Origin of the sequence: Rummeliibacillus sp. POC4 (assembly GCF_003576525.1) — a bacterium.
Lineage (GTDB): Bacteria > Bacillota > Bacilli > Bacillales_A > Planococcaceae > Rummeliibacillus.
The window spans coordinates 1-57,671 of the sequence record NZ_QWUA01000022.1; the positions used below are offsets into that span (position 1 = coordinate 1).

Sequence of the window (57,671 nt, forward strand, 5' to 3'; positions counted from 1 at the left end):
AAGCCCCTGCATTAGCAGGGGCTCTTTTAAGTTTGTTATGGAAATGGTATTACATGATTGTAAATAATCTAGTAGAAGCAACAATTTGAGTTTATTGTTTCTTTGATTTCCATACCTTAATCAAAAACTTTGGAATCTTCAACATCCGTTTAAATCTAGTTGGTTGGGTGATTAAACGATGGAACCATTCGAGATTAAGTTTAAGGAAGATTTCTGGAGCTCGGTTGATATTGCCTGATAATATATCAAAGCTTCCACCGACCCCCATCATAACGGTATTTGAAAATTGATGGCGGTGTTCCGCGATCCACTCTTCTTGTTTTGGAGCACCAAGCGCTACAAAGATAAAATCTGGATCTAATGCTGCGGCTTTTTCAGCAACTTCATCTCCATTGCCATCGCCCCCATAGCCATCTGCAACTCCAACAATATTAATATGAGGATATAAAACCTTTGCTTTTTCAGCAGCCTGAGCCGCGATTCCTGGTTTCCCGCCATAAAAGAAGAAGCGATTGTGTCCTTCTTTAGATGTTCTTAAAAAGTCATGTACCAATTCATATCCAGGAACTCGTTCTTTTAAAGGTGTTCCAAGAATTTTTGAACCAATGACTACACCGATTCCATCTGCAACAACATAATTAGATTTCAATAAGTATTCTTCATATACTTTATTTTCTTTTGCGAGCATAATAATTTCGGGATTTGCAGTTACAATACAAATAGGGGTCTTTCCGTTTAACAACTCATCTTCAATATGATCTACAAACTCACTTTTTGTAGTATCTACTACAGGAATCCCTAAAACATCTATCTTCTTCATAATCGAACCTTTCTGCGTCCATAAGTTATATTTCTACCTATTATATACTATAAAAATTTTTCTTCAAACGAAGTACCATTGAGGGATAAAATCTTCAAGTATAACAAATATTCATTCATTATAACGCGGAGAATTAGCTAAAATATAACAGGTTGAAAAAACTAAAGTTAGAAGAAAATTATGCATGAAGGTGTTTTGTAAAAAAAGTTCATTTTTCTAAACAAAATTCACAATTTCTCATTCTATTCTAATGAATTTATGCTATGATAAACGTTGTGAAAATTGATTGGAATTTAATTATTAAATCCATTTTTGAAACTTTAGGTATGCTTTATCCGTCTATATATAATAGTATAAAAATTTTTACGAATGGAAGTGGATGTGAAGTGACGAATAATCGAAGATATCAACCTAAGAAAGCATCCATCAAAAGAATAGCTGTTTCCATTATTTTGTTAATTGCAGTTATTACGGGTGCATATATGCTCCTTACAAAGAATGACAAAGCAGCAAATGATAATGATCATATTAAAGTTCAAAATGTCCATAAAACAACGAAGAAAGAACCGAATAAAGAAAAAGACTCGGATAAGTCAGGTGAGGACTCCGGTTCTTCATCACGTTCAGAAGGAACTGTGACGAATGACGTTCCATCTAATAGCGATGGGGATACAACAACAAAAGATTCTACAGATGTAAGCATGCCTAAAAATGATACATCTGCTATTATTGCAAATGCTAAAACGCAAGTATATACAGTTTATACAGATTTACAACAAGGTTCAGGATTTTTATTCAATAAAAAAGGGGACATTATTACAAATGCCCACGTAGCAAAAGATGCCTCTTATGTATTTGTCACAAATGAACATGGTCAAGAATTTCGAGGACAAGTAATTGGTATTTCTAATAAAACAGATGTTGCCTTGATTAGAGTGCCAGAATTAGCCGGAAAGGACCCACTTGTTTTAGATACAGCAATGGCAAGGGTAAACACACCTGTTATTGCAATTGGTAGCCCTAATAACAAAGGCGGTACTGCAACAGAAGGTAAAATCACAAGTATTGGTGCTGAATTTACAGATGAATATACGTACAGTGGTCTTTATGAAATGACTGCACGATTACACTCTGGTTCAAGTGGCGGCCCATTAATTAACGCCCAAACAGGTAATGTAATAGGAATTAACTCCATTATTCTAACAGACCAACCTGAAATTGGTTATGCTATTCCGATTAGTAAAGTTATGTCACTCATAACCAATTGGTCAAACAAAGATGTCAAAATCGATATTGAAGATGATGCTGATTTTGAAGATAATCATAAAGAAGAAGCTTATTTAGGAAAAGATTTGATTGAACAGTATGTTGACGGTTATTACGAACTGTTCCCATATGCGATTAAAAACAAATCCCAAAATTATTATGAAACCTATATAATGCCAGGAAGTAGTGCGATTAACACTGCACAAAAAATGATTGAAAGTTACTCTACTAGCGAAAAGAAATATAAAAATTTACAACATACTATTGGTAATATAAATATTACCGATGAATATGCAACAGTAGAAGTGAACTCAACATTTGTTTATACAGATAAAGCAACAAAACAAGAACATAAATTAAATGAAACAATTATCTACACAATCGTCATTGATGATTATGGTGATTATCAATTTACGAATATCAAAGTTACTGCTTCATCTGATGATGGACAACAACAAACAAGCCCTGAAAGCCCTGATACGGGTGTAACTGAGCCTGAGAAAAAACCTGTTAATGTAAACAGCGACAATACCAATACAACAACGCAGGAGAAAAAAGAACCTATTAAAAAGCAAAGTGTTGATGAAGAAAAAAATAAACAAGATAGAAGTACCAGCAACACAGATGTAGATATATCAACTAATAATGAAATGACCCCACAATAAGAAAACATCATTCTTTGTGGGTAAAGGAGTAAAGGGGGTGACCCGTAAGTAGAAAACTTACAGGTCACCCCCTCTTTTTATAACTGCAATGTTCAAAATCCCTCTATACCTATGAACGAAAAAGGTAAAAGAATGAGCACTTATTCCAACCAGGTTCAAATTCTTACTAGAGAAGGTAGCCAATTAATGAACGCTTCGACAACCCAAATGAAGGCAATTGATCGAATTGTATTAGGAGCAGTTGGAAAGGTTGAAAAACTAAGTGGACAGTCAAAAGAAATATCAAAATTAGTTAAAGTGATTAACGAAATTGCCGATCAAACCAATCTATTAGCCTTGAATGCAGCGATTGAAGCAGCACGAGCTGGAGAAAATGGAAAAGGTTTTGCCGTAGTTGCTAATGAAGTAAAGAAACTTGCTGAACAAGTATCATACTCGGTCAAAGATATCTCTGAAATTATGGAGAAAATTCAAGATGAGACACAACAAGTAACACGATCATTACAATCTGGTTATGAAGAAGTAAATAAAGGGACAAATCAAATAACTCAAACAGAAGAAACATTCCATAAAATAAACACAGCGGTTATTAGTATGAATGATAATATCAAAGATGTGGCAAATACTTTAAATGACTTGACCGATTCATCGATTAAGATCAATACAGCAATTGACGATATTGCTGCTATTTCTCAAGAGTCATCTGCAGGTATAGAAGAAACAACTGCTACATTGGAACAAACCGCAAGTTCGATGCATGACCTAACTAGTGATTCAGAAGAATTAGCTAATTTAGCTACAAAACTACATCAACAAGTAAGATTGTTTAAACTTTAATTTTATAAGAGGTTGAGAACTCTCTATTGAATATCAATATATCTAACCCTAATAAGCTTCAGAACATAATTGTGCAGCGAAAATAGCTTAAAGTGAAAAAGTACAATAGCTATAAAAAGGTTGAATAATATCAGTAGGAGAGTTACTACTAAGTGATTTGCAAAGTAAAAATACGTCATGCAAATAATGAAAAAGAACAATAACTAAATCGATAAAAACGATAAGAAATATGAATCTATAAATAAAACCCCTAAATAAGAGACTTTATCAAAAGTCTTTTATTTAGGGGTTCATATTAGATGTTTAAATAGTTGGAAGTTTGATTTTTAAGATTAGATTAACGAACTGTACCGTAGCTGTGTACGTAGTATTTCCAGTAAGTGCTCATTGTTTGATATTGAACATGTGTACCAGCAGCATGTACTAGCATACCGTTTCCAGCATAAATAGCAACGTGTGTAATAGCACCGCCACCAACGTTGAAGAATACTAAATCACCAGGTTGAGGATTGTTCGTATATTTTACAGCAGCGCGTTGTGCACGGCTTGTACGTGGTAAAGAGATACCATTTTTAGCATAAACATAACGAGTAAAACCACTGCAGTCAAAGCCAGAAGGAGTAGTACCGCCATATACGTAAGGAGTACCAAGATATTTTTTACCTGTACTTACGATATTGCTTAAACCAACTTCTGATGATGTTTTCTTAACACCAGCACCTTTTTTAAGATATGCAGCTGACATCCAGCCTGTTTTACCTTGTACTGTCACCTTGAACCAAGTTTTTCCGTTTACAACTTTTTTATATTTAGCTGTTACAGTTTTATTTTTACCAATATACGCTAAAGCTTTTGAACTTGTAGAAGAGCTAGTACGTAATGTCAAGGAACTAGCAGTAACATGATATTTTCCGCTAATTTTAATTGCTGTAGAATTAGATACTTTTGTAATATCTTTTTCTACTTCATTAGTAGTTTTGACATTTTCTACTTTAGTAGAAGCTGTTTCGTCGTTTTCTGCAGCTTTTACATGTCCAAAGCTAATTGTTAATGCTAAAGTACTTGCAGCGATTGCTGTTAATAATGATTTCTTATTCATCTAATTCCTCCAACTATTTAACGATTTTTTATATAACTATTTAAACGATTGTTTTCAAATTTTTTATATTTACAAATATAACTTTATAGAAAATATGAATAGAAGACAATGCAATTTCATTTACAGTTATATTACAGTTATGTAACAAGTATCATAGATTCCGATTTTACTGGGATATTTCATTATTATTTGTCCTAAAAATAGCAGTAATTGATAAAAGAAAATGGGTCTATGACGTAATTTTACATAAGAAAAAGATACCTTTATGTCGTTTATAAAGGTATCTTACTAGCAAATAACTATAATATTACATATTGTTACAAAGGGTAAAAGTACGTGTTTACGAAATAGACTCGTTGGAATAATTAAAAAAGGAAAATTCAAACGAATGAGAAAATTTAGATAAAATTCCTCATTATAGTTCGGATTTACCATTAGCTAAGCTTCTTTTATCCTAGTTTGACACTTAATAAATTAATATTTTAAATCATAGAATCGTTTATAACTATCAAAATGGCTTTTCCAATATGAATTGTTGACAGAAGAAACTTGTACTTGGTCTCCACCGGCATGAACAAATTGACCATTACCGATATATATTCCTAAATGTGAGATTCCTTGTTTGTACGTGTTTTTAAAGAATACTAAGTCGCCTGCTTTAGGTGTCGAAACATAATAAGATCTCGCCTCGTAATCAGCAGCACTTGTTCGGATGATATTACTATATCCCGCTTTACTATAAACGTAGTAGATAAAACCGCTACAATCAAAACCACTTGGAGAAGAACCTCCCCATACATAAGGAACACCTTGGAAAGAAAGTGCTAGATTCATAGCTGTATTAACAACCTTTGATGATGATTGTTGACCAACAGTAGGATTGGAAACAGCAGTTGTATTTTCTTTTTTTTGTTGACTCGTTTTACCTGTATTTTTAACTGCTAATACTTGTCCTACACGAATTAGATTGGATGTTAAGCCGTTCCATGATTTTAGTTGAGTAACTGTGACTCCATATTTGTTTGCGATGGTAGATAACGTATCCCCTGCGACAACCGTATGTTTTGAAGTTGATGTAGAAGCGGTTGCTTTTTTCTGTGTACTATTAGAAGTGGTGCTTGAAGTTCCTTTGACAGGTATTGTCAATGTTTGGCCAACATAAATAATCTTATTTTTTATTTTATTTGTTTTTTCAATAGCTTCAATAGTCACTTTATATTTCGTAGCAATTTTAGCTAAATAGTCGCCAGCCTTTACTTTGTATGTAGTTGTTTTTACGTTTTTCGTAGAGCTAGATGATTCTTTGACTGTTTTAGTACTTGCTACTTTTACGGTTGACGAACCAGGAATCTTTAGAGTTTGCCCCACATATATTTTGTCGTTCTTTAGTCCATTAGCTTTCATAAGAGAAGACAAAGTAATATTATGTTGAGCAGCAATTTTAGCTAAATAGTCGCCGGCCTTTACTTTATATGTAGTTGCAAGTGTTGTCTTATTTTTATTGGAAGTAGTAGTGCTAACTTTTGTAATAGCTTTGCTACTCGTTTTAATACTTTGTCCAACGTAAATAACATCGGAAGAGAGATGGTTTAATTTCTTAATGTTAGATACTGTTGTATTTGTTTTTTGAGCGATTAAAGACAAAGAGTCTCCGCTTTTCACTTTATATGTATAGGTACTTGCTTGTGCGTCTTGAGAGTTAAGGACAAATGCAGCAGCTCCTACTGCTAGAACAGAACATACAGCTTTTTTCACAAAAATCACTCCTTTAGTTGGATTTGAACGTACAGGCTTTTGCTATCTACATTGTAGATAAAAACAGAAAATAAAACAATATTCATATAAAAAAGGGTAAATTTGATAGAAATATAATTAAAAAATACTGTATATTTGAATCTTTTATAGGTTAAAATCACTATCAAAATTACTGTTTTTTTGTCGTAATTTGCATTATTAATGATTTTACTGTCTAAATATAGAAAAAAGAGTGCTATTTTGGTTGGATTTAGCACTCTTTTAATCGTTTACTATAATTTAAATAATTGAACACTCTTACTTAAAGAATCAGCCATATTACTTAATTCTTCAATAGAAGCAGTAATTTCCTCAATGATTGCATGTTGTTCTTCAGATAAACCTGCAATATGCTGTGTTTTGTCATTTGTATCTTGTGAAATCGTATTAACATGTTCCAGTGACGCTGCGGTTTCTTGGGAAGCTGCAGTGATTTCTACTGTTACGTTAGATACTTCTTGGATATCTTTTGATAGAGTCAAAGAAGTTTCGTAGATATCCCGGAATGCTGCTCCTGTAGTTTGAATACTTTTATAGACAAGTTCTGCATGATCATTTACTGTTTGCATCTGCTCGACTGTTTTGTTCATACTTTGGTGGATACCTAGAGTTGTTTCGCGAATTTCATTTGCTGAACGAGTGGACTCTTCTGCTAATTTTCGTACTTCATCAGCAACAACTGCAAACCCTTTTCCGTGTTCGCCAGCACGTGCAGCTTCGATTGCTGCATTTAGTGCCAATAAGTTAGTCTGATCTGAGATACCCGTAATAGTTGTTACCATAGTATTAATCTTTTGAGAGCTACCTGCTAATTCAATCAGTGAGTTTTGAGTTGCTTCAATGGAACTTTGAATTTCCTTCACTAACTTTACAGTTGATTCGAGATTTTTTCCTCCGTAGACGGTCTTATCTGTAGCTACTGTGGCAGAATTCGAGACCATCGTTGCTGTTTCAGCAACGGAAGCAACTTGGTCTGCAACAAGATTCATAGAATTAGTGCCGTTTAGTACATACTCCATTTGAGTATTAGCATCCAATGCGAGTTGGTCAATTTTTTCGCTCACTTGTTTAGTGGCAGAGCTTGTTTGTTCTGTACTAGCATAAAGCTCTTCGGAAGAGGCAGCTAATTGCTCACTCGTTAGTTTTACTGTTTTAATGATTTGTTTTAAATTGCTATACATGTTATTGAATGCTTCTGCAAGCTGACCAATCTCATCTTTTGAATGGTTATTTAAAGAATCTAAGGTTAGATTTCCGTTGGCAATCTCAGATGCTAAGGTTGTCATATTTTTTAAAGGTCGAATCTTCTTCGCTAATAATAAAAGGAGCATAACTAAGTAGATCAGTACAAGAGCTACTATAATCGAAGTTACAATTACACTATTTTGGACATTATTATTCGCTTGTTCTACTTTTTTTAATGTCCATGAAGAAAGAGCTTTATCAAAATTTGAAACAGAATTATTGACATTATCTTTTAAAAGACTATATTCATTTCCATAAAGTAAATCCTTGGCTCTATCTGTTTCTCCTTTTTGCATTAGTAAAGAAGCTTGTTCTTCAATCATTTTTAGATGAGCCGATTGTTGAAGTGCATATTCGGCTAAGGCTAATGTTTCTTTTGGTAGGTGGTGATTTTTTAGTTGTTTGAGCGTCTTATTAGTATCGAGCGTTTCTTTTTCTTCTCGTTGATAAGCTCGTAAAGAACGGTTAGATTCTGTTTCTGTGTATGTACGGATATTAGATGACTTTGCTTCAATGTTTTGCATTAATTTTATAGCAATTTGTCCATCCTGTTGGTTAATATTAAATGCATTCGTTTGTTCAGATAAACTTTTTCCTAAATGCCCAATGCTTAAAGTAGTTAAGATAAGTAATATAACTGCGATGATTATTGAGTATTTAATCATACTACGGATTTTCATGTAGTCACTCCTAGTTTATATATTAATCTATTATTTATAACGATAAGCATTTGCTCTGTGGGTTGGCTTTTGGATTTTATTAAACCAGATTTTATCTTTTTCTTCTTGTGCAAGTGTACTAGTTATAGAGTTTGCGCAGTGTCTACAGATTTTAGCGTGATTCGTTATTCTTCCACATCTTTCACATGGTGCGCCAAGATTAGGGAAAAGACTATTTTTTAATCTACCTGTTTTTACCCATTTGTAGATTAATTCTGGCGGAATCCCTGTTCGTTCAATAACTTCATCATTAGATAGAATACGATTATTTTTTCTCAGTAAAAAATGAACAACTTCAGAGAAAATAACATCCTCATTTGCATCCGGTTGAATTTTCATATTAAACATCTTCAATCTCTCCCTTAGCTCGTAATATGAGTTTGCTATGATCAATCGCATTATTGTATTTATAATCTTCCCAACGATTACGCGCTATTTTTTGATATTTGGCAGAAACGTCTCTTCCAGAAATCAGTTGAGAAAATCCTTTTTTCGCTTCCTCAATATCCCCTATACGAAGGCTTAGTTCGGCATACAAATATTGAAGCTTTTCTTCGCCTTCTTTATTGGACGCAAAAGATTTACTGTAAAATTCTCTAGCTGCTTGAAGATATCGCATTTCAGATTGTGAATCTTTTTTTAATCTGTATAGCCATGCAATTTTTATCGCAAAATTGGCCATAATAAGAGGCTCCTCCATAGAAGCTCTTGACACTAAATAAGCTAACTTAAAGCTAGCAATAGCATCCTCAAGTGACCGCACTTCGCAAATATTCATCGGTTTTTGCAATTCTTTAATATATATTTCTTTAATAAGTTGCATGAAAGGTCCAAAAGTACGTGTCATTGATTTGTGATAAGCATACCCGCAATGAGGGCAAACAGAGACTTCATATAGTATCGGATTTAATCCCTCATAAATAGGCATAAAATCAGTATCTTGATCGACTACTTTATAACGATTTGGTCGTACTTTGTAAGTCGTGAACTTTTTTTTGCAACAACAGCATTCAATTTTACTTTCGTAATAATATATATTAAATCCCACTTGAAACATCTCCTTTATCCTACAATAACGGACAGGGCAGTATTACCCACCAACTGTTCCTAGCAGCCTAGTGAGTTCAGACATCCTTAAATTGTAATTATATCTATAGTGAAATCCGAGAATAATATAAATTACATAAACAAATTCATTGAGTATGTAATGATTATTTTTTACTATATTATCATATTTATTTAGTCAAATATCAATGATAATATATTACAATTTGTAGTATAAAGGTAATGTGTATTATAAAACAAAAGAATTAATTTGTAAATCTTTGGTTGTTGTTAGTTTATGAAGTTATGATTAAAAGGGGAAATTATAACTATTTAAAAATATACTTTTTATCTATTGATTAATGAGAAATAAGAGGAGACTTTATAAGAAATCGCAAAGTACCGCAAACAAGGGGATTGGCGGTACTTTGCAGAGCTGAGGAGGTTAATTGTTCCGTGTTTATAGAGTTTTTATTTCAAAGTTAGAAATAAGCAATAACAATTGGATAGTGAAATCAAATAAGCAAAATCACTATAGTACAAGCATAGCCAAAATAATAAAATTCGAAACATCTAGGACAATATTTTTTTGAATGTAACAATGTGCAAGTTGTAAAAAAGTAAAACAATTCTATTAGGTATATTTCCGTATGAAATCAATAGAAGTATGAATATAGAAAACACCTCTACAATATCATCATGCAGAGGCGTTTCTTCTATATAAATATTTATATATTAATCTAGTAATCTTAACTTATTTGTTTTTCTTTCAAATTTTCAACTTTATACACGCGACCATAATCGTCCTTGTAAACAATATGTTCGCTATTAAATTTGGTTGGTGAGTCTAAACCAGCTGCTGCAGCTACTCTAAATAGACCTTCACGCATAGTAATAATGTAGTTAGTTACACGGAATTTTTTCTCTTCAACAATAAGACCATTTTGTAATTTAGGATCAGTTGTTGCAACGCCAGCTGGACATTCGTTCGTATGACAACGTTGTGCCATGATACATCCAACTGAAATCATAAATCCACGAGCTACGTTTATAAGATCTGCACCTAAGCCAAGAATGACTGCAGCACGGTCTGCAGTAATAATTTTACCAGAAGCGATAATTTTCACACGGTCACGTACACCGTATTTAATAAGGGCATCATGTAAAAGAACAAGGCTTGAGTGAATAGGAAGACCAACGCTATCTGCTAAGTCTTGGAATGTTGCACCTGTACCGCCTTCAGCACCATCGATTGTGATAAAGTCTGGACCTTTACCTGTTTCTTTCATATAAGAAGCAAGAGCTTCTGCATCATCAGGACTACCAATAACAATTTTAATACCAACTGGAAGACCGCCGACTTCTCGAACTTGGTCGATAAATTTAAATAGTGATGGGAAGTCATTGAATTGATGGAAACGGTTTGGACTATTGATAGTTTTGTGTGGTTCGACATTACGGATTTTCGCAATTTCTTCCGTAACTTTATCTGCTTCTACGTGACCACCACGAGTTTTTGCACCTTGCGCTAGTTTTAACTCGAATGCTTTAACTTGAGGAATCGCCGCTTTTTCCTTTAGTAATTCAAAGCTAAATTCTCCGTCTTTTGTACGATAACCAAATAATCCTGAACCAATTTGGGCGATTATATCTGCACCACCAGCTAAATGATAATCTGAGATACCACCTTCACCAGTATTCATCCAAGATCCTTTTGCCATACTAATACCTTTTGATAAAGCGGTAATAGCATTTTTTCCTAGTGCACCATAACTCATCGCAGATTGACCGACTAAACTACGTACGTGGAAAGGTTCACGACAATTTGGTCCAATTACAATGGCATCTTCTTCAGGAAGCAGCCATGGTTTAACTGTAACTTTTTCTGTATGTTCTTTACGATTAAACAATCCATCAGAATCAATCACATATTTTTGAGTATCTACAGTTTGACTTTGATCGACACGCATTTCTTCTACTTGTTTTGTGAACATAGCGTTACGAATATAGAAACCTGCTTCTTCAAAATTACGTTTTGAACCATATCCTATGACAGAACCTAAGTATTTCCCAGGTAATACGACATGTAAAAAGTCTTCTCGACTAAAAGGCTTACCTTTATGGTCATCATCGAACAAATATTGTCGAAGTTCTGGACCGACTTTTTCAGTCATGTAACGCATTCTACCAAGAACCGGGAAATTCCGTAAAATAGCATGTTGTTTTTGCTTACGGTCTAATACATATAGAGTAAATACTAATATTGCAGGAATAATAACAAAAATAGTAATTAAAATTAATAAAATAGTTGAAATCATTTTTAAACCTCCGAAAAGCCTCATTAATCAAACTTTGTGTCAAATTTATGAATCTATCTCAATTGCGTATTAAATATATCACAATTCGAGATAGATTCAAGTGTTTAGATTAAAAAGTGTATTTATTAAAGAAAACACTTGAAAACGCTTACTTTAAACAGAAGATTTATACCCATTAAAGAATAGTGTGATTACCCTAAATCTGGTACAAATTCAACCTTAGAGTGTAAGTGTAGAGATTGAATATGGGATGTACCTCTATAATTAGATATATGTGACTTAAGCGGATTGGTGTCTAATCTTAATTTATAAAAGAAAAAGACTGTAAACTACTCTTAATTGGAGTGTGTTTACAGTCTTTTTTTCTATTTAAAATTTATTGGTTGTGTAATTTATTTTTTTTGCATCAATGAAATGACATAACCTACGATTGCACCAATAAGAGCAGGTATTAGCCAGCCAATCCCTGTAGAGTATAGTGGGATTTGGTTTAAGAAGTTTTCATAACCAGTAAAAGTGATTTTAGCTTGTTTAAGACCATCGTAAATACTTACTAAAGCTGTGAAAATCATTGCTGTAATATAAACAGCACGTGCATCATTGAACCATTTTGCAGCAAGAGTTAAGACCATTAGAACAATTGCTAGTGGATAAATAGCAAGTAGTACAGGTAAAGAGATGGTGATCAATTGTTCAAGCCCGATATTTGCTACGAAAGTTGAGAAAATCGTGAAAACCCATACCCATCCTTTATAAGAAATAGAAGGGAAGATTTTATGGAAGAACTCAGATGATGCAGTCATTAAGCCGATTGATGTTGTTAAACAAGCTAGTAGAATGACAGCTGTTAATAAGATATTACCGAATTGACCATATAGGATGTTTGCAGATTTTGTAATGATATCAGCACCGTTGTCGAATGCACCAATTGTTTGGAAACTTGATGAACCAATATAACCAAGAGAAAGATAAACAAGAGCTAGTCCAGCTGCAGCGATAAATGCAGCGAAAATTGTTGTTTTCACAACTGTTGGTTTGTGCGTAATATTTTTACCTTTTAATGCTTCTACAATGACAATTCCAAAGATTAATGCTGCTAGGAAATCCATTGTTAAGTAACCTTGAACGAAACCTTCACCAAATGGATTTGATACGTATTTACCGACTGCTTTTCCAGCTCCGTCCATCGGTGTCACGATTGCTTTTATAGCAAGTGCAGCGATAACAACTAAAAGTGCAGGAGTAAGAATTTTACCTACTCGGTCAATTAACTTACTTGGGTTCAATGCGAAGAACATAGTAATTGCAAAGAAAATGATTGAAAAGATTAATAATGGCCAAAATGATGCTGCAGATGCTTCTGACAAATAAGGTTTAACACCTAACTCATAAGAAACTGTACCCGTACGAGGCATTGCGAAGAATGGTCCAATCGCAAGATATACAATTGCTGTGAAGATTACACCGAATAGTGGACTAATACGGCCCGCCATATCTTGTAATTCACCGCCTGATTTGGCAACTGTAATAACCCCTAATAATGGAAGACCTACACCAGTTACTAAAAAACCAATTATAGCTAAAACAAAATGTTCGCCTGATTGTTGTCCTAATAGAGGAGGGAAGATAATGTTACCGGCACCTAGGAATAATGCGAAAAGCATGAACCCAACCGATATTTTTTCCCAAAGAGAAAGATGTTGATTTTGCATAATAAGACTCCTTTTATAATGTTCTGCGTGTAATCTCTAGTAATTTATATGAAATTATTACGCTATTTGGAATAAGGTGATTAAATATTCGTTGTTATCTGAAAATTCTAATTACAACAGTTTTAAAAAGGTACTTGAATAGATTAACATGAATATGTCTATAATGGAACCTTAAATTTTATTTAAAAAGTGAAAATTTATATTAATTAAGTTAAATATTCTAAAATAAAAGAAAATTTAGAATGAATAAATTATGAAGAGGGTGTAAAGATTATTTTAATAATGGATTGATATGAAGAGAAGTGGACCAAAGTCGAGAAATGTTTGAGGATTCGTGACTTAAATTGCTGTAAGGGCGAATACAATTCAAAAAAGAGCGAATAAAACGAAGGTAGGAGCGAATAAAATCCCCAAATTAGCGAATAAACCATAGGAAAGAGCGAATAAACTGCTCTTCGTTAATAATCCAGTCAATAGAATGTTATTAAATTTACATAATTTCATCTCCTAACAGATGTGTTAGGAGATTTTTATGTGCAATAATTCAGCCAAGTGTGAATTCGATAAAAAGTAATGATTAAATAGTCAGATTCATAGTAAAAATTGGTTGTGTCATATTCGTAATTTGGCTCTATAATCATATATGTAAAGTTGTTAAACACATAGAATTGCATAAAACTTAAAATTTGATGCAACCTTTTAAGCATTTCTTGTGTTTTATTAGAGTAAGATTTAAATAGTATGATTATAGTGATGGACAAACAAATTACTTGAAAGAGAGTGTTATTTTCTAGAAATCATGCTATAATACTTTTTGTATTCAATGATAACTAGCATTTGAATGCGTTTTTTATTGCGCGTTTATTAATATACGTAGAGTTTATAAGGAGGATGGGTAATATATGAATTACCTAGCATTAGTTGTAGCCTTTGTCGCTTCAATTCTTTTGACTCCGCTTGTTAAACGACTCGCATTTCGAATTGGTGCAGTAGATAAACCAAACTATCGTAAAGTGCACGATCATGTTATGCCACGACTTGGTGGATTAGCTATTTTCTTAGCTTTTCTAATTGGTATAGTTGTAGCACAACCTATGGATAAATCAATGATTGCCATTTTAATCGGAGGCTTTGTTATTATCGTGACAGGCGTCCTTGATGACATGCTTGAAATTTCTCCAAAAGCTAAATTGATTGGGCAAACTGTTGCCGCTGCAATCGTTATTTTCTTTGGTGGTGTTCAAATTGACTTTATCAATTTACCTTTCGACGGAAAATTAGACTTTGGTTATTTAAGCATTCCATTAACTTTAATTTGGATTATTGGTATTACGAATGCGATTAACTTAATAGATGGATTAGATGGCCTTGCAGCCGGTGTTTCCACAATTGCATTAATCACACTTGCAGCTATGGCATTCATAATGGGTAATGTTTTTGTATTAGTGATGGCTTTGATTCTTGCAGCAAGTACATGTGGTTTCTTATTTTATAATTTCCACCCTGCGAAAATTTTCATGGGTGATACCGGGGCTTTGTTCCTTGGATTTATGATTTCTGTTTTAGCTTTACTTGGATTTAAAAACGTAACTTTTGTTTCATTAGTTGTTCCTATTGTTATGTTAGGTGTTCCAATTTCAGATACTTTCTTCGCTATTGTGCGTCGTTTGTTAAACAAACAACCACCATTTAGCCCAGATAAATCTCACTTGCATCACCGCTTGATGAGTATTGGTTTTACTCATCGCCAAACAGTATTACTTATTTATGGGATCGCTGCAATGTTCGGGTTAGCAGCAATTACATTCTCAATGGCAAAAGTTTGGGGAGCAATTCTTCTCATCACTGTAATTCTTGTAGTAATTGAGTTATTTGTCGAAGTGATTGGACTAGCTGGACAAAATTATCGCCCATTGTTAAACCTTGTTCGAAAAAAATAATCTTAAAATATACTAGAGTGTGCTAAAAGTTTTGACCTTTTAGTTACACTCTTTTTTATTTTGTGGATAAGTATTGGATGGAGATTGACCAATTCATCAGTGATGGTAGAGGATAATGTGGATAAAGCTGTGGGATTGTGGATAATTTCAAAATATTTTAAATATTAATATCTTAATAGAATTAAATATACCTCTGAAAGGGGAGTGACTTTGAAGGGAAATAAAAGCATCAGAAAAGGAAATAAACACTGCTGAAAAAGAAATAAAAGCCTCTGAAAAGGTAATAAAACCCTTTAAAAAAGAAATAAACCTCCTCTAAAAAGAAATAAATCCCTTCATCTATGTTGCTTTCACCGAGTAACTTCATTTTCTAACGTTATTCGCTCTCTCGGTAGTTTTATTCGCTCCTTCTGTGATTTTATTCGCTCTCTCGCTTCGTTTATTCGCTCCATTTTAAATTGTATTCGCCCTTACAGCAATTTACGTCTTCAAAAACCTCAGTTCAAAAAGAGAACCGAACCATAAATAAAAAAGCATCCAATAGAAAAACTATTAGATGCTTATTATTCGTTATCATTAGATTAATTATTCGAATTGTAGTCTGAGCTGTAACTGCTACTAGAACCAGATCCACTATAAGTACTACCAGAACCGCTATAAGAACTAGATTGTTGACTGGAATTATATTCGCTACTACTGTTGTTCGTATCTGTCTGAGTACCGTCTGTCGAATTATCTTGTGTGTTTAAGTCATTTTCAGTTAAACCTAAATGTTTTTGAAGCGTTTGTTTGATTTCAGCAAGATTATTTGTATCTAATTTGTAGTAGTAAACGCCAGTTGACATATCGTCGTAACCTTTTAAAGATAGTGAGTCAACTTTTGGCATACCACCTTTAATATAAGCGGCAAGTGATTTCATCTCATCGAAAGTCATGTTCGTTTTCATATTGTTGCCGACTGCAGCTAATATATCATCATATTTTGTTAATGATGTTACGGATGATGCCTTTTTAATAATAGCTTCTAAAATCATCTGTTGGCGTTCTCCGCGTTTGATATCGCTATCTTGATGTCGCGTACGTGCAAGTGCTAATGCTTCACGACCATTGAGTAATTGCTTACCAGGTTTTAAGTTGACTGTTCGTTTGTCGTTTTCATCAAGTTCATGTAATGCATAAGGTACGTTAACTTTAATACCACCAAGTGCATCGACAATTTCGATAAATGCATCAAAGTTTAAACGATAGTAGTAATCTACAGGAACGTTTAATAAATTTTCTACTGTATCAATTGTTGCTTGTGTCCCACCGTATGCATGTGCATGAGTGATTTTATCTTCATGACCTACATAAGGAATGTAAACATAGGAGTCACGTGGAATACTTAGTAATTTAACTGATTTATCTTTGTTGTTTAAAGTGGCAAGCATTAAGGCATCTGAACGAGAATGATCAGAACCTTGTTCACGAGCTTCGCTATCATCAATACCAACAAAAAGTATTGAGATATTATCTTTTAATGGTTCAACTTTTTCTTCTCTCAAAGCAGATTTCTCTCGGGTATTACTTGTATCGTAAGCTTTGTTTGCTGCTTTTTCACCTTGTTTGAAAAGATAAAAGGCATATGACCCGGTCGCTATAACTGCTAATATTAAAAGAACTAAAAAGGTTTTTAAGACGGGATGTTTCTTTTTTTTCTTTTTAAGGGACTTTTTCTCCTTTTTCGCTTGTACTCTTGAATTTGTCATATATAATCTCCTCTAATTTAGGAATACTAATCTACAGAATTGTATTGACACAGTGTATTTGACGCTCTTTTTAAAATAAAGTTGCTACATTTCGTGTAGCGAATTTAATTATACTATGGAGAATTGAATCAGTAAAATTAATTTTTAGTTATTTTTTGTCAAATTCTAAAAATAACATGTCTTCATTTGTTATAATAGCTTGTCCATTTGTCATATTTGTAAGCCACTCGGTAAATGGAGTTTCTTCTTCTTTTGGAACAAAGACATAAAATTCGACATGATCTGCGTAATTTATATCATTTAAAATATAGGAAGAATTTCGAATTTCATTTTCAAGTTTCCCTAACCAAACATACTCTACAGTTACCTTCATAAGATGATGAAGACGTCTTTCGACAACACCACTAGCATCAATTCCAGCAGTAGTTGCTTTTCCGTAGGCACGGACTAATCCTCCTGCTCCTAATTTAATGCCACCAAAGTAGCGTGTAATAACAACTACTGTATCTTTTAAGTGTTGCTTCTTTAATACTTCTAAAATGGGAACGCCAGCTGTGCCACTTGGCTCACCATCATCGTTTGCTTTTTGAATTTGGTCATGTTCTCCGATTAAATAAGCTGAGCAATTGTGCGTAGCTGAATAGTGCTCTTTTTTTATAAATTGTATAAAATCAAGTGCCTCTTGTTCAGTTTCGACTCGTTTACAATTTGCGATAAATCTTGATTTTGAGATAATAATTTCACTGTTTCCAAGGGTTTTTAGTGTTAAATAATTTTTTCTCATGGTAAACTCCTTCTTACTAGGTATTATATAATGAAACCTTTGACATCGTATTGACATCATAATTTAATAGTCTCAGGTCGGATAAATGATATAATAAATTTAGGGTCACAGTAGTAAAGATATATTTTTGTGTATAATTTTAATAAGTATTATTTATTCTAAATGTAGCACAAAGTGTAAGGGTGATGTGAATGATAAATGATAAAATTGATTTGAAATCATTAGATCTGATCTTCAATCGTATGGTAAAAACGATAGATGAATCAAAAAATGACATCTTTACGATTAGTGAGCAAAGTCGACGAACTTTTGATGAAATGAAATTAGAATTAGAGGAAGTTCGTTATAAAATAGAGAATTTAATATCTGAAAACGATGTATTAGAAGCTAAATCTAGACTTTCGAGACGACGACTAGCTGAAGTATCCAAGAATTTCAAGATATTTTCAGAAGAAGAAATTCACAAAGTTTATGACCAAGCAAACCAAATACAAATTCGCTACTCTATTCTCCAAGCTGAAGAAAAACAACTGAGAGAAAAAAGAGACGATTTAGAAAGACGTATGAAAAGCTTACTTGATACAATTGAAAGAGCTGATCATTTAGTCAATCAAGTGAATGTAGTTCTAAATTATCTAACTTTTGACCTTAAGCATATTGGCCCAGCACTTGAGAATGCTAAGATGAAAGAAGATTACACAATCAAAATTATCGAAGCAACAGAAGAGGAAAGAAAGCGAATCTCAAGAGAAATACATGATGGCCCAGCACAAATGTTAGCCAATGTATTATTGAGAACTGATTTAATCAATCGTACTTATAAAGAAAGAGGCATTGAAGAAGCGCTTCAGGGAATATTAGAGTTAAAAGATATGGTTCGCGATGCTTTACATGAGGTCAGAAGAATTATCTATGATTTGAGGCCTATGGCTTTAGACGACCTAGGTATTGTACCGACTTTAAAGAAATATTTAAAAACTGTTGAAGAATATAAACAAAATAGCAATGTACATTTTAATTCGATTGGTGAGCCTATTCGCATAGGTACAAATTACGAAGTAGCAATCTTTAGATTGGTTCAAGAATGTGTTAACAACGCTATTAAACACGGTAAATCCCATGATGTATGGGTGAAATTTGAGTGGCTTAAAGAACACGTCAATATTACTATTAAGGATAATGGTTCAGGATTCGATACTGATATTGTCAAAAGAAATTCGTTTGGTATTATAGGAATGCGTGAAAGAGTCGAACTGCTTAACGGAGAGATGAAGCTATCTTCAGTTAAAAACGAAGGCACCCACATTACTTTTATAATCCCTATTGGACAACAAAAAAACTATAAAAAAACGAACTAATTTAGGAGGAAATTTTCATGACGAAAATTGTTATTGTAGATGATCACCAACTATTCCGTGAAGGAGTCAAAAGAATTTTAGATTTCGAAGATTCTTTTGATGTGGTAGCAGAAGGTGATGACGGTCAAGATGTTATCCGTCTTTATAATGAATATCAACCAGATGTAGTATTAATGGATATTAATATGCCACAAAAAAATGGTGTGGAAGCTACTGCTGAACTTTTAGAAAAATACCCTGATGCAAAAGTAATTATCCTTTCAATCCATGATGATGAATCTTATGTTTCACATGCATTGAAATCTGGCGCACTAGGCTATATGCTAAAAGAAATGGATGCAGATGAAATCGTAGAAGCTATTAAAATCGTGGCTGCTGGTGGTTCATACCTACATCCGAAAGTAACAAAAAATTTAGTTGCTGAATACCGTCGCCTAAGTGAACGTGAAAATAAAGGCTCATTCCACCAAACAGAAATTCGTCGTCCATTCCACTTACTTACAAAGCGTGAATGTGAAGTACTTCAACTACTAACAGATGGTCAAAGTAACCGAGCTATCGGTGAAACGCTATTCATTTCCGAAAAAACCGTTAAAAACCATGTATCAAGCATTCTTCAAAAAATGAATGTAAACGACCGTACACAAGCAGTTGTAACAGCTATTAAAAATGGTTGGGTAGAAGTTCGATAATTTTATTTATATCTTGATAAGGCTAGAGTAACTGGAATTATAACCGTTGCTCTAGCTTTTTTACTTTTTATACAGTGGAAAACTATTGTGAACGTTTTTAATTTGATCAGCTCTGATAAACTAAGTTTGTTGATCTTATTCAAAACTCAATATTTTTTTACATATTTCTGTCGCTTTTCCACTTTCAATGACATACAAATACATTCTGGATTATACTAATTGTAGAATGAGTTGAAAATAGTATCCAATAATATACATAGAAACTTATTTCTTTCTATTACGTCTAAAAAATGAATAGATATTATGAATTATAATAATTATGGGTATTCTAGTTCCAAAGAGAATGTAGGAGGGTATTGAATGATTTTCAAAAAGATAGCATTGATTGGAGTATGTGCCTTAATGCTTACAGCTTGTGGAAACAACGACAATAGTGCTAAAGATAACAACTCTGGCTCTGCAAAAGATACTGATTATTCATCACAAAATAATTCCATCAATCATGGAATCACAGATACAAAACAAGATTCAACAACAAATAAAAGCGAAGAACAAACGAATTCTGATTCATCTAGTGCTGACAAAAATGATCAAGCAACAACGGATGCTACTACAACTGATGATGAAAAAGTTGGTTTCGAATTAAACTCGGATGGTAAAGTAGACGAAGCAAAATCAGTCCCAGCTGATGAAAAGAAAGCAATCTTAGCAGTTTTTGACGAATATATTAATTCTTTTAATGATAAGGACATCAATCGTTATGGAAAAACTTTATCAAAAAATCCAAAAGGCTTTAACTATGATGAAGAAATTGATTATACCAAACAAGCCTTTAAGGATTACGATGTTAAAAGAACAGCCAAAAATGTAACATTGAAAAAATATAAAGAAAATTATGCTGAAGTTTTTGCGAATATAAAAACAACAGTGAAGCAAGATGACCAAACATTTACTCAACCTTTAAACCAAGTTACAGTGATGGCGAAGGAAAATGGTAAATGGGGAATTTCAGCAGTGTACGTAATGGGCACAAAAGAATAAGTGACTACTCATGGAATGTAGAGGTTTCTCCTTTGCATTCCATTTTTGTAGCTATAATAGATATATTTATACAATGAAAATATGTTTTACATATTTGACTTATAGAACAAAATCAGTAACACTTATAATCTAGGGATATTTTTCATTTAACATTCATAGCGATATATTATAAAATGTAAAACTAGGTAGGAGAGTGGATGAAATGACAACAGCAATTGTAACAGATAGCACAGCCTATTTGTCCCAAGCTGAACAAGAAAAATATAATATTCACGTAGTACCGCTTAGTGTGATTTTTGATCAAGAAACATTTGCAGAAGGCGTTGATATAGACGTTGCTACTTTTTATGACAAAGTTCGAGAAGCAAAAGAACTTCCAAAGACTTCGCAACCACCGATAGGCGAATTTGTCTCTTTGTTTGAAAAGCTAGCAAATGACTATGACGAAGTAGTAACAATTCACTTATCTAGTGGCATTAGTGGTACATACCAAGGAGCAGTTCAAGCAGGAGAGTTGGTTGAAGGCCTCGATGTATACGGATTCGATAGTGAAATTGCTTGCGGCCCACAAGGTTTTTACGCTATTGAAGCAGCGAAAATGGCGCAACAAGGTGCTTCAGCTAAAGACATCATAGCAAAGTTAAAAGAGATGAAACAATCTATGCATGGATACTTTATGGTGGATGATCTATCACATTTGCAACGCGGAGGAAGACTTTCAGCCGCTTCTGCATTAATCGGAGGATTACTACAAGTTAAACCAATCCTGCATTTCAAAGACAAAGTGATTGTTCCTTTTGAAAAAATTCGTACACGCAAAAAAGCATTACGTCGAGTAGAAGATCTACTTGGCGAAGATGTTGCCGTTCATCCCGACATCGAAGCAGTCGTGATCCACGCCAATTGCGAAGCAGAAGGACAAGCATGGTTTGACACACTACAAGCAAAATACCCATCCGTCCATTTCAAACAAAGTTACTTTGGTCCGGTAATCGGCACCCACTTAGGTGAAGGCTCACTTGGACTTGGATGGTATAGAAAATAAAGTACACAAAAAGTCGAAATTGCATGACGCAATTTCGGCTTTTTGTTTTTAGAGGGGGGATTACAAGTCTAAATACTTTCATCTTTATAAAGCATTTTAGTACTAGAAGAGGTTGAAGCTGATGAGTTGTGCAAAAGGGAGCCTGAGTTGTGCAAAAGGAGTCATGGGATGTGCAAAAAGAGATGAGTTGTGCAAAAGGAAGCTTGAGTTGTGCAAAAGGAAGCCTGAGTTGTGCAAAAGGAGTCATGGGATGTGCAAAAAGAGATGAGTTGTGCAAAAGGAAGCTTGAGTTGTGCAAAAGGAAGCTTGAGTTGTGCAAAAGGAAGCCTGAGTTGTGCAAAAGGAGTCATGAGTTGTGCAAAAGGAGTTGTGAGTTGTGCAAAAAGGAGTCCCGAGTTGCGCTAAAGCTCCAGCGCCAAAATAAACAATTCCACAAATTATGGCAAACAATCTACAAATTCTACCCCCATCCATAATGTAAAAATAAATAACCCTCTCCCTCTTGAAATCCCCAAAAAATCCTTATAAAATATACCCAATCCAACCCCAGAATTGGAGGAAACTATTGCGTTTTAAACTCAATAAATCAAAAATAGCCCATAAACTATTCTCCCCAAACAATTTTATAAATGCTCAATTACGCGATTTTTTAATAGGCCGACTATGGCTTCGTGAGCATACGCCTTTTCAGCAAAAAACAATAGAACAACATATTCAAATGGGTCTTATACAGATAATCCCCGGTGTACAACCAATCTCAACGTCCAAAAAACTATTCTCAAAAAATAATTGGAGATGTAATCGATGCAGAAACGAAGATCCTGAGTTTTTCGCATCTTTTAATTGTGCTAAATGCGAACAAATCTGTGTCTACTGTCGGCATTGTATTAATATGGGAAGGGTAAGTAGTTGTACAGAGTTAATAAAATGGATAGGACCACCACGAAAAATTCAATTACCTTATGAACCAAAAGTGAATCTTTCGCATCTATTTCAATGGAATGGGACTTTCACACCTCAACAAAAAAGGGCTTCAGAAGAACTTGTTGATAGTGTTAAGAAGAACCAATCCCATTTGGTACATGCAGTTTGTGGAGCAGGTAAAACGGAGATTCTGTTTCCTGCTATTGCAGAATGCCTGATGCAAAACAAGCGTGTTTGTGTTGCAACACCGAGAACTGACGTAGTACTTGAATTGGCACCACGAATTCAAAAAGTATTTCCGAATACTTTTGTACAAGCACTTTACGGAGGAGCAACAGTTGAACATCGTTATTCTCCCCTAATAATTGCAACAACACATCAACTATACCGTTTTGAAGAGGCATTTGATGTGGTTATAGTCGATGAAGCTGATGCTTTCCCTTATACATTCGATGAAACATTACAGCAAGCGGTCCAAAAAGCAAAGAAACCCGATTCGCCTATTTTATTTGTTACAGCGACGCCTTCAGATGAACTTAAAGATAAGGTGAAAAAGTTGAAAGGTGGTTATTCCTTTATACCAAGAAGATATCATACGCATCCACTCCCAGTACCGCGCTTTGACACACTCTTTAACTATCAAAAGCAAATTGCGAAAGGGAAAATACCGAGGAAACTGCTAGAATGGACAACCACTAGATTGAAGAATGATGAACCTTTTCTCATATTTTTTCCAACGATTGAATTAATGGAAAAGGCCGTACCACTTTTTCAAAAATTACATCTGAAAATTGAAGCTGTACATGCAGAAGATTCTAATCGTAAAGAAAAGGTACTTGCATTGCGTAAGAAAAGCGTGCCGGGATTGCTTACAACAACCATTTTAGAAAGAGGGATTACCATTCCGAAGGTACAGGTTGCTGTTGTAGGAGCGGAAAGTGGTATTTTTACCTCGAGTGCCCTGATCCAGATTGGTGGGCGAGTTGGGAGGTCTGCAGATCATCCTACTGGTGATTTGGTCTTTTTCCATCATGGGATAACACTCGAAATGGATGATGCACGGAAAGAAATTATAAGGCTGAACAATATGGAGGTGTTATCGTAATGCACATTAACCCCCCTCCAAAAAGAACAACCCATTGCTACTTATGTGCTGCACCATTACATCACAAAATTACCTGGCGTAAACTATTAACACCTACAAGAGAACCTGCTATTTGCGAAAAATGCCACCAAAAATTTGAACCAGTTGCTCCCGAACAGCAAAAATACAAAGATGTCACTGCGTTATATCACTATAATGAGCCAATGAAAGATTTCCTACATCAATATAAGTTTCTAAAAGATGTCGTACTATCTGAAGTGTTCCGTGAAGAAATTCATCAACATCTAAAAGATGAACAAACTATTATAGTCCCAATACCAATGCATCCAGAAAAACAAAAAGAAAGAACGTTTGCGCATATTGATGAACTATTAAATGCAGCCGGTATTCCATTTACACATTTACTTGAAAAAATATCACCTATCACCCAATCGAGTAAAACAAAAACAGAAAGAGAACAATCAGATCAGCTATTCAGACTAAAAGTCCATGAAGCAATCAAACCTACACACTATATCCTTGTGGATGATATTGTCACAACTGGCACTACGCTACAGCATGCAAAATCATTATTAATAGAAGCAGGCGCAGAAAAAGTCACAGCACTTACACTAATTCAAGGATAAGCAAATGGCTTTTTATCAAACGAATCTAGCATCATTTACTCAAGTACCCAAAACTCTAATAATTTGTTATGATGTATTCGTAATCAATCTTCAGAATAAAATATTCAAAAACAATGTCGACAATATAAATAGATACAGTTAGATCTACAATAGGAGGAATAGTTATGGGGGAATTACGAGATTGTCCAAAATGTGGAGATTTCTTTAATTACACTGGAGTTAGAGAGATTTGTCCAAAATGTGCAATGTCAGAGGAAAAAATGTATGAAGAAGTGTATCGCTTTTTACGTAAAAGAGAAAATCGTGCTGCTACAGTTGATCGAATTGTAGAAGCTACTGGTGTAGAAAGAGAACTTTTATATAAATGGGTTAAGAAAAATCGGTTACAGCAAGCATTGTTTCCAAACTTAGGATATCCATGTGATAATTGTGGGCGTTTAACATCAAAAGGAAAGCTTTGTGATGATTGCGCAAGTGAATTGAAATCAGAATTAAATAAATTCGAAGCTGCGCGAGAATTCAGAAGAAGTGTTGAAGAAAATTCGAGGGCTACGTATTTGGCAGAGCGGAAAAAAAAGTAAAATTAAAAAGTAAGAGCTAACGAAAGGAAATTATTTTGTTGGCTCTTTTATATTAGAGTAAAATTATTCCACTTACAAAAATCTATGCTCCTTCATAAAAATATGTCTAACTTCACAAGTAAATCCTAATGCTTTATAATCACTCTTTAAATAATGGAGGAAAATAGCACTACAACTATTTTAAAATGATAGGTTGTCTTTCGCTATTTATGTAAAAGTACTTAATTTCAAGTAAACTCAACCGAAATAACATGTAGACAATGAAAATTGAGAGGGGGCTCTTAAAAATGAAAATCTATAATTACGGTGTGAATAAGGTAAACCCTTATCAAAATCAATCTGTAAAAACGGAGCAAGTTAAGAAAAGTACATTTAAAGTAACAGATCAATTAGAAATTTCTTCAGCTGCGAAGGATTTGCAAGGTATTAAAAGTTATGCTGATGAGCGAGCAGAACGCGTTCAACAACTAAAAGAGCAGATACAAACTGGTAATTATCAAGTAGATGCAAAACAACTTGCATCCGATATTCTGAAATATTATCGCAAATAAAAAGGAGCTTGAAAAATGGCCATTGACCCACTATTAACTATTTTGGATAAACTTGAAAAAATGCATAAGAGTCTTCTCAAACTGGCTTATCACAAAACCGAATTGATTAAAGTTGGGGATATGGAAGGACTCGATCAGATGCTGAAAAGTGAGCAAGCGCACGTAGCTGCCATTTCACAACTCGAGCAACAGCGCCAGAAAGTGGTAACGGAATACCTAGGAGCAAAGGGGATTGCTCTCTCTGGTCAAGCTACTGTTGCTGATGTAATGGAAGCAGCTGATACGCCACAAGAAAAAGATAAACTAGATGAAGTAAGAAAAAGGCTATTGCTGACGATCAAAACCTTAAAAAAACAAAACGATTTAAATCAGAAACTAATTTTTCAATCGCTCCAATTCGTGAACATGACATTGGACTTACTAAGACCACAACCTGAACAGATTAATTATTCTAAAACTGAGGTGCGTGGCAGTAACATGGCAAAAGTGCATTTCGATTCGCAAGCTTAACACCTCATTCTAGAGGTGTTTTTTTCTGAAATAAATATTGGACTGTTAATAATTGCCGATAGCTCCTTCAAAAAAGATAAATACATCCGATTAAAAGAATATATATAAACGAAATAAAACCGCTCTTAGTAGCTAAATATAGGAGGTAAAAGAATGAGCTCCACATTTATGGGATTAGAAACGAGCAAACGTGGTCTTACTACACAACAAACCGCATTGTATACAGTTGGCCACAATATCGCAAATGCAAATACGGACGGTTATTCTCGTCAACGTGTTAACATGGAAGCGACCATGGGGTTCCCTGGTGTTGGTATGAACGCACCTAAAGTACCTGGTTATCTTGGAACAGGTGTGCAAGCCGGCTCCATTACGCGTATTCGTGACCAATTCATCGATAATCAGTATCGTCAAGAAACAACAAAACTAGGCTACTGGTCATCAAAATCAGATGCTGTATCCCAAATGGAAGACGTCCTATCAGAACCTTCCGAATATGGTCTAAATAAAGCATTCGACAATTTCTATGCATCTTTACAAGATTTAAGTGCAAAACCAGATAGTGCAGCCACTCGTGCAGTAGTAGCACAACGAGGCGAACACTTAGCAGATTCGTTCAACTACATAAGCACACAGCTTACACAAATTCAAACCAATCTCAAAAATGAAATTAGTGCGGAGTCTGGCAAAGTAAACTCAATCATCAAACAAATAGCTGCATTAAACCAACAAATCGGTAACGTCGAACCCAATGGTTATTTACCCAATGATTTGTATGATGCACGTGATTCACTATTAGATCAACTTTCAGAATACTTCAATGTAACAGTAGACTACACTCCTTCAGGTGGTAATGCACTAGCTATTGCAGAAGGTTCTATGAATGTTTATCTTAAACTTGATGACGGTACAAAAATACAAGTAGTAAACAAAGATAAAGGTGCTACACTAACCGCAAATGGGTATAAACCAGTAGTGGATACTACAACTAATCAAGTGTCTTCTTATAAACATGATGTACTTGATCAATCAGATACGTTTACACCATTTACAGATTTTACAGTTACTATGGACGGCGCTAACTCTACCATTACGTATGATCAATTTGATAATGTCGGCTCTGGTAAAATGTCTTCTTTGATTAATTCTTATGGATATGCAACACAAACAACAGACACATGGGATGCCGGCTCTAAAGCTTGGAAAGACTCTGTAGATGCTACTGCAGGAGGTAAAGTGTTATCAGACGGCTTATATCCAGATAAAATGGAAGAGTTAAATGTATTAGCACAAAAATTTGCTGAGAAATTTAATGAATTACATAACGCCGGGTATACATTAGGTGCTACTTCAGCTCATGGTGCAGATTTCTTTGTTGATAGTGACGCAAATGGCGCTGCTGGTAATAACAAAATTACTGCAGCAAACATTAAAGTAAACTCAGACATCTTAAAAAATAACAACTTAATCGCTGCTTCAACAGGTCAAGGAGAAGAAGGTAATGGTAAACAAGCTATATTACTTTCAAACTTAAAAACAACAACCATTGCTGGTTTAAATAATGCATCAGCACAAACGTATTATGAAGGATTAATCGGTGATTTAGGTGTACAAGGTCAACAAGCAACAACAATGGAATACAACTCAACAACCATTCAGTTAACCATTAGTAACAATCGTGCATCCGTTAGCTCTGTATCATTGGATGAAGAAATGACGAATATGATCACATTCCAACAAGCATATAACGCTTCAGCTCGAATGATCACTGTAGTAGATGAAACGCTCGATAAAATCATCAACGGCATGGGCCGTGTAGGGTTATAGGAGGTAAATTTCAATGCGTGTAACACAATCAATGCTTTCTAATAATATGCTTCGCAATCTAAATACAAGTAATAGTAAAATGGGCAAATTACAAGAACAACTCTCATCAGGCTCAAAACTAACTCGTCCATCCGATGATCCAGTTGCTTCTGTTAAAGGTATGGGGTATCGAACAACCCTTGCAAAAAATGCTCAATATACTCGTAATATGAATGAAGTAAATAGCTGGTTAGATGCATCAGATGAATCACTCGGACAAGTAGGAAGTGCATTGCAACGTGTACAAGAACTTGTAACACAAGCAGCAAACAGTACAAACACAACAGATGATCGCGAAAAAATGAAAAAGGAAATTGAACAAATCCGCGAACAAATCAAAGATATTGCTAACTCTAAAATCGGTGACAACTATATTTTCAGTGGGACGAAGACAACAACGCCCCTTTATGATAAAAATGGATTTATCGGTGGAACAGTAGAAGGTATAACAACAATTGCTACTCCACCAGGTACAACAACTGGTGCAATTGCATTTCCTGTTACTAATTTAGATATCAATACCGGAAAAGCAACAGATGCTAATGGAAACGATGTACAGTTTGCTACTGGAATAGATGCAACGGGTAATAAAATACTATTGGCTAACGCTAATACTGGTGCAAGTCAATTTACATTAGATGACAATGGTTATCCAGTAATCCAATCTCAATCTGGTTTTAGCTCTAATGTTTCGATTGAACTTTATAGTGGTATTACATTAGATGTCAATTCAGAAGGTTACGAGTTATTCCAAAAAATTGACAACATGATGGCAAAAGTAGAAAGTAAACTCCAATCTGGTGACGATGCAAAAGAATTAGTTGGCGATTTACTAGGTGGTACAGGATCTACTAAAGATAAATCAGGTGCAACAATTCAAGGAGCAATTGACCTTGTTTTAGAAGCTCGTGCAACAGTCGGGGCAAAACAAAACCGAGCTGAAATGATGGCAGATCGTTTAAGCTCTCAAAAAATCAGTGTCACAAAACAAATGTCTGATAACGAAGATGTCGATTACGAAGAATCTATCACAAAACTAATCACTGAAGAATCCATCCACCGTGCAGCTCTTTCAGTAGGTGGTAAAATCATTCAACCAACATTAGTAGATTTCATCAATTAATGCTAGTTTGGAAGGCTCTCGTATTTATAATAGGGGAGCCTTTTTCATAAGGATGTGACAATTATGAAATTAGATCAAATTCAAATCCATACAACAGATGCGAAAGTGGACTTGCATATAAGTGACCCTGTTCAACATATCGAACAACCAAGAGCACAACAGCATATCGAACAACCAGCCGCAACACTTGAAATCCATTCAGAAGCTGCCAAGCTTTTTGTCGATTCCTCACAAGCTTATAGAGATTTAGGATTACTGACACCAAAAGAATCATCAGAGCAATATGCACAAAAAGGGAAACAAAAGGTGATGGAAGGCATCGCTCGCCGTGCAAGCGAAGGTGACCAGATGATGAACATATCCAAAAACTCTGGAAATGCTATTCAACAAATAGCTGCAAGTAAAGCAATTCCTTCCCCACCTCAAATGGCCATTACATGGAAGCCTTCTGTTGGAGCGGTTAAAATACATTATCAAGCAGGTAGTTTAGATATCAATATTCAACAACATAAGCCGAAGATTGATGTTCAATTAGGAAAGGTTGTTCATGACTATACGCCAGGTGATATTACTGGTGATTTAGTACAAAGACCTTCAGTAGAAACAACAGTGATCAAAGCGAAATAATAATGGTGTATGCTAATCAAGCGTACACTTCTTTTTTATGTCACATTTAAGAAAACGTATTGCTATTATTAATAATGAACATGATAAAATAATTTGAGCAAGTAATAACGAAAAGAGGGAAAACTATGAAAATAGCTACAAAATTTTTAGGACAAATAGAAGTGATGCAAGAACAATTATATTCTTTTGCGGAAGGCATCCCAGGCTTTCCAGAAGAAAAACAATTCGCACTCATCCCATTTGGTAAAAACACACCGTTTATGATTTTACAATCAACATCAAATATACAAATCGGTTTTGTCCTAGCATTCCCGTATACATTTAAAGGAGACTATGTTTTTGACTTATCTAAACAAGATGTAGAAGCACTAAATATTGAAAAACAAGAAGATATTATTACATACGCAATTGTTACCTTAAAAGACACATTGCCAAACTCAACGATCAATTTACTAGCTCCAATCATTATCAACACAAAAACACGACAAGGACGACAAATCGTACTAAATGACAACAACCAAGAATTATTGCATTATCCTTTAAAACCAGTTAAAGAAGGTGTGAAATAATGCTTGTTCTAACACGGAAAACTGGCGAGTCAATCATGATTGGCGATGAGATTGAACTGAAGATTATTTCTGTTGAAGGTGATCAAGTTAAGATAGGAATCGATGCACCTCGTTCAGTGAAAGTGTATCGTTCAGAAATCTATAAATCGATTCAAGAGGAGAATAAAGCTGCTTTGGATTCTTCTATTGATTTGTTAAAAGAGTGGGGAATAGATTAAGAAAGAGGCTATCTTAGGTGGATAGTCCTTTTTTATTGTTCAATTTTGATTTTGAAGTAGATTTATCTTTCTCTTATTAATGGGCAGTAAGATGTTTACATCAAGATTGAGAAAAATCAAATCGGTTGTTGGACAATTCCATGTATCTTATTGCCACACTAACCATAAAAGTAAAAACCATGTTATTTTTATGGATTTAATACCGATAAAATAGTATCAGGTCTAAAGGGCCTATTTGAATTTGATTTGAGTTATAAATCTACAAGGATGTAGTGAATCTTTAAGGAGGAAGAATTTTTGAGGATACAACATAATATAGCTGCTTTAAATACAAAGCGTCAGCTAGGGATTAATAATGATAAAGCATCAAAAAGCTTAGAAAAGTTATCATCAGGCTTTAAGATCAATCGTGCAGGTGATGATGCAGCAGGCCTTGCAATTTCTGAAAAAATGCGTGGCCAAATTTCGGGATTAAATATGGCAAGTAAAAATGCACAAGACGGTATTTCTCTTATTCAAACAGCAGAAGGAGCATTAAACGAAGTACACTCAATGTTACAACGTGGACGAGAATTAGCAGTACAAGCAGCGAATGATACAAATGTCGGTGAAGATCGTGATGCATTGCAAAAAGAAGTATCTCAAATTCTTCAAGAGATTAATGATACTGCGGACCGTACAGAATTTAATACGATGAAAGTGCTAAAAGGTGGCTCAACTTCTTCTTTCAGTATGTCAACACCAGATGCAGCAAGCTTAAGCCAACGTTTAGCGAATTCAATGTTAGGAAATGCAGAAGCAGCAGTAACAAATGCTTATGGATTAAATCCAGATAAAGTATCGATTGAAGTGAAATATGAATATCAAAGTCCGGGCGGGGCGGTTGCATGGGTAACTTCTCAAGTTAATCCAATTCCTAGCAAACCAATCTCCTTGACAATAGACGAAGCAGACTTCTTTACCGGATCATCTATGTGGATTGATAACGACCGTATTGTAACACATGAAATGACACATGCAGTAATGAGTGCAGCAATTGATGACTTCGGTAGTTTACCTGGATGGTTTAAAGAAGGCGCAGCAGAATATGTCGCCGGTGGTAATGAACGTGTAAGAGGTTCAAATGTTTCTGATATTATTACAAACCATTTTGGTAGTATTGCAGATAGTGACGGATATGCAGCAAGCTTTTTAGCAGTTAAATATTTAGACGATAAATTAAAGGACAATGGTAGTGATATTTCGCAGCTAATGCAAGATTTGGAGAACGGTCAAACATTAAATGACGCATTGCAAGCAAAATTAGGTCAAAATTTAACTACATTTGAAACTGATTTTAGAACTAATGGGGCTGCGCACTTTGTTGGTAATACTTTTGCGGGTACAGGTAGTATTTTAGATCCTACAGGAACCGTATCAGATGCAGATTTAATTGCAGATACAGCATCTACATCATCTTTATTTAGTTATACGTGGTCAGCTTCTACAAATTTTGTTGTATCGACAGGACCATCATCTGTAAGTTTCCAAATCGGTGCAAATGAAGGACAAACACTTCAAATGGAATTACCGAACCTTTCTACTAGTACACTTGGCATCAGCGGTGTATCAATTAATACTCAAAGTAAAGCTTCAACAGCTATTACTAAATTCGATAATGCTATTGAAAAAGTTTCAGCTACCCGCTCAACACTAGGTGCACTACAAAATCGCTTAGAACATACGATTGACAATTTAGGTAATGCAGCAGGAAATTTAACATCGGCCGAATCACGCATTCGAGATACAGATATGGCTGCTGAAATGATAAACTTTACGAAAAATAATATTTTAACTCAGGCAGCTCAATCAATGCTTGCACAAGCAAAACAACAACCACAGGGCGTTCTTCAATTACTCCAATAGCCAACTAAAAAATATTTAAATTTTTTAGAAATTGACTAAACAAAGTTGAGCTTCTTACGATATATGTAATGTAAGGCAATAGCCGAACAACTCCACAGGGACGTGGAAGAAAACTTATAATTCAAGGAGGAATCTCAAAATGAGAATTCAACACAATATCGCGGCTTTAAATACACACCGCAACTTAACTGCAAACCAAGCAGCATCTTCTAAAAACTTGGAAAAATTATCTTCAGGTTTCAAAATTAATCGTGCAGGCGATGACGCTGCAGGTCTTGCAATCTCTGAAAAAATGCGTGGCCAAATCTCTGGTTTAGATATGGCTTCTAAAAACGCTAATGACTCTATCTCTTTAATCCAAACAGCTGAGGGTGCTCTTAACGAAACTCACTCAATTCTACAACGTATGCGTGAATTAGCAGTACAATCTGCCAACGACACAAACGTTAACGATGACCGTGATGCTTTACAAAAAGAAATTTCTCAATTAACTTCAGAAATTGATCGTATTGCAGACACTACTGAGTTCAATACACAAAAATTATTAAATGGTGGTTTCAAAGGTACATTCCAAATTGGTGCTAATGAAGGCCAAACTATGAAAATGGATATCGGCAAAATGGATGCTGCTTCATTAGGTTTAACTAAAACTAATACTTTAGTTGAAGACGTTGCGGTTACAGGTTTAACAGATGGAACTTACACTGTTGATGGAGCAGATGTTAAAGATGCTAACGGTCAAAAAGTAGGTACAGTAGCTACTAATGTATTTACAGCTGCAGATGGCACAACAGCTACAACTTTCTCTGATGCAACTGATATTACTAAAGCAGGCACAACTATTGAAGTTAAAGACGGTAAAGCAACAATTAAACAACCATCTGATGCTGATGTAGCTAAAGTAGCGGCAGGTGAATACAAAGTTGCAGGTGCTTTAGTTCTTAAAGACGGCCAAGAAGTAGGTACATTTACTGGTGGTACAGCAACAATTAAACAAGCTGACGGTTCAACAGTAGATATCACTAATGCTAAACTTGGTACAGCAACTGCATTAGATGACGGTTCAACATTCAAAGTTAACGGTGTGGATATCGCTACACGTGATCAAGCTTCAGGTTCTATCACTGCTATCGACGATGCAATTAAAAAAGTATCTGACCAACGTTCTTCTCTAGGGGCTGTTCAAAACCGTTTAGAACACACAATCAACAATTTAGGTACAGCTTCAGAAAACTTAACAGCTGCTGAATCACGTATTCGTGATACAGATATGGCTGCTGAAATGATGGCGTTCACTAAAAATAACATCTTAACTCAAGCTGCACAATCTATGTTAGCTCAAGCTAACCAACAACCACAAGGTGTTCTTCAATTATTACAATAATTCAAGTAGCCTAATATTTTTTAACGACCTTCCATTAGGAAGGTCGTTTTTTACATGGAGAGATATTTTTAAGAAATTTATATGTAGGGTTTGGTGATTGCTTTTATATAACTTTTCAAAAGATGAGCAATGATGGATAAGTAGAAATAGGAAAATATTCAAAATCATTTTATGGTTATTGTAGTAAAGCAGAAATTAATTTATAGTCAATCAAATTTTAAAAGATTAATTTATTGCATTTTATAATCTCTTGATCAACTTTTACATATTACTACATTTTTCGTAAATCTCTCCGATATTAATTTCAAAGCAATTAAAAGTTGAGGGGAGGAAATACATAATGCGAGTTTCAACAAATGGGACAGTTGATTCAGCAATTTCAAAAGAGATCATTCAAAAAAATAATACATCAATAAATCAAATTTTTCAAAATATCTCATCCTTAAAGCAAAATGAAAATATTTCAGAAATGACCGACAAAAATGGCAATCCAACAAAACAAGCCTATCAAACCGCGGTCAATAAAATGAATGAATTTATGGAGTATTCTCATAAGGATTCTAAATTTGTTTTTCATGATGGATTGGAAAAGTTTTATGTGGAGATAGTCGATTCAAAAACAGATAAGGTGGTTAAAGAAATTCCACCGAAAGAACTGCTAGATGCCTATTACGAAATGCAAAAACTAATTGGAAAAATGTTTGATACAAAAGCTTAAGGAGGAGAAAGTATGGCTTCAGTAAATAATACAACAAATACATCAACAACTTCATCGTATTCTTATTTGCAATATAAGAATAAAATTGGTGGGTTAGTATCTGGTATGGATGTTGACTCCATCATGGAAAAATTGATGAAGGCTGAAAGTGCTCAAATGGAGAAACTTCAGCAACAAAAACAAAAATACGAATGGAAACGAGACGCTTATCGTGAAGTGAATACTGCATTAGATAGTTTCCAGAAGGGTATTTTTGATAATTATGGTTTAAAAAGCTCATGGAATGCGAAAACAGTATCAGCTTCTTCTAGTGCAGTTAGTGCAACCGCAACATCTTCAGCAAATGGTACGATTAACATCACAGAAGCGAAGATGGCAACTGCTGCTCAATCTATTATTGATTTTTCAGCATTAGGGTTTACAGCTGACACAACAATGGCGAGCTTAGGCTTAACTTCATCAGAAGGAAGTTTTTCAATTAGTGCAGTAGACGATTCTGGTAGTTTAATAGAAAAAAAAATTTCTTACAAAGCAACTGATAAAATTAGTGATGTAATGTCTAAAATCAATGCATCAGGAGTCGGAGTCACAGCAATAGCTTCCAAAGGAAGTTTATCTTTAACAGCGAATGTAGAAGGAACAGTAATTGTGGATGGGGTAGACGTTGGCTCTATACAAATAACAAACGATACTAACGGACTGTTTGCAAAATTAGGAGTTTTAGCTGAAGGTAAAGAAGGAAACATTTTAATAAATAAGGGAACTAATGTGACGGAAACGACTCTAGGAACAAGTGGTTATATAGTAGCAAACGGAGTCAAAATTGAAGGAACATCAAACAAATACACAGTTTCTGGATACCAACTAACGATCAACGAAAATATTCAAGCGGGTAATGCTCCTGCTAAAATCACTTCCACAACAGATACAGATAAAATTGTTGATAAGGTAAAGGAATTTGTTGAGACATATAATGGTCTTATTAAAGATCTAAATACTCGTGTATCAGAAAAGAAAAATGTTGATTATGCACCTCTTACGGATGCTCAAAAGGCAGAGATGACAACAGATGAGATTACAAAATGGGAGGCTAAGGCAAAAGCAGGCCTTTTAAAAGGTGATTCTACATTAAATAATGTCCTCTCTAGCATGCGTACAACATTATCAACTTACGGCAGTGATTCGAATGGTAGTAATGATATGTTATTCAAAATCGGCATTACAACTTCTAAAACATATACAGATAACGGTAAACTTGAAATTGACGAAGATAAACTAAAAGCGGCTCTTGAAGATGATCCAGATATCGTATCACGTATTTTTACTGGCGATAGCTCTACTGGTGCTGAAGGGGTTATATCAAAATTACGTACTACTGCTCAAAATGCGGTATCGACCATTAAAAATACAGCAGGTAGTGAAAGTTCTTCTTCTGATTTAACCTACTCATTAGGTAAAACAATCACATCTTTAGACGATAAAATCACTGACTGGAAAGATCGCTTAAAAGACATAGAAGAACGCTACTGGAACCAATTCTCCGCAATGGAGACAGCAATTCAAAAGGCGAATAGTCAATCTTCTATTTTTGATTCATATTAGGCAATAGTTAGTTTTAAATTTAAAGGAGTTGTTTAGTTTGTCAGTACAAAATGCATACAATGCATACAAACAAAATAGTGTTACGACCGCGTCCCCAGGTGAACTGACATTAATGCTTTACAATGGCTGCATCAAATTTATCCATCAAGGGAAAAAGGCGATTGAAGCCAAAGATATTCAAAATCGAAACAAATATATTCAAAAAGCACAAGCGATTATTTCAGAGTTGATGGCTACATTGAATATGGATATTGCCATTTCAAAAGAGATGTTCAATTTATATGAATATATGCACCGTCGTTTAACAGAAGCGAATATCCAAAGTGATACTGCTATTTTGGATGAGGTGGAAGGTCTTGTTATTGAATTCCGCGATACTTGGAAACAAGTCATTCAGATCAATCGTCAAAAGCAATTCTCTGGAGATCATGTGTAATGGAGCTTGTTCAAGAATTTCTACAAGTTTCTGCTCAGTTATATAAACATTTGACGAAGCTTCCTCCTGATAAGGAGCGCGATGAGTATATTCAGAAAATTGATGAGTATTTGGACAAGCGTGGTTCAATTATCGAACAAATTCAACAGCTAGAAGTGAATCCTCTACCGGGTCATCCTTTTGAAAAACAATTGCGTGAACTCGACAAAGGGATTCGTGAACGGCTGAAAAAGGCGAAAGCTGAAATTGTGCAAGATATGAAGAATCTACAGAAAACAAAAAAATCCGAACAGCGTTATGTAGATCCATATTCGAGTGTACGAGTGATGGATGGTACGTATTTTGATGGGCGGAAATAATAGAAACTCAGAAAAGTTCTAGTAAAAGCGATATGTTTTTGCTAGGACTTTTCTTTTTGAGTGTATAAGGTAAGAGGTTTACAAGAAGGAATGCTATTAAATAGTTTGTATAAAGTTTATTTTATTACCATGGATAGGCCCTTTTTCTTAGTAACTATTTCTTTGTGAATTGGGGTAAATATTTCCTTATTTTAAATCTAATAATATTTCATATTCTGTTTTTATTAAAAAACAGTGAATCATAAAAAGATAAATTTTTATTAAATGAAAGAACTTTTAATATTTTCTAATCTTATTTGTATTATAAACATTTTATGGATGTAACCTTTATAATTAAGGGAATATTAAGTTCATAGAATGTTATAGGGTATAAATGAATATGAATATTTTAAGCGAAACATAATAAAATATTCCCATTTTTCAAAACAAAATATAGATTTGTATATGAGTTAAAATCTCAAATTTTTAACATACATTTCTCGAAAATGCTCATAACTCCTTCAATTAATCATAATGGTAGTTTATATCTATTTTTATGTTGAATAGAGTTATTTTGTTGGGTATAGTTGATTATGAATAAATATTTGATAGGGGGATAAAAGTAATGAGTATTAGTAAAAAACTATATTCTGTCTTTTTTATATTAATAGCGTTTATAGCAATTGTTGCAGTTACAGGATATATACAATTAATGAATGTCAAAAATACTTATTCTGACATTTTAAATGACCGAGTAGCGAAGATTACAGAGGTAAAGGATGTACAATATGCTTCAGCGATGCAAGGGGTATATATGCGATCTTATGTATTAGATCCGGAACAAGGAACACTAGATAATCTAAAAAAACAACAGGAAATTATTTCTACGAAAGCAGACGATCTTTCAAACAAATTTTATACAGAGAATATGAAGCAAGAACTTCAAATTATTGAGCAAAATCAAGAGAAATTTTTGGCAAGCTCACAAAGTATTATTGATATGGTGAAAAATGATAAACACGATAAAGCACTTGAAATAATTGATAGTGGAATTCGACCAGCAAATGAAGCCATTCAAATGAGTGTAGACAAAGTTGTCGATTACCAAACGGAACAAATAAAAATAGGTCAACAAGATGCGGAAGTAAAGATACATAAAGGTATTACGTTTATGATAACTATAGCTCTAATTGCATTGTTAGTCGCAATTGTGTGTGCATTATACATAACTAGAAATATTGCTAAACCAGTAAATGCACTGAAAGAAGCTGCTTCTACTATTGCACAAGGTGATTTAACAGAGCCTGATATCATTGTGAATTCTAAAGATGAGATTCATTCTTTAGCGGAATCGTTTAATACAATGAAGAAAAGCTTACAATCATTAATAGCTAATGTAATGTCGAATGTTGAACAAACAACAGCTGCTGCAGAAGAACTTACAGCTAGTACAGATGAAGTGGCTACAGCTTCACAAGATGTAGCGAAGCAATTGGAAATGATTACTGAAGGAGCACACTCAGCTGCTGAAACAGGAAAAGAAAGTGCAGTTGCAGTAGAAGAAACTGCAAGTAGTGTACAAATGATTGCAAGTTCTACACAAGAAGTTCATGGTGGCGCTATAGAAGCACAAACCGTTGCTAAACAAGGCCATCAAACATTACGTACTACATTTAAACAATTAAAAGTTATCCAAGAATCATCAACAGACACAAAAGAAAAAATTCGCAAGTTAAGTCAACAATCCGAAAAAATTGGTAATATCACAAAGGTAATCACAGCAATTACAGACCAAACAAATTTACTAGCTCTCAATGCAGCTATTGAGGCGGCACGTGCGGGTGAACATGGTAAAGGATTTGCAGTGGTGGCAGATGAAGTTCGAAAACTTGCAGAGGAGTCCAAAAAATCTGCAGAACAAATTGTTCGTTTAACAGATGTCATTCAAAAAGATACCGTTGATGTAGAAAAAGCGGTTGAATTGACTGTTTCGAATGTAAATGATGGGGTTGATTTAATACATGAAGCACAACAATCATTCAATGCAATCTTAACTTCTGTTGATACAATGGCGCAAAAAGTAGAACAAGTATCTGCTGCAACACAAGAAGTATCCGCTGCATCTGAAGAAGTTGCCGCATCCGTTCAAGAAATGTCACAATCAGCAGATATGGCAGCAAGTAGTACTGAAACAGTTGCTGCGGCAACGGAAGAACAAGCTGCGACTATTGGTGAAATCAATTCAGTTGCAAAAGCACTGACATCTAATGCTATTCAACTACAAGAGCAAGTACAACAATTTAAAGTTTAATAAGTTGAATGTTTCAAAATGGAGGGGATAATTTTATCCTCTCTTATTTTTTTATTTAAAAATAGATTTGCTGCGATCAAGTTCCATTCTATTAAGTTTATTTTGTAAAAGCATTTTCAATAGGTATAAAAGCGGTTCTTTCTCCATAACTTGAACTATATAAGAATTGATAAGTTTTATTCGTTCAATATACGAAAGATTAAAGGGGAATATATAAATGCAACCAACTATTCTTTATGAAAAATGGCAAGCAGCAAATCTCCCGCGCTATTTAAAACAGGCGCTTTCTTCTATGAAAAGTAATCCGGCTGAGATAAACGATTGCTTCTATCAATATCTCCAATTTGGTACTGCGGGAATGCGTGGTTTACTGGGAGCTGGGACGAATCGCCTTAATATTTTTACCATTAGACGTGTAGCATTTGGTCTAGCACAAACCATCGCTTTCCATGGAAAAGAAGCTAAGCAACGTGGGGTTGTCATATCTTACGATAATCGCCATTTTTCCAAAGAATTTGCGCTAGAAACGGTGAAAGTTCTCGGTGAATATGGGGTGAAGACTTTTATGTTTTCCGAGATGCGACCAACACCTGAGCTATCTTTTGCCATCCGTCACTTACATGCGTATGCGGGGGTGATGATTACGGCTAGCCATAATCCGAAAGAGTATAACGGATTTAAAGTTTATGGAGAAGATGGGGCACAACTAACGCCAGATCATGTCGAGATGATTGTTCATATGATGGACAATGTCTATGATATATTTGCGATTCAAGTAGCTGATCTCGAAGAATTGAAACAAGCTGAACTTCATTCGGAAATTTTAGAGGATATCGATACAGCTTTTCAGCAAAATTTACAAACGATTTCGGAACGCTCTGATGTAAAAAAGGATTTATCCATCGTTTACACACCCCTTCATGGAATTGGGTATATCCCAGTCATGCAAGGGCTAACAAACGCAGGTTTTACAAACGTTCATGTAGTAGAACAGCAAATCATTCAAGACGGTGATTTTCCAACGGTTACATATCCAAATCCAGAAAGTCCAGTTGCATTTGAAATGGCCATTGCATTAGGTAAAGAAGTTTTAGCGGATTTACTATTAGCAACAGATCCGGATTCTGATCGATTAGGCGTTGCAGTTCGAACAAAAGATGGTTATGAGTTGTTAACAGGGAATCAGGTGGGAGCTTTAGTGACTGATTATTTAATTCAAGCAAAACTAGAAAAGAATACATTACCGTTTAATGCAGTTTTGATCAAAACAATCGTCACTTCTGAACTAGGCGCAAAAATAGCAAGTCGATACAATATCGGCACGATTAATACCTTAACAGGCTTTAAATATATCGCAGAGAAAATCCATGAATTTGAGACAACCAACAACTATAGTTATTTGTTTGGGTATGAAGAAAGCTATGGTTATCTTGTGAAAAGTTATGTACGAGACAAAGATGCAGTCCAAATGGCTGTGCTAATTGCAGAGATTGCAGGATATGTTGCAACGAAAGGGCAGAAACTATTAGATGCCTTAGAGGAGTTGTACCAAACATACGGCTATCACCGAGAAGCACTCGTGTCAAAAGTATTCAAAGGGCAAAGTGGTCAACAACAGATAACCGCTATTATGGAAAAATTACGACGCCATTCTCCAAAAAACATTGCTGATATAAACGTAAATTGTGTAGAAGATTACTTAACAGGCAAAGCAAATTTTGCAGATGGTTATAGCGAAGACTTATACTTACCAAAAGAAAATGTCTTAAAGTTTAAATTAGAAGATGAATCTTGGATCGCCATCCGTCCATCCGGTACAGAACCAAAGTGTAAATACTATTTCGGTGTAGTAGGAGAAACTGCGGAAATTGCCGATAAAAAGTTAATTGCCATCCAACAGGCATTTGAAAAGATGAACGATGAAAGTTGTTGAAAAATTACTAAGCTGATAAATCCACCCTGTCTGTATGGATTTTGGGTTTTTATTTACAAAAAATAGGATTAGCCATAGTATCTTTATAATATTCGGTTAACAGTTTCTTCTAAATAGTATATACTTTCAGAGGAAATAAATTTAGAGATTAATGAGTCGCAGTTTAAAGCTATGTAGAGTAAAAAATAAAAAGTCGGATACAAAAATGTAAATTTTTATGAACGCAGGTGAAGAAAAAGTGCAATATAAACGTAAAGAATCATTTCGACATGTACTTGAACGAGATGTAATGGCAAAGTGTAAAATTTCTTCTGTAAACAAAGAGGAGAAAGTATTAGTAGAAACTAAACTTTGCCGTTTGGTAGACCTGAGTCCCAGTGGTGTAAGGATTGCGATACCTGACAGTTTACCGATGGACGAACATCCACTAAAAGTGAAGTTAAACTTTGTACTCTATGCGAAACCAATTTCTGTAGAAGGTATGATTAAGTGGAAAAAGTTGCAAATGGATGATTACTTATATGGTATTGATTTAGAAGCAGATGAAGCGTTGATGGAACTGATTATTTCAGAATTAAAATTACGAAGACACCAAGAAGTGAAAGAGAATATATAGAACGGCTACTGTAGTTCTCACAGAAGAAATGTCTTTTGTGAGAATTTTTTATTTAAATTGTTAAATTTTTATCCGAATGTAATGAATTTACTGACCCTCTAAAAAACTAATAGCTAAAGCCGATATTAAGATTATAAAGATTTTTGTTAAAAAGCTAAGTGTAAAATTACTCTAATAATAGATCTAGGAAAGGGAGGATTCTTGTGCGTTTCAAATCATTCGTTTCAATGGGTGCAGCAGCTGCGTTAATCGTACCGACGCTTATAACAGCAGCAAATCCAGAGTTAGCATATGCAAAAACAGCTTCAAAGACTTCAAAAAAAATTAGTGCAAAAGCAAAGTCAGTAATTGCAAAAATCAAAGCCATCAATCCAAAAAAATCTAACTATGTAACAAAAACAAAATCAGCAGTCAACGCATATAAAAAGCTATCTAGTAAAGATAAAAAGATGGTCTACAACTATGGAACACTAAAAAAACATTGGACTACTGTACAAAATAGAAAAGCAAAGCAAGTAATTACAAAAATCAAAGCGATTAATTCAAAAAAATCAGATTATGTCCTAAAAACAAAATCTGCCTTGAGTGCCTACAATAAACTATCTAAAACCGACAAAAAGAAAGTCACAAACTATTCAACACTCAAAAGACATTGGAAAAACATCCAACCATACCTAAAAAAAGTCGACGCATTCAACAAAAGTGTGGCTACCTTAAACAAAACAAATTTCACAACCAAATCAGTAGCCCTAGAAAAGCAATACGACAACCTAGACAGCATCACCAAAGCAGCAGTCCCAAGCACAACACTGAAAAAACTAAGTTATTATGCAGATGTCGTTGAAACAAAAAAAATGGTGTTTAGGACTTTGGATACAGGTTCGACTACGACTACACCAACAGCTGATTCCACAGATGGATCAGTTATTTTAAATATTATCAATGCTTACAAAAAGTTATCTGGTGCACAACAAACATTGTTAAGAGATTTGTTGGATGACAATCATGAAAACGAAGAAAAAAGACTTGATAGATATTTAGCTTTAGAAGATGTAGTGAAAACTGCAGTTGGTATTGAAAAAAAATATGCGGCTTTAAAACCAGCTAATACTACTAAATATGCTAAGGATTTAGTAGCTTTATATAAAGAATATAATGCTACTGCTGCTGAACCAAAAAGATATATGCCTCATAATAATGAAATTGCTAATATTGGAAATGTATATAAACAGCAAATTGATGATGCAAAAACATTCACAGATATAATCGACAAATTAGATGCTGGAGCTATTCCTACAAATACTGTTATTGATACGATTAAAAATCTTGCACCATATACAGTAAAGGGTATATCTGATTCTAACTCTAACAATCCAACAGTAGCGCCAGTCGATTTAGCTGATACGAAAGTTGTTGCGGCGTATAACAAATATAAGCCAATACCAGAAATTGTAGCTCGATTTAGTCAACTGCCTTTACTAATAGATGTAACTGCAGGAAGTCTATTATCTTCTGAAGTTTCTAACATGGCAGATTTACTGGCACAATATAAAAAATTAGGCGCTAATCAAAAAACGATTGTTCAAGACTTAATCCCAACTAAAAGTGACTATCTGTCAGAAGATAAAAATATCTCAACTGCACAAGCCATTGATAAAAGCTATGATTCAGCATTAAAAAATAAGAATAAACCATCTTATTACAATGACCTTATAAAAGCTTTCAATGCTTATGATAATGCTTTATTAGAAGTACAACGTTTTGTTGTGAATGCGGCTGCCATTAAAGGTATTCCAACTAGGGATGATTATAAAGATGCATTGGATAAAGTAAAGGATTTTAAAGATAAAGTAAATGTAATACCAAACGCTACGAATCCTGAAAATGCTATCGCTACCGCTACAGCTGCCTATAATACGGTTGCCGCAAATCCAGCATGGTTAGCGCTTGTAGATAAAACTGTATTGAAGACGTATAACGAGTATGCAAAAGTTCCGGCTGTTTTAAAATCAGTTTCCAAAATATTAGCTACTACACATTACAAACCAAATGATGTGTTATCTGCTATTAAAGATTATAAAAAATTAGGCGAACCGCAAAGGCAAATTGTGGATAATCTATATCCATCATTCAGTAATCTTGTTGAAGATGAGGCAAATATTAAAGAAGCGAAAAAAATTGACGATTCCTACTTAAAACTGAAAAAATCAAGCAAAACCTACCCTAGTGATGCTAAAAAAGTATTTACTTCTTACGATGATGCTACGGATGATGTGAAGAAATATGTGGCAAACGGAAATAAGATTTCTAAACTATTAGACACAATTACAACTGAGCAACAACGTGTTTCTCACTTTGAAGATTTAGTAAAACTTTTAAGCAAGAAAAGTAGCGTAAAAGATGTAGAAGATGCAGTTGATTACTATACTTATCATATTAGCCAGGATCCTAGGACAATTAGTTTAGTAGATAAAGCAATTATGAAAAAATACAACCAATACGCACCAATTTCAGATGTGGCCAAAATGTTTAGCCTTATTAATGAATCAACTGTTAATTCACCAACAGTTACACCAACTGATGCAAAATATATTCAAAAAGTGATTAAAGCGTACAATGCTTTAGGACCAGATCAACAAATGATTATGGATAATGAGAACCGAACTAAATATCCATTTCTAGAAGATGCTGAGGAAATTACAGCAGCTGAAGTCATTGATAAAGCTTTTGAAAAGATTAAACCAACGGATGATAAATATGAAATTGAAGTTCTTGATGTATTTTACAATCTTTATGATAGAGCATTGCCTATTGTAAAAAAATATGTTGCCAACAAGGCAACATTAGAAGAAGTCGGAGAGCGCTATAAACCACAGTTAGATAAAGCAAGAGAGTTTGAAACGATGGTAACAGATATGTCACATGTAAGCCAAAAAGGGAATACACCAGGTGTCTTAGACGTTAGAAAACTTGAAAAATATTACGAAGACAACATTAAATACAACATTATAAATGCAAAATATAATGTAGCACTTAAGACCTTAATTGACCCCGAAATTATGGCGGAGTATGAAAAGTATTTGCCAATTTTACAAATTCAAGATATAGCCAAGAGTATATATGTACAATACGGAAAATTATTAAATTATGACAATAATAATAAGAATCCAATTGGCTATACGGATACAGGTAAGGTAGGTGGTACACCTATCAAAATTACAAATCCAAATGATATTAATAGTATTTATAAAGCGATTGAGCTTTATAATAAATTAGAGTCTCCACAACGCGCAATACTTGATAAAGCACCAAAATACCTTGGAGACCATGAATATGAAAAGAAATATAATATCTCTTACTCTGGAGATCATAAGGAAGAGGAAGTTGTTCGTCCATCGATTCCATTGAGTGACGATGAAATTAAGAATTTCTTAAAAGCACAAGAAATCGATAAAGCATTCGAAGCTTTAAATCCATCAAGTTCATCTTACCCACTAGAAGCCGTTAAATTGTATTATCAATTTAATAAGGCTGGAAAGAATGTTCAAATCTATGTAATACATGAAAAGGAAATAAAAGATTTTGAAAATAATTATAAAACAGGAAAAATAATAAAAGGATTAGAGGAATTTGTTGTAGCAGTTAATGCGTTAGATAATGATAGTTCGTATAGTGATGTAAAAGCTGTTGTCGATAAGTACAACAACTTAAACGAAGCTCAATTAGCTTTATTAGATAAACCAACTTTGACAAAATACAATAGCTATGCACCAATTGTTGAATTGAATACGTTAGCAGGCAAAGTAAATAACCCTGTGAATGGAAAATACACGGAAGCTGACATAAATATAATGCTACAAGCCATCTCAATTTACAAAAAGCTCGGTAAAGATCCTAAAGCAATCGCAACTAGAGAAGTTGTTCCAAATTATGCCTTTTTAAACCACGAAAAAGAGATTAAAGCTGCCCAAAAAATTGATAAAAGCTTTAAGGCTTTGGATAAGAGTGATGACAAATACGTATCAAATCTTAAAAAAGTGATTAATGACTTTGATAATTTATCTGACGACGCTAAAAAATATGTGATATCAGATATTAATGGTGCAAAAGAATCTTTAGTATATAAAACACCAAAACAGGATGCAGAGGATTTTGAAAAATTAGTTACTGCTTTACTTGATAAGTACCCAATGTACTATAAAGATGTAAAAGAAGTTGTAGATAAATATAGAGATTTAAAATCTAAAGCAAAATCATTAGTAGATAGTAATATATTAAAGACCTACAACAAATACGAACCGATTGTAACGATAGTGGAAACGTTGAAAAATATAGAGCCTAGTAGCGATCCAAGCAACGAGAAAGATGGGTATTATAAAACTATATATCCAAAAAGGGATGTAGGTAGTGAAATTTCAGATGCTATTAAGTTATACGGTAAGCTAGGGGTGGATCAAAAAAATGTTATTAATGATACGACAATTCCTGATCCTCTGAATGCTAATCAATTAGCTCTATTAAAAGAAGCATCAAATATTAAAGCTGCTCAAGATCTAGATAAGAAAATAGCATCCATTAAAAAAGGATCTTCAGGCTATGTAAAAGCCGTTATAGATGCCAATAAAACCCTTAAGGTAATGCCTGGCGAGCAAAAGGTATACCTTCTAAACTCAGATACTCTTAACGGGTACGCCACTACTAAACAAATAGAACAAGCTATTACTGATTTAAGTGACTTTGAAACAGGTGTTGATAATGTTGAAGAGTTATCATCTGATGCACAAAATAATAAACAAAGTATTATTGAGAAATTAGTAGCTCTTGTAGATTTATATAACAAATTAAATACACCGAGATTAATAGATGGTGCTGAAACCAAATTATCTACATTAATTGATCGGAAAAAATTAGCACGTTATCAATATTTTATAGCAGTATATGACATCATGAATTTAATCAAAAAAAATTAGGAATGTGTTCTTAGTTAAGCCTCTTTCGATATGAAAGAGGCTTTTTAGTGTTACAGACGTTCCCTGATACTAGATTAATCAATTTTATCCGCTCTTTCCCCAGATTTATCCGCTAGTTTAAGATTTTTATCCGCTCCCATGATGGAGTTATCCGCTCCATTTCAAAGTGTATCCGCTCTCTCATCAATTTACGTCATTTAAAATGCTTCAAAAGCTGATTTTTCTCCACAAATGTATATGCATTCCTTACTTAAGCATCAAAATATATTCCACTAATTTATAAAAGCTTCTAAATATTTACTTTAATTATTCGATATTAAAAATAAAGGTATTAGACACGACAGTATGTTCATACATATAAGGTAGGACGGTGGATTGGTTGGAATATCGACGCAAGGAATATTTTCGGCATGTTTTAATTCATGAAGTACCGGTTACTTATAGTTTTAAAAGGGATGGAATGATGATCTTTCGAAAAGGACAGATCATCGATATTAGCCCAAGTGGTTTGAAGATGTTTACAGAAGTTGACTTATCTTCTAATAGTGAAATGTATGATTTAGATTTGTCATTTATTTTATTTTCGAAGTCTATCAATGTCAAAGGGGATATTCGCTGGAAAAAGGCATTTGGTGATGGATATTATTATGGCATTGATATGAATAATGTCGAACAACATCAAGAATTGATTATTTCGGAGTTAAAATTGCGACGAAAGAAAGAGGTTTTTGAGGAAAAAAGACAAAATCTATAATATTTCTGTTCAAAAATATGTAAAAAATAAAATGTTTTTTTATGTTTCAAGAAGGGTTTTTTAGGGTAATGTAGAATATGTAAGTATGGTTGAATAAAGGAGGAGTTTACATGCTAACATTTAACATTCGTGGTGAAAACATTGAGGTAACTCCAGCAATTCGAGAGTATGTTGAGTCAAAAATTCAAAAATTAGAACGTTATTTCAATAATGATCTAACAGCTACAGCTAATGTGAATTTGAAAGTCTACAATGACAAAAGTACAAAAGTAGAAGTAACAATTCCGATGAAAAATTTAACTTTACGAGCTGAAGAACGTAATGCTGATATGTATGCAGCCGTTGATTTAATCACTGGTAAACTGGAACGCCAAATTCGTAAACATAAAACAAAAGTAAACCGCAGATTCCGTGATCGTGAAGGTGTGGGTGTGTACTTTGCAAATGTTCAAGCTGAAAAGGCACCTACAGCAGTTGCTACGGATACAGAAGAAGATTTCTCAGTAGTCCGTACAAAGCAATTCTCTTTAAAACCAATGGATCAGGAGGAAGCTATTCTTCAAATGAATCTTCTTGGCCATGATTTCTACATTTACACTGATGCCGACTCTGATGCAACCAATATTGTATATAAACGAAAAGACGGAAAATACGGTCTTATCGAAACAAATTAGTTCATGTGTAACCCCTTATCGGTTACTAATATACAACCCAGCTGTTTAAAATAGACAGCTGGGTTTCCTTTTATGATTTGGAATCTATCTGTAAATGTTTTTTTAACGTATTAGAAACTTCTGTTAACTCATTTGAGTCCATCATATAATACCAAACACCATGAATTGTTTTGCCTTTTCCTTTTTCAAAATGAATTTGTTGGATATTACTTAACGATTCTCTGTAACTTTGCTGCAATTCTTTTATTTGATCAAATGTAAGATTTGTTGAAATGTTATTGCCAAGAATGTCAAATATATTTTGATATTTTAATAATGTCTTCAAAGATGTACCTTCTTCAATAACGGCTTGAATGACTTGTTTCTGCCGATTTTGTCTTCCAAAATCACCTTGAGGATCTTCTTTTCTCATTCGTACATAGGCTAAAGCAGCTTCTCCATCTAAAGTGATGTCACCTTTTTTAAAAGTGTAATTACCTTCTTGAAAAGCCAGTGCATTTTCAACCTGTATGCCACCAACTGTATTAATCACTTGTTCAAAGCCTTCCATATTTACTTTTGCTACGTAGTCAATTGGAATATTTAATAATTTTTCAACAGAGTTCATCGACATCTCGATTCCGCCGAATGCATAGGCATGGTTAATCTTATCTTTTATATTTTTTCCTACTATTTGTGTATACGTGTCACGAGGAATGCTCACCATTAACGTATTATTAGTTTGAGGATTGACAGATAAGACAATCATTGTATCAGAGCGTCCACTATCTCTTTGTCGCTCGTCTACCCCAAGTAGTAGGATGGAAAACGGTTGTCGTTCTTCTAATTCAACGGGTTCTGTTCTTGATATACTGGAATTTCGTTCTACAGGTGTATGAATTTCATCAAAAGTTGACATAGCCTGATCATAAACGGAATAAGCAATGATGCCAGTTATGATTAGAATAATTGTAATAATACCTAAACACCATCTCAATAATCTTCGCATTGTATCTCTTCCTTTCTTTTATTTTCCTATGAAAGTATGTAGAACCTAATCTTCTTCTAGTATTCTCCTTTTTAGTTTATGCGACTAAAATCTTATTTAATCTATTTACCGCTTATTAAAATATGTGGTGATTATAAAATATAGAATTGCTAGTTTCTGCGAGAAAACAGTGAACAATTTACAGAGAAAATAGGCTTTTTTTCTGTGTTTTAAGTGGGAAGTCCTTTCATACAGCAAATAAGAAAGATTAATAGTTATCGTTCGTTTGCACTAAAATATCAAACAGTGTTAAAATAAGGGTTGAGACTATATAGGATGTGAAAATCGATGCCTGGCATATTGAATAAAATTTTTGATCCAAATAAAAAAGAACTTAAACACTTAGAAAAAGTTGCACATGCAGTAGAAGCATTTGCTAAAGATATGGAAAAACTTTCTGATGAACAATTAAAAGCAAAAACAGAAGAATTTTATCAACGTTATTCAAACGGTGAAGATTTAGACAGTATTCGACCAGAAGCTTTTGCCGTTGTTCGTGAAGCCTCTAGACGTGTACTTGGCATGTATCCGTACCCTGTACAAATTATGGGGGGCGCAACTTTACATGAAGGTAACATTGCAGAGATGAAAACTGGTGAAGGTAAAACATTAACATCAACTTTACCTGTATATTTAAATGCACTTACTCATAAAGGTGTACATGTTGTTACTGTCAATGAATACTTAGCTACTCGTGATGCTGAAACAATGCGTCCATTATATGAATTTTTAGGTTTAACAGTTGGCATTAACTTAAATAGCATGTCAAAAGATGAAAAACGTGAAGCTTATGCTTGCGACATTACTTATAGTACAAACAATGAACTTGGTTTTGACTACTTACGTGATAATATGGTTCTTTACAAAGAAGAACGTGTTCAACGTCCTCTTTACTATGCTGTAATCGATGAAGTTGACTCTATTTTAATCGATGAAGCACGTACGCCATTAATCATTTCTGGTCAAGCTAATAAGTCAGCTGCTCTTTATAAACAATCCAATGCTTTTGTTCGTACATTGAAAAAAGATGAAGATTACAATTATGATGTTGAAACAAAAGGTGTTACATTAACCGAACAAGGTATTGAAAAGGCTGAAAGAGCTTTTAATATTGATAATTTGTTTGATTTGACTCATGTTGGTTTAAACCATGCCATCAACCAATCTTTAAAAGCACACGCAAGTATGCATTTGGATGTTGATTACGTAGTACAAGATGGTGAAATTTTAATCGTCGATTCATTTACTGGACGTATTATGCAAGGTCGTCGTTATTCAGAAGGACTTCACCAAGCGATTGAAGCAAAAGAAGGCGTAGAAATTCAAAACGAATCTATGACAATGGCGACAATCACATTCCAAAACTACTTCCGTATGTATGAAAAATTATCTGGTATGACAGGTACAGCTAAAACGGAAGAAGAAGAATTCCGTAATATATACAATATGTACGTTGTTGTTATTCCTACGAACAGACCGATTGCTCGTGATGACCGCCCTGATTTAATCTATGCTACAATGCAAGGAAAATTCGAAGCTGTAGCTAATGATATTGCAGAGCGTCATAAAAAAGGTCAACCAGTTCTTGTAGGTACTGTTGCTATTGAAACTTCTGAGTTAATCTCACACTTATTGTCAAAACGTGGTATTCCTCATAACGTTTTGAACGCTAAAAACCATGAACGTGAAGCTGAAATCGTAGCAGAAGCAGGTCAAAAAGGTGCGGTTACCATCGCAACAAACATGGCCGGTCGTGGTACCGATATTAAACTTGGTGAAGGTGTTCTAGAACTTGGCGGTTTAGCTGTCATTGGTACAGAACGTCATGAATCACGTCGTATCGATAACCAATTACGTGGTCGTGCCGGACGTCAAGGGGATCCTGGTGTAACACAATTCTATCTTTCACTTGAAGATGAATTGATGAAACGTTTCGGTTCTGAAAGCATGAAAAATATGATGACAAAATTAGGTATGGATGATTCTCAACCAATCCAATCTAAAATGGTCTCTAGAGCTGTAGAATCTGCACAAAAACGTGTTGAAGGTAATAACTTCGATGCTCGTAAACGTTTATTGCAATACGATGATGTTTTACGTCAACAACGTGAAATTATCTACAAAGAACGTTATGAAGTGCTAGAAACTGAAAATATGCGTGCATTAGTTGAATCCATGATCGATGAAGTTTTAGTAAATGCTGTTCATTCTTATACTGCAGAAGAAAATGCACATGACTGGAACTTAACTGGCCTAGCAAACTTTGTAGCAGCTAACTTACTTCCTGAAGGTGTCGTAACTGCTGATAGTCTTGCGGGTAAATCTCCAGAAGATATCATCGAATATCTTCGTGCTGAAGTGAAAAAAGAATATGACCGCAAAGAAGAAGAACTTTCTCCAGAACGTATGCGTGAGTTCGAAAAAGTTATCTTACTTCGTGGAATTGATTCTAAATGGATTGACCACATTGATGCTATGGACCAATTGCGTCAAGGTATCCACTTACGTGCGTATGCACAAACAGATCCACTTCGCGAATATCAATCTGAAGGTTTTGCAATGTTCGAAGCAATGGTTGATGCCATCCGTGCAGATGTTGCAAAATATGCGATGAAAGCTGAAATCCGTAGCAACTTAGAACGTGAAGAAGTGGCAAAAGGTGAAGCTGTTAATCCAAAAACTGAAGAAAATGGTCCTGCTAAACGTAAACCAATCCGTAAAAAACAAGAAGTTGGCCGTAATGACCTATGTCCTTGTGGCAGCGGTAAAAAATACAAAAACTGTCATGGTGCTATTCAATAGCATCTTAAAAGATTCATATCGTACACTCCCTAAGTTCTCGTAACTTCAGAGTGTCACTTACAAAGGGGCTGTCCGAAAACTCATTTTCGGACAACTCCTTTATGCCTTTCTATAAATGCATAGCTGCTTCATGGAGATGGATGGAATTGAGTTGTGCAAAAAGAAGCGTGAGTTGTGCAAAAGGGAGCCTGAGTTGTGCAAAAGGGAGCCTGAGTTGTGCAAAAGGGAGTGAGTTGTGCAAAAAGGAGTCCGAGTTGTGCAAAAGGGAGCCTGAGTTGTGCAAAATGAAGCGTGAGTTGTGCAAAAGGGAGTCCGAATTGTGACAATCAGTCTCCGAGTTGTGCAAAACAATTCTCAAGTTATAAAACGCACACTAACTTACTGTAAACAATCTTTCACCATATCAAATCCAGCTTATCACTACAAAATAAGCTATAAACTTAGATAAATAATTACTAATAATGCTCTTAATCGTCCGCGACAAATAAAAAGTTAAACATTTAACCTTTCCCGCGAACATGGAGTATACACATAAATATGAAATAATTTTGGAGGAATAAAAAATGATCGAATTATCAGATGTTCGAAATGAGTTAGATAATACCGCTAAAAAATTAGCAGACTTTAGGGGGTCTCTTTGACTTAGAAAACAAAGAGGCTCGTATACAAGAACTAGATGAACTAATGCTTGAACCTTCCTTCTGGGATGATCAAAATAATGCTCAAAAAATTATTAATGAGTCGAAAGGTTTAAAAGACATCGTCAATGAATTTTACGCATTAGTAGAAACACAGGAAAATCTTGAAATGACATTAGAGTTATTAAAAGAAGAACCTGATGAAGAATTGCAACAAGAACTTGGCGAAGAAATGAAAGATTTCACTAATCGTACAGCTGAATTCGAATTACAATTACTTTTGAGCGATCCATATGATCAAAACAATGCCATTTTAGAATTACATCCAGGCGCTGGTGGTACAGAATCACAAGACTGGGGTACAATGCTTTTACGTATGTATACACGCTGGGCTGAAAAACATGATTTTAAAGTGGAAACATTGGACTATTTACCAGGTGATGAAGCAGGCCTTAAATCTGTAACGCTTGCAATTAGAGGCCATAATGCGTATGGCTATTTAAAAGCGGAAAAAGGTGTTCACCGGCTAGTTCGTATTTCTCCATTCGATGCAGCTGGTCGTCGTCACACATCCTTCGTTTCTTGTGACGTAATGCCAGAATTTACGGATGAAATTGCTGTTGAAATTCGTCCCGAAGATTTAAAGGTTGATACGTATCGTTCAACTGGTGCAGGCGGTCAACATATCAACAAAACGGAATCTGCTGTCCGTATTCACCATTTACCAACCGGAGTTGTCGTAGCATGCCAAGCGGAACGTTCTCAAATTAAAAACCGTGAAAAAGCAATGAGCATGCTGCAAGCAAAATTGTATCAACTAAAAGTAGAAGAACAACAAGCTCATTTAGATGATATTCGTGGCGAACAAAAAGAGATTGGTTGGAGTAGCCAAATTCGCTCTTACGTATTCCACCCATACTCAATGGTGAAAGATCACCGCACCAATACTGAAACAGGTAACGTCCAAGCCGTTATGGACGGTGACATCGACCAATTTATCAATGCCTACTTACGCTCACAACTATAATTAAAGGAAAAAAGCCAACAATTCGTTGGCTTTTTCATTCTCCACAAAAGAAGCAATCAACAACCTTGAAAAAGAAATAAATCCCATCAAAAAGGAAATAAACCTCAACACCTACAACTTATCTAAAACCAGAACATTCATTCACTAAATTACTTGCTAAAAATCCACATTGGTTGTAAAATTAAAATAGAACATTTGTTCTTTATTTGGAGGTGGAATGATGTTAAATTTATCAAAAGAAGCAATCCAAATGCTAGAACAGGTTATTTACTTACCTATGGTGTTACAAATTCTACAAAATGACTGTCGAGCGTTTGAACAAGGAGCATTTAAACTTAAACAACCTTATCTGAAGTTAATCGAGCAGACGATTAAATACGTTCAAAAAGAACTGACAGATGCAAAAAAATATTTACGACAAAATCAATTGCAGGTATTCCGTGGTGAACGGGATGATCTGTTTTCAGAATATATTTTTATACGTAAACGTACCCAAGATTCACGGCGTTATTCTAATATCCGTCTGCGCAATCATGTAGAAGATTTATTGTCTTATTATTTAGCTAAGGCACAAGAAATAAGTCACTGCGAGCATTAAAAAGCATTTGTAATGGGTTTTGATAATTCGTTAACATATCATCCATATGACGAAAATATAAAATAGAGGAATAGTATTGTTGCCTAGAGAGCGTTGTAAAACTAATCTGCTCATCTATAAAGACATCATTTTTAAAATGAAGCCTAATTTCATGCTGACCAATGGTGGAATGGCCTCTGAAATTTTGCCAAAGAATCCATGCAGCGTGTTTTTTTCTTGGTGAAGCAGTAGGAAAGAGAATATATGATTGATTAATAACAGATAATACTATTGGTAATTTAATCATAATTTCATCTTTATTCGTTTTAATATGAGCATCTTTGAAAATACTATTCGAGTAATCTAAAGCGGCATCTAATGTTGTCCCTAAAGATGCACAAATACGATTTATTAAACGAGTTACTGTGCAAGGCACTACGTACATTCTTTTTGTTTCAAAAACGAGGGAATAATTACGTCCTTCTAAAACTATTGGTTTAAGCATGCAGATATTAGGATTCAAGCAAAAATCATAAAGTTTAACAATTTTGTAATTCATTATTTTTCCTCCTTTAAGATACGTTGATTTGACAGAAGTGATATGTAATAAGGATAAGTTACGCGAGAAATCACCAACCTTTACAAAATGTTAAAGGAAAAAAGTTTGCAAAGTCTTGCTGTTTTCCTTATACTAGCATACAGTATTTGGTAAATTAAAATGGTGAAAATGCTCATTTTGTTGGGAGCATGAACCAATTGCTTGGACAGAATGAGTCGTTTGCTTGGGGAAAACGTTCTAAATAAACCTTTTTTTATTTTACTTTTTCGCAAAATTGTTCAACTTAAAAATCTATTATTATGCTCCGCTTAACTTAACAGAGAAGAGATAATGATATAAAACGTACGTTCGCAAATTTATCGAAATTTCTTAACAGCTATGTTAAAATATAGCTACTAGATGGCACGTGTAAGGAGGAAGATAAATGGAGCAAGAATTTGAACTACATTCGAACTATGAACCAAGTGGGGATCAGCCAACAGCGATTAGAGAACTTGTAGAGGGTGTACGACAAGGTATAAAGGAACAAACATTGTTAGGAGCAACAGGAACTGGGAAAACCTTCACAATTTCAAATGTTATTAAAGAAGTAAAAAAGCCAACTCTCATCATTGCGCATAACAAAACACTGGCAGGTCAACTTTACAGCGAATTTAAAGAATTCTTTCCAAATAACGCAGTTGAATATTTTGTCAGTTATTACGACTACTATCAACCAGAGGCGTATGTACCACAAACGGATACATATATTGAAAAGGATGCTAGCATAAATGATGAGATTGATAAGCTTCGACACTCCGCTACATCGTCCTTGTTCGAAAGAGATGATGTCATTATTATTGCATCAGTTTCTTGTATATATGGCTTAGGTAACCCAGAAGAATATCGCGAAATGGTTGTTTCCATTCGAACTGGTATGGAAATTGAACGAAATCAATTATTAAGAAAACTTGTAGATATCCAATATGAACGAAATGATATTAATTTTACACGTGGCAAGTTCAGGGTACGAGGAGATGTCGTTGAAATTTTCCCGGCTTCTAAAGATGAACGCTGTATTCGAATTGAATTCTTTGGAGATGAAGTAGATCGAATTCGAGAAATTGATGCACTCACAGGAGAAGTGCTAGGTGAACGTGAACATATTGCTATCTTCCCGGCTTCCCACTTCGTTACACGTGAAGAAAAATTACTAAAAGCGATTGAAAATATAGAAGAAGAACTAAAAGAAAGATTGGCGAAACTACGTGCAGAAGACAAATTGTTAGAAGCACAGCGATTGGAACAAAGGACTAATTATGATTTAGAAATGATGCGCGAAATGGGCTTTTGTTCAGGAATTGAAAACTATTCACGACATTTAACATTACGTGAAGCAGGGGCTACTCCTTACACATTATTAGACTATTTCCCTGAAGATTTTCTATTAGTTATTGATGAAAGTCACGTCACCTTACCACAAATTCGTGGAATGTATAACGGTGACCAAGCACGAAAAGGTGTTTTAGTAGAACACGGCTTCCGTTTACCATCTGCACTTGATAATAGACCGTTAAAATTTGAGGAATTTGAGAAGCATATTCATAACGCTATTTATGTATCTGCAACACCAGGACCATATGAATTGGAAAATACACCTCAACCAATTGAACAAATTATTCGTCCGACAGGCTTATTAGATCCAGAAATTGAAGTTCGCCCAATTGAAGGACAAATTGATAATTTAATCGATGAAATTCAACAACGAATTGAACGGAACGAACGTGTACTTGTTACGACATTAACGAAAAAAATGTCCGAAGATTTAACAGATTACTTAAAAGAAATGGGAATCAAAGTTCAATATTTACATTCAGAAGTTAAAACTTTAGAACGTATTGAAATTATTCGAGAACTAAGATTAGGAACTTATGATGTTCTAATTGGGATTAACTTGTTACGTGAAGGGTTGGATATTCCAGAGGTTTCTTTAGTAACGATTTTAGATGCGGACAAAGAAGGTTTCTTACGTTCAGAACGATCACTTATTCAAACAATTGGTCGAGCTGCGCGTAATGCAAATGGTCATGTAATTATGTACGCGGATCATATAACAGATTCAATGCAAAAGGCAATTGATGAAACAAATCGTAGACGTACCATTCAAATAGAATATAACAAAAAACATGGCATTACACCGAAAACAATTCAGAAAGAAATTCGTGATGTCATTCGGGCAACACAAGCTGCAGAAGAGCCAGAATCGTACTTAACAAAAGTTACTGATGGTAAGAAGTTGACGAAAGCCGAAAAGACAACATTATTAGAATCACTCGAAACAGAAATGAAAGAGGCAGCAAGAGCGCTTGACTTTGAGCGAGCAGCTGAACTACGAGATACGATTTTAGAATTGAAAGCGGAAGGATGAGGATTTTGAAAAATCAAGAAATCGTTGTACAAGGAGCACGAGCAAATAATTTAAAAAATGTCGATATCACAATTCCGCGGGACCAATTAGTTGTCATAACAGGACTTTCAGGTTCAGGTAAATCATCACTTGCATTTGATACGATATATGCGGAAGGACAAAGACG

General features: G+C 34.5%; 47 protein-coding genes (1 of these 47 running past the window's edge). 35 read left to right on the forward strand and 12 right to left on the reverse strand.

Features of this window, described 5'->3' with window-relative positions; translation table 11 throughout:
* Positions 1-91: 91 nt before the first annotated feature.
* Complete coding sequence (locus tag D1606_RS08555) at positions 92-820, reverse strand: WecB/TagA/CpsF family glycosyltransferase (RefSeq protein WP_119415594.1); 729 nt, start codon at positions 818-820, stop codon at positions 92-94.
* 386 nt (positions 821-1,206) lie between these two features.
* Here D1606_RS08555 and D1606_RS08560 point away from each other — a divergent pair, with 386 nt between their 5' ends.
* Together D1606_RS08560 and D1606_RS08565 are read left to right on the forward strand one after the other, a co-directional pair.
* On the forward strand, positions 1,207-2,751 hold the full coding sequence (locus tag D1606_RS08560; protein WP_158582342.1) for a S1C family serine protease: 1,545 nt from the start codon (positions 1,207-1,209) through the stop codon (positions 2,749-2,751).
* Positions 2,752-2,937: 186 nt separating this feature from the next.
* Positions 2,938-3,588, forward strand: coding sequence for a methyl-accepting chemotaxis protein (locus tag D1606_RS08565; protein ID WP_158582343.1), 651 nt, complete (start codon positions 2,938-2,940; stop codon positions 3,586-3,588).
* 337 nt (positions 3,589-3,925) lie between these two features.
* Here D1606_RS08565 and D1606_RS08570 read toward each other — a convergent pair whose 3' ends face one another.
* The 7 genes from D1606_RS08570 to brnQ all read right to left on the reverse strand — a co-directional run bounded on the left by D1606_RS08570 (position 3,926) and on the right by brnQ (position 13,519).
* Positions 3,926-4,687: a C40 family peptidase gene (locus D1606_RS08570; RefSeq protein WP_119415597.1), complete on the reverse strand. Its 762-nt coding sequence runs from the start codon at positions 4,685-4,687 to the stop codon at positions 3,926-3,928.
* A 474-nt stretch (positions 4,688-5,161) separates the two neighbouring features.
* Positions 5,162-6,442: a C40 family peptidase gene (locus tag D1606_RS08575; protein WP_158582344.1), complete on the reverse strand. Its 1,281-nt coding sequence runs from the start codon at positions 6,440-6,442 to the stop codon at positions 5,162-5,164.
* A 272-nt stretch (positions 6,443-6,714) separates the two neighbouring features.
* Positions 6,715-8,406, reverse strand: a complete 1,692-nt coding sequence (locus D1606_RS08580; protein ID WP_119415599.1) for a methyl-accepting chemotaxis protein — start codon at positions 8,404-8,406, stop codon at positions 6,715-6,717.
* 30 nt (positions 8,407-8,436) lie between these two features.
* Entirely contained in the window at positions 8,437-8,793 is a 357-nt protein-coding gene (locus tag D1606_RS08585; RefSeq protein WP_119415600.1) for a hypothetical protein, read from the reverse strand.
* Entirely contained in the window at positions 8,786-9,493 is a 708-nt protein-coding gene (locus D1606_RS08590) for a DUF2225 domain-containing protein (protein WP_119415601.1), read from the reverse strand. Before D1606_RS08590 ends, D1606_RS08585 begins: the two co-directional genes overlap by 8 nt.
* A gap of 745 nt (positions 9,494-10,238) precedes the next feature.
* Positions 10,239-11,807 (reverse strand): FMN-binding glutamate synthase family protein, encoded by a 1,569-nt coding sequence (locus D1606_RS08595; RefSeq protein ID WP_119415602.1) that lies wholly within the window; start codon positions 11,805-11,807, stop codon positions 10,239-10,241.
* Positions 11,808-12,199: 392 nt separating this feature from the next.
* Entirely contained in the window at positions 12,200-13,519 is a 1,320-nt protein-coding gene (brnQ, locus tag D1606_RS08600; protein WP_119415603.1) for a branched-chain amino acid transport system II carrier protein, read from the reverse strand.
* Between the two features lie 902 nt (positions 13,520-14,421).
* Between brnQ and D1606_RS08610 the strand changes: the two genes are divergently transcribed.
* A complete protein-coding gene (locus D1606_RS08610; RefSeq protein ID WP_119415605.1) occupies positions 14,422-15,459 on the forward strand; it encodes a glycosyltransferase family 4 protein in 1,038 nt (345 codons plus the stop codon).
* 581 nt (positions 15,460-16,040) lie between these two features.
* On the opposite strand, the gene D1606_RS08615 is transcribed toward D1606_RS08610, so the two are convergent.
* Together D1606_RS08615 and D1606_RS08620 are read right to left on the reverse strand one after the other, a co-directional pair.
* Entirely contained in the window at positions 16,041-17,207 is a 1,167-nt protein-coding gene (locus D1606_RS08615; RefSeq protein ID WP_119415606.1) for an LCP family protein, read from the reverse strand.
* Positions 17,208-17,355: 148 nt separating this feature from the next.
* Positions 17,356-17,991, reverse strand: a complete 636-nt coding sequence (locus D1606_RS08620) for a YigZ family protein (RefSeq protein WP_119415607.1) — start codon at positions 17,989-17,991, stop codon at positions 17,356-17,358.
* 191 nt (positions 17,992-18,182) lie between these two features.
* Here D1606_RS08620 and D1606_RS08625 point away from each other — a divergent pair, with 191 nt between their 5' ends.
* The 27 genes from D1606_RS08625 (at position 18,183) to hpf (ending at position 48,468) form a co-directional block, all read left to right on the forward strand.
* Complete coding sequence (locus D1606_RS08625) at positions 18,183-19,349, forward strand: sensor histidine kinase (RefSeq protein ID WP_119415608.1); 1,167 nt, start codon at positions 18,183-18,185, stop codon at positions 19,347-19,349.
* A 17-nt stretch (positions 19,350-19,366) separates the two neighbouring features.
* Positions 19,367-20,041 carry a response regulator transcription factor gene (locus D1606_RS08630; RefSeq protein WP_119415609.1) on the forward strand — a complete coding sequence of 225 codons (675 nt, stop codon included), beginning with the start codon at positions 19,367-19,369 and terminating at the stop codon, positions 20,039-20,041.
* Between the two features lie 360 nt (positions 20,042-20,401).
* The gene (locus D1606_RS08635) at positions 20,402-21,082 is read left to right on the forward strand and encodes a nuclear transport factor 2 family protein (RefSeq protein WP_119415610.1); all 681 of its coding nucleotides are present in this window, start codon (positions 20,402-20,404) and stop codon (positions 21,080-21,082) included.
* Between the two features lie 202 nt (positions 21,083-21,284).
* Entirely contained in the window at positions 21,285-22,127 is an 843-nt protein-coding gene (locus D1606_RS08640) for a DegV family protein (protein WP_119415611.1), read from the forward strand.
* A 231-nt stretch (positions 22,128-22,358) separates the two neighbouring features.
* Positions 22,359-22,532 (forward strand): hypothetical protein, encoded by a 174-nt coding sequence (locus D1606_RS18735; RefSeq protein WP_158582345.1) that lies wholly within the window; start codon positions 22,359-22,361, stop codon positions 22,530-22,532.
* A gap of 187 nt (positions 22,533-22,719) precedes the next feature.
* Positions 22,720-24,156, forward strand: a complete 1,437-nt coding sequence (locus D1606_RS08645; protein WP_233548057.1) for an ATP-dependent helicase ComFA — start codon at positions 22,720-22,722, stop codon at positions 24,154-24,156.
* Entirely contained in the window at positions 24,156-24,782 is a 627-nt protein-coding gene (locus D1606_RS08650) for a ComF family protein (RefSeq protein WP_119415612.1), read from the forward strand. The genes D1606_RS08645 and D1606_RS08650 overlap by 1 nt, the downstream gene beginning before the upstream one ends.
* A gap of 164 nt (positions 24,783-24,946) precedes the next feature.
* On the forward strand, positions 24,947-25,363 hold the full coding sequence (locus D1606_RS08655) for a TIGR03826 family flagellar region protein (protein ID WP_119415613.1): 417 nt from the start codon (positions 24,947-24,949) through the stop codon (positions 25,361-25,363).
* Between the two features lie 287 nt (positions 25,364-25,650).
* The gene (gene flgM, locus D1606_RS08660) at positions 25,651-25,914 is read left to right on the forward strand and encodes a flagellar biosynthesis anti-sigma factor FlgM (RefSeq protein WP_119415614.1); all 264 of its coding nucleotides are present in this window, start codon (positions 25,651-25,653) and stop codon (positions 25,912-25,914) included.
* A 15-nt stretch (positions 25,915-25,929) separates the two neighbouring features.
* Positions 25,930-26,424: a flagellar protein FlgN gene (locus D1606_RS08665; RefSeq protein ID WP_119415615.1), complete on the forward strand. Its 495-nt coding sequence runs from the start codon at positions 25,930-25,932 to the stop codon at positions 26,422-26,424.
* Between the two features lie 153 nt (positions 26,425-26,577).
* On the forward strand, positions 26,578-28,251 hold the full coding sequence (gene flgK, locus D1606_RS08670) for a flagellar hook-associated protein FlgK (protein WP_119415616.1): 1,674 nt from the start codon (positions 26,578-26,580) through the stop codon (positions 28,249-28,251).
* 13 nt (positions 28,252-28,264) lie between these two features.
* Complete coding sequence (flgL, locus tag D1606_RS08675) at positions 28,265-29,413, forward strand: flagellar hook-associated protein FlgL (RefSeq protein WP_119415617.1); 1,149 nt, start codon at positions 28,265-28,267, stop codon at positions 29,411-29,413.
* Between the two features lie 63 nt (positions 29,414-29,476).
* A complete protein-coding gene (locus D1606_RS08680; protein WP_119415618.1) occupies positions 29,477-30,040 on the forward strand; it encodes a DUF6470 family protein in 564 nt (187 codons plus the stop codon).
* Between the two features lie 125 nt (positions 30,041-30,165).
* Entirely contained in the window at positions 30,166-30,609 is a 444-nt protein-coding gene (gene fliW / locus D1606_RS08685; protein WP_119415619.1) for a flagellar assembly protein FliW, read from the forward strand.
* Positions 30,609-30,827 (forward strand): carbon storage regulator CsrA, encoded by a 219-nt coding sequence (gene csrA / locus D1606_RS08690; protein WP_119415620.1) that lies wholly within the window; start codon positions 30,609-30,611, stop codon positions 30,825-30,827. Before fliW ends, csrA begins: the two co-directional genes overlap by 1 nt.
* 297 nt (positions 30,828-31,124) lie before the next feature.
* Positions 31,125-32,732, forward strand: a complete 1,608-nt coding sequence (locus D1606_RS08695; protein ID WP_158582346.1) for a flagellinolysin — start codon at positions 31,125-31,127, stop codon at positions 32,730-32,732.
* A gap of 139 nt (positions 32,733-32,871) precedes the next feature.
* Entirely contained in the window at positions 32,872-34,116 is a 1,245-nt protein-coding gene (locus D1606_RS08700; protein WP_119415621.1) for a flagellin N-terminal helical domain-containing protein, read from the forward strand.
* A 340-nt stretch (positions 34,117-34,456) separates the two neighbouring features.
* Entirely contained in the window at positions 34,457-34,834 is a 378-nt protein-coding gene (locus D1606_RS08705; protein WP_119415622.1) for a flagellar protein FlaG, read from the forward strand.
* Between the two features lie 12 nt (positions 34,835-34,846).
* Positions 34,847-36,436: a flagellar filament capping protein FliD gene (gene fliD, locus D1606_RS08710; protein WP_119415623.1), complete on the forward strand. Its 1,590-nt coding sequence runs from the start codon at positions 34,847-34,849 to the stop codon at positions 36,434-36,436.
* Positions 36,437-36,473: 37 nt separating this feature from the next.
* Positions 36,474-36,872 carry a flagellar export chaperone FliS gene (gene fliS, locus D1606_RS08715; protein WP_119415624.1) on the forward strand — a complete coding sequence of 133 codons (399 nt, stop codon included), beginning with the start codon at positions 36,474-36,476 and terminating at the stop codon, positions 36,870-36,872.
* On the forward strand, positions 36,872-37,231 hold the full coding sequence (gene fliT, locus D1606_RS08720) for a flagellar protein FliT (protein ID WP_119415625.1): 360 nt from the start codon (positions 36,872-36,874) through the stop codon (positions 37,229-37,231). Before fliS ends, fliT begins: the two co-directional genes overlap by 1 nt.
* Before the next feature lie 604 nt (positions 37,232-37,835).
* Positions 37,836-39,521, forward strand: coding sequence for a methyl-accepting chemotaxis protein (locus D1606_RS08725; protein ID WP_119415626.1), 1,686 nt, complete (start codon positions 37,836-37,838; stop codon positions 39,519-39,521).
* A gap of 217 nt (positions 39,522-39,738) precedes the next feature.
* Positions 39,739-41,454, forward strand: coding sequence for a phospho-sugar mutase (locus tag D1606_RS08730; RefSeq protein ID WP_119415627.1), 1,716 nt, complete (start codon positions 39,739-39,741; stop codon positions 41,452-41,454).
* Positions 41,455-41,692: 238 nt separating this feature from the next.
* On the forward strand, positions 41,693-42,070 hold the full coding sequence (locus tag D1606_RS08735) for a PilZ domain-containing protein (protein ID WP_158582347.1): 378 nt from the start codon (positions 41,693-41,695) through the stop codon (positions 42,068-42,070).
* A gap of 203 nt (positions 42,071-42,273) precedes the next feature.
* Positions 42,274-47,040: a hypothetical protein gene (locus D1606_RS08740; protein ID WP_119415629.1), complete on the forward strand. Its 4,767-nt coding sequence runs from the start codon at positions 42,274-42,276 to the stop codon at positions 47,038-47,040.
* A gap of 370 nt (positions 47,041-47,410) precedes the next feature.
* Positions 47,411-47,794, forward strand: a complete 384-nt coding sequence (locus tag D1606_RS08745; protein ID WP_119415630.1) for a PilZ domain-containing protein — start codon at positions 47,411-47,413, stop codon at positions 47,792-47,794.
* Between the two features lie 110 nt (positions 47,795-47,904).
* A complete protein-coding gene (gene hpf, locus D1606_RS08750) occupies positions 47,905-48,468 on the forward strand; it encodes a ribosome hibernation-promoting factor, HPF/YfiA family (RefSeq protein WP_119415631.1) in 564 nt (187 codons plus the stop codon).
* A 70-nt stretch (positions 48,469-48,538) separates the two neighbouring features.
* Here the strand turns inward: hpf and D1606_RS08755 are convergent, their stop codons facing one another.
* Positions 48,539-49,456, reverse strand: coding sequence for an LCP family glycopolymer transferase (locus D1606_RS08755; protein WP_119415632.1), 918 nt, complete (start codon positions 49,454-49,456; stop codon positions 48,539-48,541).
* 327 nt (positions 49,457-49,783) lie between these two features.
* Between D1606_RS08755 and secA the strand changes: the two genes are divergently transcribed.
* The 3 genes from secA (at position 49,784) to D1606_RS08770 (ending at position 54,560) form a co-directional block, all read left to right on the forward strand.
* A complete protein-coding gene (gene secA / locus D1606_RS08760; protein WP_119415633.1) occupies positions 49,784-52,297 on the forward strand; it encodes a preprotein translocase subunit SecA in 2,514 nt (837 codons plus the stop codon).
* 566 nt (positions 52,298-52,863) lie between these two features.
* Positions 52,864-53,962, forward strand: a protein-coding gene (gene prfB / locus D1606_RS08765) for a peptide chain release factor 2 (protein ID WP_119415641.1) whose coding sequence is annotated in 2 segments (ribosomal slippage) — positions 52,864-52,935 and positions 52,937-53,962 — 1,098 coding nt in all. Because the reading frame shifts where the segments join, the coding sequence is not laid out codon by codon here.
* 220 nt (positions 53,963-54,182) lie between these two features.
* Positions 54,183-54,560, forward strand: a complete 378-nt coding sequence (locus D1606_RS08770; RefSeq protein WP_119415634.1) for a YhjD family protein — start codon at positions 54,183-54,185, stop codon at positions 54,558-54,560.
* On the opposite strand, the gene D1606_RS08775 is transcribed toward D1606_RS08770, so the two are convergent.
* The gene (locus tag D1606_RS08775) at positions 54,526-55,098 is read right to left on the reverse strand and encodes a competence protein ComK (RefSeq protein WP_119415635.1); all 573 of its coding nucleotides are present in this window, start codon (positions 55,096-55,098) and stop codon (positions 54,526-54,528) included. The two genes, D1606_RS08770 and D1606_RS08775, sit on opposite strands and share 35 nt — an antisense overlap.
* A gap of 424 nt (positions 55,099-55,522) precedes the next feature.
* Between D1606_RS08775 and uvrB the strand changes: the two genes are divergently transcribed.
* Both uvrB and uvrA read left to right on the forward strand, forming a co-directional pair.
* Positions 55,523-57,505: an excinuclease ABC subunit UvrB gene (uvrB, locus tag D1606_RS08780; RefSeq protein ID WP_119415636.1), complete on the forward strand. Its 1,983-nt coding sequence runs from the start codon at positions 55,523-55,525 to the stop codon at positions 57,503-57,505.
* 5 nt (positions 57,506-57,510) lie between these two features.
* Positions 57,511-57,671, forward strand: the beginning of a protein-coding gene (gene uvrA / locus D1606_RS08785; protein ID WP_119415637.1) for an excinuclease ABC subunit UvrA. The gene runs 2,704 nt beyond the window's last position; only the first 161 of its 2,865 coding nucleotides appear in the window; the start codon lies at positions 57,511-57,513; its stop codon lies beyond the right edge, outside the window.

Coding starts and splice junctions, on each gene's coding strand:
- D1606_RS08555 (WP_119415594.1), bottom strand. CDS start 820: ATGAAGAAGATAGATGTTTTAGGGATTCCTGTAGTAGATACTACAAAA.
- D1606_RS08565 (WP_158582343.1), top strand. CDS start 2,938: ATGAACGCTTCGACAACCCAAATGAAGGCAATTGATCGAATTGTATTA.
- D1606_RS08570 (WP_119415597.1), bottom strand. CDS start 4,687: ATGAATAAGAAATCATTATTAACAGCAATCGCTGCAAGTACTTTAGCA.
- D1606_RS08580 (WP_119415599.1), bottom strand. CDS start 8,406: ATGAAAATCCGTAGTATGATTAAATACTCAATAATCATCGCAGTTATA.
- D1606_RS08585 (WP_119415600.1), bottom strand. CDS start 8,793: ATGTTTAATATGAAAATTCAACCGGATGCAAATGAGGATGTTATTTTC.
- D1606_RS08595 (WP_119415602.1), bottom strand. CDS start 11,807: ATGATTTCAACTATTTTATTAATTTTAATTACTATTTTTGTTATTATT.
- brnQ (WP_119415603.1), bottom strand. CDS start 13,519: ATGCAAAATCAACATCTTTCTCTTTGGGAAAAAATATCGGTTGGGTTC.
- D1606_RS08610 (WP_119415605.1), top strand. CDS start 14,422: ATGAATTACCTAGCATTAGTTGTAGCCTTTGTCGCTTCAATTCTTTTG.
- D1606_RS08615 (WP_119415606.1), bottom strand. CDS start 17,207: ATGACAAATTCAAGAGTACAAGCGAAAAAGGAGAAAAAGTCCCTTAAA.
- D1606_RS08620 (WP_119415607.1), bottom strand. CDS start 17,991: ATGAGAAAAAATTATTTAACACTAAAAACCCTTGGAAACAGTGAAATT.
- D1606_RS08625 (WP_119415608.1), top strand. CDS start 18,183: ATGATAAATGATAAAATTGATTTGAAATCATTAGATCTGATCTTCAAT.
- D1606_RS08630 (WP_119415609.1), top strand. CDS start 19,367: ATGACGAAAATTGTTATTGTAGATGATCACCAACTATTCCGTGAAGGA.
- D1606_RS08635 (WP_119415610.1), top strand. CDS start 20,402: ATGATTTTCAAAAAGATAGCATTGATTGGAGTATGTGCCTTAATGCTT.
- D1606_RS08640 (WP_119415611.1), top strand. CDS start 21,285: ATGACAACAGCAATTGTAACAGATAGCACAGCCTATTTGTCCCAAGCT.
- D1606_RS08650 (WP_119415612.1), top strand. CDS start 24,156: ATGCACATTAACCCCCCTCCAAAAAGAACAACCCATTGCTACTTATGT.
- D1606_RS08655 (WP_119415613.1), top strand. CDS start 24,947: ATGGGGGAATTACGAGATTGTCCAAAATGTGGAGATTTCTTTAATTAC.
- flgM (WP_119415614.1), top strand. CDS start 25,651: ATGAAAATCTATAATTACGGTGTGAATAAGGTAAACCCTTATCAAAAT.
- D1606_RS08665 (WP_119415615.1), top strand. CDS start 25,930: ATGGCCATTGACCCACTATTAACTATTTTGGATAAACTTGAAAAAATG.
- flgK (WP_119415616.1), top strand. CDS start 26,578: ATGAGCTCCACATTTATGGGATTAGAAACGAGCAAACGTGGTCTTACT.
- flgL (WP_119415617.1), top strand. CDS start 28,265: ATGCGTGTAACACAATCAATGCTTTCTAATAATATGCTTCGCAATCTA.
- D1606_RS08680 (WP_119415618.1), top strand. CDS start 29,477: ATGAAATTAGATCAAATTCAAATCCATACAACAGATGCGAAAGTGGAC.
- fliW (WP_119415619.1), top strand. CDS start 30,166: ATGAAAATAGCTACAAAATTTTTAGGACAAATAGAAGTGATGCAAGAA.
- csrA (WP_119415620.1), top strand. CDS start 30,609: ATGCTTGTTCTAACACGGAAAACTGGCGAGTCAATCATGATTGGCGAT.
- D1606_RS08700 (WP_119415621.1), top strand. CDS start 32,872: ATGAGAATTCAACACAATATCGCGGCTTTAAATACACACCGCAACTTA.
- D1606_RS08705 (WP_119415622.1), top strand. CDS start 34,457: ATGCGAGTTTCAACAAATGGGACAGTTGATTCAGCAATTTCAAAAGAG.
- fliD (WP_119415623.1), top strand. CDS start 34,847: ATGGCTTCAGTAAATAATACAACAAATACATCAACAACTTCATCGTAT.
- fliT (WP_119415625.1), top strand. CDS start 36,872: ATGGAGCTTGTTCAAGAATTTCTACAAGTTTCTGCTCAGTTATATAAA.
- D1606_RS08725 (WP_119415626.1), top strand. CDS start 37,836: ATGAGTATTAGTAAAAAACTATATTCTGTCTTTTTTATATTAATAGCG.
- D1606_RS08730 (WP_119415627.1), top strand. CDS start 39,739: ATGCAACCAACTATTCTTTATGAAAAATGGCAAGCAGCAAATCTCCCG.
- hpf (WP_119415631.1), top strand. CDS start 47,905: ATGCTAACATTTAACATTCGTGGTGAAAACATTGAGGTAACTCCAGCA.
- D1606_RS08755 (WP_119415632.1), bottom strand. CDS start 49,456: ATGCGAAGATTATTGAGATGGTGTTTAGGTATTATTACAATTATTCTA.
- secA (WP_119415633.1), top strand. CDS start 49,784: ATGCCTGGCATATTGAATAAAATTTTTGATCCAAATAAAAAAGAACTT.
- D1606_RS08770 (WP_119415634.1), top strand. CDS start 54,183: ATGTTAAATTTATCAAAAGAAGCAATCCAAATGCTAGAACAGGTTATT.
- D1606_RS08775 (WP_119415635.1), bottom strand. CDS start 55,098: ATGAATTACAAAATTGTTAAACTTTATGATTTTTGCTTGAATCCTAAT.
- uvrB (WP_119415636.1), top strand. CDS start 55,523: ATGGAGCAAGAATTTGAACTACATTCGAACTATGAACCAAGTGGGGAT.